Below are 57,671 nucleotides of genomic sequence, written 5' to 3' on the forward strand. Positions count from 1 at the left end.
CGCCGTCGGCGTCGACCTGGGCCGTGATCATGGCCGGCTTCGGCGCCGTGGTGAAGGAGAACCGGACGAACTTGGTTTCGATGACGCTCAGGCCCTCAATGAGGTAGTGCGGGTTGAAGGCCACGGTGATTTCGTCGCCGGTTAGCTGTGCTTCAAGTTCCTCGGAAGCCTGGGCGTCCTCGCCTGTGCCGGCATCGAGGTGGAGCTGGCCTTCGGTGAAGGCAAGCCGGACCGGGGTGTTGCGTTCGGCAACGAGCGAGACGCGCCGGACAGCTTCGACGAGTTCCTGGGTCTGCACTGTGGCGTGAATCGGGGTGGCATCCGGGAACAGTGACCGGATCTTAGGGTAGTCGCCGTCCACGAGGAGGGAGGTGGTGGTGCGTCCGCCGCTTTCGAATCCGATCAGGCGGCTGTCGTCGTCGGCCAGTGCGAGGTTGATGTCTCCGCTGTTGCCAAGGGTTTTGGCAACTTCGTTGAGGGTCTTCGCCTTGACCAGGGCGCTGGTGGAGATGCCGGCATTGACGGGCTTCCAGGGGACTTCGCGCATGGCGAGGCGGTAGCGGTCTGTTGCCAGCAGCGTGATGAGGTCGTCCTCGATCTCCATCCGGACGCCGGTCAGGATCGGCAAGGTGTCGTCCTTGCTGGCGGCGATGATCACCTGGGACACAGCCTGCGCGAAGGAGTCTCCCGGAACCGTCCCGCTGATGGTGGGCAACGCTGGCAGCGGCGGGTACTCTGCCTCGGGCATGGTGGCGAGGTGGAAGCTGCTTCGGCGGCAGGTGAGCGTGACTTTGTTGCCGTCGGTTTCGACGTCAACGGGAGCGGAGGGCAGGCTGCGGCAGATGTCTGCAAGGAGGCGGCCGGAAACCAGGATGGTGCCTTCAACGCTGATGTCAGCCGGGATTTCGAGGCGAGCCGACGTTTCGTAGTCAAAACTCGAGAGGCTCACGGTGCCGGACTCGGCCTTGAGCAAAAGCCCGGAAAGCACCGGAACCGGCGGCCGCGGAGACAACGATCGGGCGGTCCATGTAACGGCTTCTGCCAGGACGTCCCGTTCGACTCTGAACTTCACGGAAGGGTGCCGCCTTTCATTGCTGCTGCCATTTTCTCAACGGGAACTCCCGCAGGGAGTTCGAAGAACCTTGCCCCCGGACACCGGAACCTGCATGGTCCGCGCTTGCTGAACCACAAACAGACCCAAGGATGGGAGCGCTGCTGACAGCTTAGCCGGAAGACCCGGGATTTCCCCATCTCCCGGCAGGCACCCTGGCCCTTCCGGTCCGAGGACACGGGGCCGGGCCGGGGGCGGAACGAGATTGTTGTTTGAGGGAATTTCAATTTTTTGGGATTAGTAGTGTTAATAACTGCTGTGGAAACTGTGGATAACCCCGTCCTGCGGCACCGTTCCGCGGTTAAGCCCTGTTCATCCGCTGTGGGCGATGCAGGTTTTAAACAGGGTGTGGATGGGGACAACTTTTTCGGCCGTTTCGCTGATCCACAGATGCCTTAAGGGTTTTAAGCCCATTAACCGCAGTTGTCCCCTTAACTATCCACAGGCTTATCCACATGCGCCTGTTAATAAGGTATGGAGGCGGGGTGGAAACCGGCTTTAGGAATCCCGCTGCTGCTGCTTGATGCGGTTGGTCAGCTCCGTAACCTGGTTGTAGATCACACGGCGCTCGGCCATCAGTTCGCGGATCTTGCGGTCTGCGTGGATCACGGTGGTGTGGTCGCGGCCGCCAAGCTCCTGCCCGATCTTGGGAAGTGACATGTCCGTCAGCTCACGGCACAGATACATCGCGATCTGGCGGGCCGTTACGAGCGTGCGGGTGCGGGACTTGCTGCAGAGCTCCTCCATGCTGAGCTTGAAGTAGTCCGCGGTCTGGGTCAGGATCTGGGCCGACGTGATCTCCTGGGCGCCGTCGTCCGTGATGAGGTCCTTGAGCACCATTTCGGCAAGGGCTACATCCACCGGCTGGCGGTTCAGGCTGGCGAAAGCAGTGACGCGGATGAGTGCGCCTTCCAGTTCGCGGATGTTGCTGGAGATCTTGGACGCGATGTACTCGAGGGCGTCGTCCGGTGCGGAGAGGCCTTCGCTCAGGGCCTTCTTCCGGAGGATCGCGATGCGGGTCTCCAGTTCCGGCGGCTGGATGTCAGTCAGCAGGCCCCATTCGAAGCGGGACTTCATCCGGTCTTCGAAACCTGCCAGCAGCTTGGGCGGCTGGTCCGAGGTGATGACCACCTGCTTGTTGTTGTTGTGCAGGGCGTTGAACGTGTGGAAGAACTCCTCAAGCGTCCGGTCCTTGCCGGCCAGGAACTGGATGTCATCGATCAGCAGCACATCGACGTTCCGGTACGTGGTCTTGAAGCTGGTTCCCTCATCGTCCCGGATGGAGTTGATGAAGTCGTTGGTGAACTCTTCGGAGTTCACGTAGCGGACGCGGATCCCGCTGTAGAGCCGGCGGGCGTAGTGGCCGATTGCGTGCAGCAGGTGGGTTTTTCCAAGTCCGGAGTCACCGTAGATGAACAGCGGGTTGTAGGCCTTGGCCGGCGCTTCCGCGACGGCGACTGCGGCCGCATGGGCGAACCGGTTGGAGGATCCGATCACAAAGGTGTCGAAGACGTACTTCGGGTTCAGCCTGCCGAATTCATGGGAAGTGCTCGGCAGCATGGGCTGCGGCTTCTGCTCCACGGTGGGATCGGTCGCCAGGGAAAGTTCGACGGCGGGTTCCGGCTCCGTGTGGAGGGGCACCAGATCGGTATCGACGTCGATGGCGCAGCGGATGTCGTCGGAGAAGACACTGTGCAGGGCGTCGTCGAGTGCTTCCTTGACCTGGGTCTGGAGGACTTCACGCGTGAGTTCGTTGGGAACGGCCACCAGGAGGGTGGACCCTATCAGTCCCTGGGCCTGGGCAAGGATTACGAAGCCGCGCTGCCGTGGTGAAACCCGGTGGTCCTGCTCCAGCAGACTCACAACCCGACGCCAGGAACTTCCGACAGTATTCGCGTGGTTGGCTTCGTCTACTGTCATCAATCAGTTCCTCAAACTTGCTTGCCTGCATTACCTGCAGCCACAAGCACAGAACCAGGGGTTGCGTTCGGGCTTAATCCACAGGGTTATACACAGAGCGTGGATAATCGGCTACTGAGCCACTCTAGGGGATCAAAAGCCTAGAAGATAGCTGGGTAGAGGCTTGTGGATAATTACACGGTTGTGGTTCGAAATCGGGCCATGTGAGCTACTTCATCCACAGGCTGTGGGCAGGGGTTAACCACAGCGGGGCAGGGGCAGTGAAGGTTGGGCCGGTTTGACTGGGGCGCGCTTTTTGGCCTAACGTTGTGAAGTCCTTTGTGTCCGCTTTTCGACCTCATTTGAATCTCTCTGACGTTCTGCGTCCTATGAGCCGAGGCAGCGTGCATATACAAAACTTAGCGTCGGCCAGTTCTTCCCCTTATTGATCGGGTGGGCGCACCTTTGATCCACTGGAGTAACTAACGTGAGCAAGCGGACTTTTCAGCCGAATAACCGCCGTCGAGCCAAGAAGCACGGCTTCCGCCTTCGTATGCGTACCCGTGCCGGCCGCGCCATCCTGGCAGCCCGTCGTGGCAAGGGCCGCACCGAACTGTCGGCCTAAACACACTGACTCGTCGGTCAACATCCCTTTGCGAGTTTAACGGTGCTAGCCACCAGGAACCGTCTGAGGACTTCAACCGATTTTTCAACAACTGTACGTTCCGGCGTCCGCAATGGACGCCGGAACGTAGTGTTATATACGGTAGCTATTGCTGCTGACGAACCAAGCCGGATCGGATTCATCGTTTCCAAAAGTGTCGGGAACGCTGTGGTCAGGAACCTCGTTAAGAGGAGACTGAGAGAAGCCGGAGCTTTGTCGTTGCAGGAGTACGGTACCGGGTTCGCCATTGTGGTCCGGGCTCTGCCCGCGGCCGCGTCCGCCAGCTGGGACCAACTGCTGGCAGACTACAACGCCGCTCTGGAAACGACCATGAAACGGCTGGGCGGCCGCCTTCCTCGGGCCGCGTCAGCGGTTTCACGGCAAACTACACAGGAAGGGACACCGCGTGCGTAACGCCATTGCCGCCGTCGTCCGTTCCTTCAAACCAGCAGCGGTCCTCCTGGGCAAAGCCCTGTGGAACCTGCCCCGAAACTTTCTGATCCTGCTGCTGATGGCCTACCGCAAGGTGATTTCGCCCTTGTACGGCCAGGTCTGCCGCTTCTTTCCTTCATGTTCGGCCTATGCCCTCGAAGCAATCACCGTGCACGGTGCCGTCAAGGGAAGCTGGCTTGCGGCGCGGCGCCTCGCGCGCTGCCATCCTTGGAACGCCGGCGGCGTGGACCACGTCCCCGCCGGCCACCGCCACTGGCCCGAACACCAGACCCCCACAATTGTTGTGCTGAACAACCCGGACAAGTACCTGGCTGCTCGGACTGATGAAGAAGGCCGCGCTGCGGCCTGACGAATAGGGATATCGTATGGACTTCTTTGAAACAATCATGTTTCCGTTCAAATGGCTTGTGTCCATCATCATGGTGGGCTTCCATGAGGGCCTGAGCAGCATTGGGCTGCCCGAGGCCAGCGGCTGGACCTGGACGCTGTCCATCATCGGGTTGGTGCTGGTGATCCGTGCCGCCCTCATCCCCGTCTTCGTCAAGCAGATCAAGGCACAGCGCGGCATGCAGCTGCTGCAGCCGGACCTGAAGAAGCTGCAGGAAAAGTACAAGGGGAAGACTGACCAGCTGTCCCGCCAGGCCATGGCGCAGGAACAGATGGCCATGTACAAGAAGCACGGAACCAACCCGTTCTCCGCCTGCCTGCCCATGCTCATCCAGATGCCGTTCTTCTTTGCCTTGTTCCAGGTGCTGTCGGGCATCAGCACAGCCCGTGATAAGGGTCTCGGTATCGGTGCCATGAGCCACGATCAAGTGACGCAGTTCGATGAGTCCACCATCTTCGGTGCCCCACTCTCGGCAACGCTGCTTCATAACCCCGAAGGCAACCCTGTAGCGGTCACCATCCTGACCATCGTGATGATCCTGGCCATGACGGCCTCGCAGTTCATCACCCAGAAGCAGATCATGGCCAAGAACATGTCCGAAGAGGCCATGGCCAGCCCGTTTATGCGCCAGCAGAAGATGATGCTCTACATCCTGCCGATCGTCTTCGGTGTGGGTGGCATCAACTTCCCTATCGGTGTCCTCATCTACTGGACCACCACCAACCTCTGGACCATGGCGCAGCAGTTCTTCGTCATCCGCCGCATGCCGACGCCGGGATCCCCCGCCGCCAAGGCCCTCGCAGAGCGCCGTGCCGCCAAGGGACTGCCGGCCCTGCCGGGCCTGGGAGGCAAGAAGGTCGACGTCGAGGCTGAAGCCGCCGCTGCTGCCGCGGTCGCCGAGGCCAAGGGACAGCGCATCCAGCCACAACGTAAGAACAGGAAGAAGAAGTAATGTCTGTCGAGAGCACCGAAAACGCCGTTTCCGCCGAGGGCGTTGAAGACCACGACGACACCCGCGACGAGATGCAGGATGCGGGCAAAGGCTCTTCTGTGAGCCGGCTGGAAGAAGAGGGCGACGTCGCCGCCGACTACCTCGAGGAACTGCTGGACATCGCCGACATCGACGGCGACATCGACATCGAGGTCCGTAACGGACGGACCTACATCTCCATCGTGGCTGAGGAAGAATCTGCCGGGCTCGAGAGCCTTGTTGGCCGCGACGGTGAAGTTCTGGAAGCCCTCCAGGAGCTGACCCGCCTTTCTGTCCTTTCCGCAACGGAAAACCGCTCCCGGCTGGTGCTGGACATCAACGGATACCGCCAGGAGCGTGCCGGCCACCTGCAGAAGATCGCAGAGGACGCAGTGGCTTCCGTGAAGGAATCCGGCAATGCCGTGGCGCTGGAACCGATGAGTGCTTATGAGCGGAAGATCGTCCATGACGCCGTTGCCGATCTTGGATTTGTGAGCGAATCCGAAGGCGAAGGTGCCGGGAGGCACATTGTTGTCTCAGCAGACTGAAGACGCCGGGACGCTGACAATGGTTGACATCACTGCCGCGGAGCTAAAGGCGGCCGAGGCGATCTTCGGTGACCGTCTGGATCTGGCCAAGCGTTATGTAGAGCACCTGGCCACATCCGGAACGGAGCGGGGACTGATCGGCCCCCGTGAAGTCCCCCGGCTCTGGAGCCGGCATGTGTTGAATTGTGCCGTCATTGAGCGGGAAATCGCCGAGGGCAGCCACGTCGCGGACGTTGGAAGCGGGGCCGGCCTTCCCGGGCTGTGCTTGGCCATTGCCCGTCCCGATCTGGAACTGACCCTGATTGAGCCACTGGAACGCCGGGTTATCTGGCTGCAGGAAGTGGTGGACGATCTCGGGCTGACGAATGTCACGGTAATGCGCACCCGGGCCGAGCTCGCGGTAGGAATGGTGGACGCCGACGTCGTGACGGCCCGCGCCGTTTCGGCGCTCTCCAACCTTGCCGGGCTGACGATCCCCCTCCTTGCAGGCAAGGGCGAAGTTGTGGCCATCAAGGGACGAAGTGCAGGCGAAGAGATCGAGAAGGCCGCCAAGGCCATCCGGAAGCTCGGCGGCGTTCAGACGTCCGTAGTTGTAGTCGGTGAGGACCTCCTGGAGGAACCCACCACTGTGGTTCGAATCATCGTTAATAAGACGCAAAAGATTGCCTAACCGCTGGCCCGGTGCCGCAGGACTTTAGGGGGAAGCGGTTAGGCTAGTGAACGGCAGATCAAGCCGAATGAGAGTGAGTGTGTCACAGTGACCAGTAGCGAAGCCTCCACACAGCGGATACCACCGTTTGTGTCCCTGGGGTCCGCGCGGGCCATTGTCGCGCCCTCAATCGCGCAGAGCGACACATGGAATCACCTCAATTCGGTTACTAACCGCTCTAAGTCCTCGGTTTCACGTGAAACTGTCGAATCCATGGGCGGGAACATCATGGACTCGATCGACGACTCCAGCCCCATTGCCCGCGAACTCGCGCATGAAAACAAACGCCGCGAACGTTTGATTGGCCGGCAGCTTCCCAAGCCGGAGAAGACCCGCGTGTTCACGGTGTCGAACCAAAAAGGCGGCGTGGGTAAAACCACCACCACGGTGAACATCGCGGCTGCCCTCGCGGCTGCCGGGCTGAACGTCCTGGTCATTGATATCGACCCGCAGGGCAACGCGTCCACCGCCCTGGGCATCGAACACCATGCTGATGTGGACAGCATCTACGATGTCCTGATCAATGACGTTCCGCTCAAGGACGTTGTGGCCCAGTGCCCGGACATTGCCAATCTGATTTGCGCACCGGCCACCATCCACCTGGCAGGCGCAGAGATCGAGCTGGTTTCGCTCGTTGCCAGGGAGCAGCGCCTCCGCCGCGCGATTGACGTTTACGCCAAGGAGCGGCAGAAGGCCGGCGAGGCCCGCCTGGACTACATCTTCATCGACTGCCCGCCGAGCCTGGGCCTCCTGACGGTCAACGCCTTCTGCGCGGCCAGCGAGGTGCTGATTCCCATCCAGTGCGAGTACTACGCACTGGAAGGCCTCAGCCAGCTTCTGAAGAACATCGAGATGATCCAGAAGCACCTCAACGCGGAGCTGATCGTTTCCACCATCCTTCTCACCATGTACGACGGACGTACGAACCTTGCGGCGCAGGTGGCTGCGGAGGTCCGTCAGCACTTCCCCGAGCAAGTCCTGGGCGCTGTGGTGCCACGGTCCGTCAGGATCTCCGAGGCACCCAGTTACCAGCAGACCGTGATGACCTACGACCCGTCCTCCAGCGGTGCACTCTCCTACCTGGAAGCCGCAGCGGAAATCGCTGAACGTTAGAATTTTCAACAACTGCACTAGCCAGAGCCGGGTCTGCCGGGCTCTTCCTTTGGAGGGATTTATCCATGAGCGATAAGCGACGCGGCCTCGGCCGTGGTCTTGGCGCACTCATTCCCAGCTCCGCTCCGGCTAACGCTTCCGGCAACGGCGCAGCGCCTTCCCGTCCCGTGGACCTGTTTTTCCCCGAAGCCAGGAAGAAACCGACGACGGCCGCCGGCGTTCTGATCGAGGAGAACGCAGCAGCATCCGCACCCGCCGGGGCGCGTTTTGCGGAGACGGCTGATGCTCCGTTGGAGGAGGAGGCACCGTCGACGGAGGCCGCCTTGGCGGAGGAAGCAGATGCTTCCACAGCTTTTGCGCCGAAGGATTCGTCCAGTAGCACAATGCCCTCCGCGTCCGCGCCGTCTGAGCCGAAGGCTCCAGCCCGGAAACCTACAGCTAAGTCAGCCGAAACGAAGCAGGCTGACTCGAAGGAAGCCGGTCCGGCGGCGGAGTCAGGTGCGAGCACTGCCGTTGCCTACGACGGACCGGAGCTGGTCGAAGTTCCGGGTGTCAGGTTCGCCGAGATTCCGGTCGGTGACATTCACCCGAACCGCAAACAGCCGCGTACTGTCTTCGATGAAGACGACATGGCTGAGCTCGTTCACTCGGTTCGTGAAATAGGCGTTCTCCAGCCAATTGTGGTCCGTACCTCAACCGAAAAAGGTGGCGAACCGTTTGAGCTCGTCATGGGTGAACGTCGGTGGCGGGCAGTTCAGGCTGCCGGACTCGAAACCATCCCTGCAATTGTCAGGGACACCACTGATGACGACCTGCTTCGCGACGCTCTTCTCGAAAACCTCCACCGCAGCCAGCTGAACCCGCTTGAAGAGGCGGCGGCCTACCAGCAGCTGTTGGAGGACTTCGGCACAACGCACGAACAGCTGGCCGACCGTATTGGTCGTTCGCGGCCCCAGGTATCGAATACGCTCCGCCTCCTCAAGCTGCCGCCCCTGGTGCAGCGCCGTGTTGCTGCGAACGTTCTGTCGGCCGGCCACGCCCGCGCCCTTCTGGCACTTCCCGATGCGGCAGCTATGGAGCGTTTGGCCCAGAAGATCGTTGCAGAAGGAATGTCGGTTCGGGCTACCGAGGAAGCGGTGACTCTGTATCAGAGGCCCGCGACACCTTCCAAGAATAACGTTCCCCGCCCCGGAGCCCGGCACGAACGACTGGACTACTTGGCGTCCTCCCTGTCGGACCGGCTGGATACAAACGTAAAGATCTCACTCGGTGCCAGGAAAGGCCGCGTAAGTATCGAGTTTGCCAGCGTGGAGGATCTGAACCGCATCATGGAGGTTCTGACCCCTGGAGCCGAGAACTAGAACTTTGCAGCACTGAGTCGGGTCTGTTTCACGTGAAACAGGCCCTTTTCTGTGGCTTCTTTCGGGAAGAGTCTCTATTTGTGCAAGGTTTGGGCCCCTCTTCCATATAGGGGCGCACGCCCCCCTTCATGTTCTGTGCGTGAAGACCCCCGACTGGCCGCAGCGCCACCTTCAGCCTTGCTGGGAGGTCTTCTGGGAACCTAGAGTGCTCATCGGCGTGTCGGCAGCGGCGTGCACGCCTGTATTGCCTTAAGAGGGCATTGTGGCACCGTCGCTGCCGTTCAGTGAGTCCTTGTTGGGTCTGGGCGCGCATCACTGGTCACGCTCTTCGTCGCTCTTGGCGGATAAGGACCCCTTGTGAGTGGAACGCGGGTGTTGGTGGGCCCGTGGAGTCGAGGCATTGAGCTGCCAATAGCGAGTTTTACCGTACCGTAAGTAGCGGCAGACCTCCCTCCGGTCGCACAGTGCCGTTCCAGCCAGGTTCACGGGTGGACCGGCCTCTGAGTAGTCGATGCGACGTGTCGTTCGCGGCCGCAAGGCAAAACCCTCGCGAAGCTCGGAGCTGACAGCTCGGCAGAACCTTGTCTCAAATGATCAGAGAAACCCGCACCAACGTGGGCCACGGCGCGGCTCCGACTGTTTCACGTGAAACGGGTAATCGGAATCCGGTAACGATGTGCCCGAACTTCACGCATTCGCAGTCATACTGCGGGTACCGAAAGCCGCTGCATCAACGCACGCCGAACCCGAACTCCCCAAGGTGACGTGCCGGTGCTTCCGAGCCCATACTCAAAGCGCAGACACTCTCAGTGTCACAGGCACCGGCATAACCACAGATCTTCCTGCGCGTGCGCGGCGGATCTTGTCCAGTGTAGAGAATTGCGGTCCTTTCCCCTATTCCGCCATCGTGACTAACACCGCCAAGTCCACTGTTGAGCAGGCACAGCAACGTATCTCACTGGCGGGAGCCGGTAGGAGCATCCAGCAAGGAAACCCCTTAAACCGAGACATGGTCCTGTAGTGGGGTCCTGGTCATGCTCGCATCAGACATAGCCGGTCAAGGCTCGACAAACTGTTTGCAGGCCCGCCGTCATGCAGGCGAAGTCGCCGTACGAGCGGCAGCGTGCCACAGCGGGGCATCGCGAGTTTGACATGGCCTAGATGCGGCCGCAGGAAAAACAGCTACCGCCTGTACAGGCATCCTTGAAACGAGCAGATGTTTCACGTGAAACGGCATGCTCCGCGCCTGTTGATCGATCAGATGTAATCATATTATTTTCCTGTGTTAGCGAGCTGCCGGGAATCGGGGAACGAGCTAACTGATATGAGAGTGCACCCTTGGTTCCTGCAAATCATCGAAGACGTTACCGCGCGGTCCCGGACCCCGCTTCTCCTATGAGTGACGCCTGCATAAGGCGCCAAGTCGCAGAACAAAGTACGTTCCACATATCGCCGCTGTCCCCATCCCAGTGATAGTGTGCAGCGAAGCCTGGGCCCTCCTCGGTTGCCTGGGTCAGTGGGACAGCCTCTGGTGCGGGCACAAATGGGCTGAGCTGGGCCGGTTGACCTGATGCGCTGGCCGTTCGATCCATGCTTGAGGATTGCTGAGAGGCTCGGAGCAGTGTTCTGGCTCCTGCCGTAACACTGAACCTCGGGCATTGGTCGACACTACTTCGGACTCGCTTCATTTGACTGTGGCGGCTCCGCCCGTGGCGGCGGCCGGAGTAGGCCTCCCCTGTGGTGATCTTCTACAGGCACAGTGTGCAATACCCATGCTGGACCGTTCCCGGGACTGAATCCACCGCTGGCTGGCCGGGCTGTTGCGCCTTGCAACGGCGTACATCGAGACACATAGCATTGGCTGGGGCCCGTCCCGCGTTCGAGGGTCGCCTTACGCAGACCGGAAGCTTTCGTCCACTAGATGCTTGCGCCATTGCCGCGCCGCTTATGCGGTGGCTTCGAGCGAGCTGTGAAAAGCCCTACTGGCAGTGGCACCAAGTGCGGTGCCTTTCGCCCCTTCCCCCGTCCATTCACCCGTCCGGAGGAGCACTGGGACACGGCTTTACCGCATGGCTGAAGGTGCACCGCAGCTGCTGCCGCTGCGCGTCTGCACCACGAACAGGAGTTGGAGAAGCCGGCCGAGTCCGCGGATTAGGTACTTCTGGCCACACATCGGCGGTGCATAACGCAGTGGATATCGTTGTGGATAACTTTGTGGATAGGGCAGAGTGTGCATTCGCGGGACCAGTGCGATCAGCCCCAAGCGTGGGTGCCGGGAGAACGCGGCATAGGTGCGCCTAGGCATGTTTCACGTGAAACAAGGCAGCAGCACCGCTAGGATTCCGGAAAATCTGGATCAAAACTGCCTTTTCCGTCGAAATAGGCGGTATTTGGCCTCAGGTCTGGGCGGAAATCCTGCGCACGGATGAGTGACACCAGAAGCGCGAGCAGGTGACATGCGACACACTCCAGCCTGCGCTCCCTTCGGGGACAGCTATGTCCAAGATCACAAGTAGGCCGGTAGCGGGCCGTGCTGTGGATAAAGCTGTGGATATCGTCTGTGGAGAAATCCCGGCTAGTTGTGGAAAACTCGTGACGAATCGTAGCCTGAGTCGACGCAGCGAGGCCTAGGTTGGAGTTTGAGGCGGACGGTCCAGGCCCTTAGCGGCTATTCACTGGTGGGAGACGACCGTGAAAATCTCTGGTTAGTCACGTCCAAGGAGGTACTGCAATGGTTGAACACCGACGCGACGTCGTCTCTTGTCCGGTCGTATTGACTGCTCAGGCGACCCAGGAAGAGCCAGGCCCTGGCTCGGAGAGACCGGGAGCAGACAGTTCGTCCTCTATAGAAGGGGGTAATGACTCCTTCGGCTATCGAGACGGGGGCAGCCTTGAACATCAGCAGGCAGCCTGTGATGACGCCGGTGTGTCTTTCTGGCAGCTCAGGTGCCTGGGAAGGCACAAGCCCGGAAACCTGAAAGCAACCTGGACTGGCAATTCATCCGTACCTTTAGTCTTGGGCTCCCCGATCGAAGGATGGGCTGCGGGGCGACACAACCGAAGCGGTTGCACAGAGTCGCCAGGCTGGTTTGGGAGTGCCTCCTGCAAAGAAGCCCCAGCGAATCGCCTCGGCTGATATCGCCTCCCCGAGGGGGATGGCAAGATTCGCACGCCAACCAGGATGTCGCCACGGCCAGCCTGCGCTCTCGTGTCATCTCCGGATCCTCGATTCGGGGCCGCTTGTCTCCGCGCTTGAACACGTCCCATTGACAGGGGGAACCCTGGCAGGCCCCTTGACGCCTTCTGTAATCAACGCCCTCGTAGTTGGTCCAGGGGTCCACAGCGGCGAATGTACCGTGAAGCAATGTCCATGGATAGAGCCGCTACCCGGCCTCGCCCCCATTGCATGTGATCGTGCTGAGTGATTGGTTTCCCTGTGGTCCGTAGCTGCCACTCCGCCAATGGGACGACGGTCGGGCCGTCAGTGGCTTCGCTTCGTTCAATCCGGCGGCCCGTCCGGGAGGTGAAACCGCCGCCAAAGAAACTGCTAGCGTGCGGTAGCTAACGTCCAGAGGGACTGGCAAATAGCAACCGTTGAACCTTGGGATGCCAGTGTCGCCGGTCTCGGAGGACAGGTTCACTCGGCGTCTTGGTCTATACGCTCTGTTCGTGTGGACCTACGGGCTCGCCTTTTCAGCCTGGCATGCTGCCGTTGAGCGTTGATGAAGCAAGTGGTCATGCCAGCCGGGGCTGGTTTCTCAGAGGGTGTTCCGACCGTCCCTTCGGCTCCATCACAGTTGATAGGGCGAGGGCTGGGATTGATTGAAGCGCGCGATGGCTGCGCATGCTGTCACCGCTCCAGGAGCTACCCGTCTTTTTGCTCAAATTGGCTCAGTTCGCAAGCTCGAGGGGTTACCAAGCACAGGTGACTGTTTTGTTTCACGTGAAACACGATGGATGTTGCCTTCAGCGGGCCGGCCTGCCGGAAGACGGCAGTATTCCCTAGGTCGATCTTCCCGCAATGCCCGGGTTTACCATCGCGATGTGCTGGAGCATCTGCTCGACTACTGCGCCGCCTGCCACTGCGATGCATGCGAGTGTGGACGACGTGAACTCCAGCGGCACGCCCCGGGATTTCGGCCAGGCCGTGCGGAACTAATGAGGTAGGTCGCCTGACCACGACGCCGAGGATTTCCGGCCTGTTAGCCCAGAGCTGAAACTTGAAGTGGTTGATTTTGTCGTGCTCTAAGGTTGGACGCGCTAGGCGGCATAAGGACTTAACCGCTGCTGGCATGGGGCCCTGGGTGAATGGCCCAACTCGAGTACCGCCGCGCAGCGGCCTGGCTAGCATGACATGGTCGCGACCCGTTTGGGCTCGCGGCGCTCAACTACGGCGAGCCTGTCCTCTACGCGCTCTCCCCTGAGCAGCGGTGTCAGAGGTGAATGCTTCACGTGACCTTCCTCGTGACCACCCCGCTGGGATGTTTCACGTGAAACGTCCCATGAAGTTGGGTATCGACCTGGCAGTGGCTGCGGGCCCCAGTTACGGTCGCCTTCCTGGGCAGAGTCTGCCAGGTGTGTAATTCGGTTCAGTAGCTGAGTTCCTCGCCGTACTCTACGCCTGCTGAAGCAGAGCGACCCGTCGCGGAATCGGAGCGCATCACCGTATGAAGGTGGGCTCCTTTACGGCGCAGATAACAAGGAAGGAGAATTGCTGAGTATGGAAGAACCCGGAGTAAAGAATTGGTCAGAGGATTCAGATTAAGGAATCGGCGTGCTTCGCCCAGGTGCCGATCGACGTCTACAAACATGAGCAGGGCAAAGCGGGGCCAGCACCTGCACCGACCTCTGCCCGCTAGACGTCCCTACCCCTAAAGGCAAGTGCATCAGTTGGCTCGCCGGCCCTCTCCCAAAATGACCTGTTCGTCTGAGAGCTCAATTTGCTGCCTCGCACTGAGCCTGCTTTGCGCCTCGTCACTTACTCGTTCGCTACTCGCTTCCGACTCGACCCAATGTCCGTAAGTCCGAGGTCGTGACACTGGCTTGCGGTTCAGGAAGCCGGTGGTCATCCGGTGCCATTCGAAGGAGTCCTACGCACTTTTGCACCGGTCAGCGACTTCTATTTCCCGAAGCCAGTCCACCGTTCAGACGATCTGACGTTGACGCAAAACCCTGAGTGCCGCTTGCTCCTCTCCACCCAGGTCCAGCTCCCTTGGCGTCGCTATTTCGTAGTTGGGTGGTGTGGAGCAATAGCGATCTCGCCAACGGTGCTAGGTCGTCCTGGTCCGTCATTCGCGTTCCAGCAGAGCGCGACGGGGATCTACCTCCCGAACAACATTTGGGGTCCTGATGCGGCGGCTTTATTTATACATATCAGTAGCGGCGCCTATTCTTGCTTGGACTTGTAACTGAGGGTTCCGAAAAGATTGGGCCCTTGAGAGTGCGGGGAAGCGGGACGTGTTTCACGTGAAACTTTGACACCTGCGTGGAGCACTCGGCAGTTGACGGAGACAACACACCCGGCCGAGCAACGGTCGGCTGATTCAGTCGGTGGGCAGCAGATGCCAGCTGCCATCGCTTCCCGATGTACTGTCATCTCGGCATCGCTGATGTGCTCCGCACAACTGGGTGCCGATTTGCTGCTCGTGGTCACCTGATGATATGGGAGTGCCTGCCGATCGCTCCACAGCAGTCTACGGACGACTAGTAGAGGGTGTTTCACGTGAAACACTGCCCTTCCGACTGGTCCTCCCATGGCCGGGGATGGCCGCCTTCGACGAGAAGGACGTCGAAGTCGTCGGTGTTTGAAGGCACTTCCGCGCTTCTGGAGCTGGATGACTCCTTAATCGGGCGGGAACCCCCCTAGCCAAGGCAGGGACGGAATCAAGAGGCAGGACCAGACCTTCTGAGAAACATCCTACTAAGAAGCAACTCGGCCGAGTTGATCAGAGCTCGGAACGGCCCAACCTTGCATCCCCTCGACCAACAACATCAGCCAACAACAGCACGGAAACCCGCAAAGCCACAGCTCCCCTGAACACTCCCCCTGAGCGGCCGCTCCCCTGACGGCTCCGCGGCCACGCTCTCCGTCCCGACCCGCAAACGAAAAAGCGATGGCCATCACTTCAGTAAGTGATGGCCACCGCTCGATGTTGCCCAGTACTCCGGTCAGTCGGTGATTGGCTGTGGCGCTCACCGGACCGGTCAGAACGCATTACGACAGGACGTCGGCAAATTCCTTCTCGAAGAACTGCTTCGGCTTCGCGCCGATGACAGTGTTCTTAACCTCGCCACCCTGGAACAGGTAGACGGCAGGAATGGAGGTGATGCCGTACTCGGCAGCGATGGCCGGATTGTCATCAACATTCACCTTCACTACATTGACCTTCTCGCTGTACTCAACGGAGATCTCGTCGAGGATCGGGCCCAGCTTGCGGCAGGGACCGCACCATTCTGCCCAGAAGTCCACGATGACCGGCTTGTCAGCCGACAGGACGTCCGTGCCGAAGCTTGCGTCCGTTACGTCTTTTGCGTTGCTCATTATCTTCTTGTTTCCCTTCGGATCAATAGTGCGCTGTTAGGCGTGAAAGTCTGCGAGGTAGTGCTCTACGTCGATCGCGGCAACGCAACCCGAGCCGGAGGCCGTGATCGCCTGGCGGTACGTGGGGTCCACAACGTCGCCGGCGGCAAACACGCCCTTGACGTTCGTCTTGGAACTGCGGCCCTCCACCGCAATGGTTCCCTCGGCCGTTAGTTCAAGGGTGTCCTTGATGAGGTCGGTGCGCGGATCGTTTCCAATAGCTACGAACACGCCGGTCACGGCAAGTTCCGTCTCGGTGCCGTCAACGAGGTTCTTCAGCTTCAGGCCGGTCACCTTGTCGCCGCCCAGCACATCTTCAACAGCCGTGTTCCACACGAAGTTGATCTTCTCGTGCGCCTGCGCACGGTCACCCATGATCTTGGAAGCCTTGAGTGTATCCCGGCGGTGCACAACGGTGACGGACTTGGCGAACTTGGTGAGGAACAGTGCTTCTTCCATGGCGGAGTCGCCACCGCCGATGACGGCGATGTCCTGGTCCTTGAAAAAGAAACCATCGCAGGTTGCACACCAGCTAACGCCGTGGCCTGACAGGCGCTTTTCATTCGGGAGTCCGAGCTCGCGGTAAGCGGAGCCGGTGGACAGAATCACGGCTCGGGCCTGGAAGGTCTCCCCCGTCGCAATGGTGACGGTCTTGATGTCGCCGTCGAGATCCAAGGCAGTGACGTCCTCGAACTGGATTTCCGTTCCGAAACGGGCAGCCTGCTTCTCGAAGTTTTCCATGAGGTCCGGACCCATGATGCCCTCGGGGAATCCCGGGTAGTTCTCCACATCGGTGGTGTTCATGAGTTCCCCACCGGCAGTAACTGAACCGGCAAGGAGCAGCGGCTTAAGGTTGGCTCGTGCCGTATAAACTGCAGCGGTGTAACCTGCAGGGCCGGAGCCGACGATGATGACATCACGTACTTGGGACGCGGTGTTTTCTGCGTTGCTCACTGAACGGTGAACCTCTTCCTTGATCGATGCGCCTGCTTTTGCTGGCCGGCCACATGGCACAACCTATTGTTGGTTCTGAATATTCCGGGTAAAACGGTAGCCCAACAAGACGCCACCACTCAGGGTACCGTTTTGCCGGGCTACACGACGCCGTGTTACTGCGCCTTGAACGCCTCTACCGGACCAGGGCTGCCTTACTTCAGGCGGCTACTGAACCTTGATATCAGCGAGACGCAGGCCGTAGCCGAAGCGGGTCTTGGGGGCCGCCAGCTTGGGCAGGTTCTTGATGGACACAATCACGTACTGTGCCGTTACCGGCTCAGGAAGGGGCATGGTCAGGTCCGGTGACGTGAAGCTGTTGCTCCCCACCTGCTTGGCTCCGTCCAGGGAGGGGCGGTCATTCGTCAGTACACTGATGTTGCCGCCGGAACCGCCCAGCTGGCTGAGTGTGATGGACGAGACTTTCGAGGGGTCTTTCAGCTTGACGACCAGGGACACATCGGGCGCCAGGCCGCCCCAGTTATCCGTTGCGAACTCCATGTCCGACCAGTAGCTTGCTGCGTTGGCGTCGAAGGTCTTTGAAAGGTCCCCGTCGTAGGTCGCGGCAAAATCGAAATTTCCAAGGCGGGAGACGCCCTCGACAGCCGGCGGCCCTGCCACCGGAGCAGCGGACCCGGTTGGTGACGGAGCACCGGAGGCCTGGGGCTGGGCGGCGCTGCTGGAGTTGCCCGGAACAGGATTGCTCTGGGTCTGGCTCTTGAACAGGCTGCCCAGGTTGGATACGGCGAAGATGAGGCCAACCACCAGCACGGCAGCCAGCAGCCCTCCCACCAGCCACCGCATCGACCGGGGTTCGCGCTCCGGCGGCTCGTCGTCGTCGTAGTACTCGTCTGTCTCGTCACCGCGACCGCCTCCGGCGAAAGCAGGGAACGGGGCACCCATGCTCTCACGGGCCGTCCGCGCCGGTCCCGTGGAGGGCGTTGCGTCGTCGCCGCGGTGGTCGTAGTCATCGTTGGCCCACAGGGACACCTTTGGAGATTCCGCAGCAGGTGCCTGGGCCTTAATTGCCTCAGTGTTCTGCGTACTCTCGGGGACGGCCTGCTGCGGGGTGGTCGCCTGGGGAGCGGTGGTTGGCTCCTTCGACGACTTGCTGGCCGCGGCGGCTCCCCCTGCAGCACCGGCAGCGCCCGCAGCCAACCCTGCGGCTCCCGCTGCACCGGCCGCACTCGCACCCGTTCCGCGCGCGCCCCTATCAGCGCCGGCGGAGCCCGCGGCAGGGGACGACGGCGGGCGCACCGGTGCGGTGCGGGGCGGCACGACAGGAGGAACTACCGGCGCGGACGATTGTTTCCGGTCCTGGCCGACGGCCCGGTTGTTGCCGTAGTTGATATAGCCGGCGTCGACCTCTTCTTCGTCGTCATAGGTCTCCGGTTCGTGGGACCGGGCATGCCCAAAAATTTCGCTGCCCAAGGTGTCCGTAAAAAACGGCTCAACGTAAGGCGGGTTCGAGGCCACCACCAGGTCCAGGAGATCGGCCGCTGACGTGTGGTTGGTGATCAGGTAGGTGGTGGAATCGCTGACGCCGAGGTCCAGGATCTGCACATTGCCCGGCCGCTCTCCGACGGCAACCTCGCGGGCGCTCTGGGCCACCTGCTCCGCATTGTCCGGTCCTGCAACCAGGATGCTCACCGGCCGGTTGAGGACCTGGTCAACGCCGTCCAGCACCAGATCATGGTCGTGTGAGGTCAATACGGTGGCGGTGACCTTGTAGCGGCCGCCGAGCACTGATCCAACATCGATCGGGTGGGACACGGGTTCCTCCTAGACTGTCCGAATCGCCGCCTCGGTCATGCCAAAGCGGATACGCCGGTTAGCCGGTTAATTTCTGGTCTGTTACTACCCTAGTTAGCTTCTGATCCTAGCCGATGGTGCGTAACGGCCGTGTGAGACAGCGCGGTGAAACAGCGCATTGTCACCTTTTCTTCTTCCGCCGGTTGCTGAAGTACGGGTTGCGGCCGGCCGGTCCCTGGAAGGTCCGGCGTCCCGGCAGCGGGATCTCTTCACGCAGGACGCTCCCCCGCGCGGTATTCGGAACTTCCTCGGCGGGGAGATATTCACCGGCGGTAACTTCATGCTGCCCGTCTTGATCCGGTGCGTGATCGCCCACCCGTGGTCCGGCACGGAACGACGCCGCGTCGAACTCACCGGAAATCCGGGGGATCAGGCCGGTGTCAACGGACACAGTGGCGCGCTCCGGCGTCGTGCGTTCCCGGCCCCCGGCGGTACCGGTAGGCGAAGCTGCGGCGGTTTCCGCCACTGTGGCGGGGGCAGGGCGCCGGCCAAGCCGGCCCAGCAGAGGCTGCAACAGGTCCCGAAGCTCCGTGACACGGAAGAGTTTCAGCAGGAAGAAGTACGCCACGAGCATCACAGGGCCGACGACGACGATGGTCACCAAGGCTTCGATCCTGCCGCTCCAGGCAAAACCGTCGGCGCTGTAACTCCCCATGAGCCAAAGCGCACCGGCCCCGGCGATGGCCGAACCGAGCGCCGCGTAGCCCATCCGGATGTATGAATTTGCGACGCGGGGGCCGTCCAGGTGCCCCAGCAGGCGGCGAAGGAAGAACGCACTCACAATCACGGACAGGATGTTTCCGCCCGTGTAGAGGATGGCTATGGCGAAGATGATCTGGTCGAAGGGCAGGAACTGGATCGCGAAGGCCGCCACTACGTTGACGAGGGCCAGCACGAGCTGGATGTAGAACGGCGTGCGGGCGTCCTCGTTGGCGTAGAAGACCCGGGACATCATGAAGTTGGCACTCATGAACGGTGTGCTGAGGGCGAGAATGGTCAGGGTCTGGGCGAGCATCACCCCGTCCTGCACTTTCCCGCCGGAGAAGAACATGCCCAGCGGACCGGCCAGTGCGAAGAGCGCCAGCGCACCGAAGACCGTTGCCACGGCCATCGTCCGGAGGCCGTGGGACAGCGCGTCCCGCAACTCGGCGCGGTTACCGTCCTGGACTGCCCGTGTCATCCGGTTGAACAGCACCGTGGCGAGGGACAGGGCAATGATCGAGTGCGGCAGCAGGTATAGCTGGCTGGCCACCTCCAGCACCGCGTTGCCGGGCAGCGTCGCCGCCGCGGTCAGGTTCCCCGCGCGCTCAAGGCGAAGCCGCTCGGCACCCGGAATGGTGGCAATGCGCATTACATACAGGAAGGCGAGCTGGCCGACGGCGGCAGTGAGCAGCGTCCACACGCTTAGTCTTGCCGCGTGGCCCAGGCCCACCCCGCGCCAGCCAAACTTCGGCCGGAGACCGAGCCGGAGCCGGAACACCGGAATCAGCAGGATGGCCGTCTGCGCCACCACGCCGATGGTGGAGAACCCGGCCACCAGGAAGGTCTGGAAGGGTCCCCAGTTATCCAGGGTGTGGGGATTCGTGACGTTTGCCCCGAGGATCCAGATGAACATGCCGAGGCCGGCGATGGCCACGACGTTGTTCATGATGGGCGCCCACATAGCGGGCCCGAACGCTCCGTTGGCATTCAACACCTGCGTCAACAAGGCGTACAGGCCGTAAAAGAAAATCTGGGGCAGGCACCAGAACGCGAAGGAAACCGCCAGGGATTTCTGTTCGGGTGAATACCCCTGCGTTGTGAGATCAATGACCCAGGGGGCAAGGAGCGTGACGAGCAGCGTCAGGCCCAGAAGCACCAGCACCCCCAGCGTGAGGAGACGGCTGATGTAGTCCGCTCCCCTGTCCGGCGCTTTGCTTGCTTTGATGATCTGGGGCACCAGGACGGCATTGAACACGCCGCCGGCCACGAGGAGGAAGATCAGGTTCGGCAGGTTGTTGGCGTTGATGAAGGTGTCATTAACCGTGGAGCCCAGGCCAAGGGCGGCACCCAGCATCCACGTCTTGCCGAAGCCCAGGAAGCGTGAAACCAGCGTCCCGGCGGCCATGATGGCGCTGGAACGGGCCTCGCCTTGCTGGGTAGCCCCGGAGTCGGGTGCGGAATCGCCGGGGCCGGATTCGGGGGAAGCTGGATTGGCTGCTGACATGGCCTTCATCGTCTCAAAGGTGCGCAGTTAGGCACGTGGGCGGCGCTTCACGGAATCAGTCATGACCTTAAAGATGTTCCGGCAGGACTTCTCTGGCGAGGTCTGCGATCCGGCGCTCGTTAGGGAACGACAGCTTGCGGGCCAGTTCCTGGATGGGTACCCAGGCAACATCCACCGCTTCCTGGTCCGGATCGTTTTCGATGGTCAGTTCGCCGCCGGTGGCCCGGAGCAGGTAGTGGTGAACGGTCTTGTGGACGCGGTGCCCGCTGACGGTGAACCAGTAATCGATGCTGCCCAGCGGGGCCAGGATGCAGCCGCTGATGCCGGTTTCCTCGGCAATCTCGCGGACGGCCGCTTCTTCGTTTTTTTCCTTGCCTTCCGGATGGCCCTTTGGCAGGCACCACTCGAGGCGTCCCCCGCGGTTAAGGCGGGCGATGATCGCGACCCTTAGTTCGCCGTCGGACGTGTCCACCACAACGCCGCCGGCCGAAATTTCCTCAACGGTGGGCAACGAAGCCGGCCCAGGGTGCTGGGCAGGTGCGACATGGGCACCGATTGCCGACGGCAACGGTGGGTTTGTCCTCCTGCCTGGAGCACTCGGTACGGGATGGGCCATGAAGTCCACTCTAACGACTCTTGCCCCTTGGTGATGACCGGAACATGACAAGAAAATGGACTGCGTGTGACGCAGTTTCCGGAACCGACGGCGTAACGGCGCCGTTGAGCGGCACCCGGTGGTGCTTGTTGGCGTGGTTTTCTGACAAGCTTAAGTAACTATGGCGCACGCACATCAAAAGTCCGACTCCCACACCGTCGATTTCCACGTGGACCCGGTGGTCCTGGAACTCGGGCAGCGCTTTGTCGATGCCGGCCATGAATTGTCGCTGGTGGGCGGCCCCGTGCGTGACCTTTTCCTCGGCAGGCTCTCCCCGGACCTGGACTTCACCACGGACGCCACGCCGGACCAGACCCTGGCGCTCATCCGTAAATGGGCGGACAACTTCTGGGAAATCGGAAGGGCCTTCGGCACCATCGGAATGCGGAAGTCCGGTTTCCAGATCGAAATCACCACTTACCGCGCGGAGGCCTACGACCCGGAGTCGCGCAAGCCCGCCGTCGCGTTCGGATCGTCCCTCAGCAAAGACCTCCTGCGCCGGGACTTCACCATCAATGCCATGGCGCTCCGGCTGCCCGCGATGGAGCTCGTGGACCCGTACGGCGGAGTCCGCGACCTGCACGCCTCAGTGCTGGCCACGCCCGGCGCGCCCGAGACGTCATTTTCCGACGACCCGCTGCGGATGATGCGGGCTGCCCGCTTTGCCTCCCAGCTGGGCGTAGCCGTCCGTGACGACGTGCGGCAGGCAATGACCGGCATGGCGGAGCGGATCAAGATCATTTCCGCGGAGCGCATCCGCGAGGAACTGGTGAAGCTCATCTGCGGATCACACCCCCGCGTGGGCATTGACCTGCTGGTGGACACCGGCCTGGCCGAGTTCGTCCTGCCCGAGGTTTCAGCCCTCCGCCTGGAAGCCGACGAGCACCACCGGCACAAGGATGTCTACCAGCACTCCCTGCAGGTGCTGGAGCAGGCGGCGTCCCTGGAGACGGATTCCGACGGCGCGGTGCCCGGCCCCGACTTTGTCCTGCGGTTTGCGGCCCTGATGCACGACGTCGGGAAGCCGGCTACGCGCCGTTTTGAACCGGGCGGCGCGGTCAGCTTCCGCCACCACGATCTGGTGGGCGCCAAACTGACCAAGAAACGGATGAAGGCTCTCCGCTTCGACAACGAGACGATCAAAGCCGTGGCCCGGCTGGTGGAGCTGCACATGCGCTTCTATGGCTACGGCGAGGCCGGCTGGAGCGACTCCGCGGTCCGCCGCTACATCACAGACGCCGGACCCCTCCTCGAACGCCTCCACAAACTCACCCGCTCCGATGTCACCACCCGCAACCAGCGCAAGGCGGAGCGGCTGTCCTTCGCCTATGACGACCTTGAAGCGCGCATCGCAGCGCTGCGTGAACAGGAATCCCTGGATGCGGTCCGGCCCGACCTCGATGGAGGCCAGATCATGGCCATGCTGGGCCTGAAGCCGGGACCCGTCGTGGGCAGGGCGTACAAGTTCCTGCTTGAACAGCGCATGGAGCACGGCCCGCTGGACCGGTCCCTCGCCGAAGCACGGCTTCGCGAGTGGTGGGCGGACCAGCCCGAAGCCTCCCAGGACCAGCCAGCCGCCGGCGTCGAACTTCCCACTACCGAGGAGTCCTAAGTGATTGCACTGAATAGCACTGCCCGCCCGCAGCTCTGGATCCTGCGCCACGGTGAAACCGAATGGTCAAAGAGCGGCCAGTACACCGGACTCACCGACCTGCCCCTGACGGTGGAGGGAGAGCAGCAGGCTGTGGAGGCGCGGAAGGTCCTTGACGCCGTCGACTTCGACCTGGTGCTGACCTCTCCGCTGCGGCGCGCACGCCGGACGGCAGAGCTGGCTGGATTTCCCGACGCCGAGCAGGAACCCCTGGCTGTGGAGTGGAATTACGGTGACTACGAAGGGATCAGCTCGGACCTGATCCGCAAGGACAATCCGGACTACCTGATCTGGACCCACGGCGTGCCCAACGGCGAAGCCCTGGAAGAAGTGGCGGCGCGGGCGGACAAGATCGTTGCCCGGGTGCTGGAATCCGGACTGGACAACGTGCTCATTGTGGCCCACGGGCACTTCTCCAGGATCCTCACTGCCCGCTGGTTGGGGCTGGAACCCCAGGACGGCCGGCATTTCATCCTGGGCACGGCAAAAGTCTGCACCCTTGGCTGGGACAAGAAGACCCCCGCCGTGGTCCGCTGGGGACTCTAAACACGATTTATTTATTTTTTCAGGAAAACTTCTAATTTCACTGGGCAAAATCCAACGGCATGGTGTAATTTTATTTCTGACTCCAGTGCGTCTTGCCAGGGTCACCGGCGCGCGTTGTCCAGGTAGTCAACTGGCAGCGGCATAGCAGAAAAGGAGGTTGGGAAAATGATTACTTTGACTAGCGGATGGAAGATGACCATCGCCGCGTTCCCGGCCTCGTTTGCTGAATCGCGCCCAACTCACGGACTGATTGCCTCCTGATCCCCTAGTTCCGGCCTTCCCACCGGAATCCCGGTGTCCGTCCCCTTCATGGGGGACGCCGACGGGCAGGCAGTAGCAGTCCAAGCGGGCCCCAAGCGGTTACGCAACACCCCCATAGTTCGGAACCCAGCTTCTTGTTGGGGACTGCGGCGTTACTAACGCTTACGGGCCGCCCTTCGCTGAGCGAACTCATCAATTGATTCCGGCATTCTGCCTGCACATATTCACCGGGCATTCCTCTGTCTAAATTCAGGGCACTTAATTCACCGAATTTCGGCCTATTTGTCATGCGCGAATTCGAACAACCACCAAAGGACTCAATGTGGGCGCCGCTATAACCAGCACTGCCAGCACTACACCCCGGGAGGAGGTCACCATGATGAAACGACTTCGAAGCGTACTGCGTCTGGGCCGGCAGCCGGCCGTTAAGGATACGACGCTGTTCGACGGCCAGCTCCTCGATCAGAAACGTGAAGACGCCTATGCCGCACTGCACGGGATGGGCATCATACGCTGAAGCGGGAGGGCGGTTACGGGCAGGTGTACGAGACCAGGGCCATACGCTGGAAGACCAGGTTCCGCGTTTGTCGGCATCCTGCCGACTCGAACGCGGACAGGTCGTTGGGTGCTCCTCCGCCGTACCCGACGAACCAGACGTCCCCCCGGCCCCTCAGCTGTTCGGCAGTGACTGCGGCGTTCTTTCCCCAGAGGGTTCCGGAATCCGCCGGACTTTCAGCGAGCGAGAGGTCCGTGACAAGCCGGAAATCCTCGGGATAAGCAAGGGCCATATCGCGCAGTTCCGGGTAGGCGTACACGGCACCGGCGGGCCCGGGCGTCTGGGCGGCGATGAACTCCGCCATCTGACGTTCAGTGTCCGCCGGTTCGTTCACCAGGCTTTTGATCGTGAGCTGGGGAACAAGGCTGCTGAGCACAACCAGGCCCGCTGCGGTCGCCAGGAGCCATGGCCGGCCGGTGCTGAGGCGGCCGCCTGGATCGAGCCGCCCGCTGAGGCTGCCAGGGCGGAGCCGGTCCAGGCCCAGGCCCACCAAAAGAGCGAACAACGGTGCCGTGAACGTAAGGTAGCGGGCGACATAGACGGGCTGTGCGACCACACTCACCAGGAGAAGGCCAAGCATGGGGAGCGCCACCCCCACCAGGCCGAGGACCACCAGCGGACGGTACGCGGCAATCCGGCGCACGGACCACAGCCCCCACACAACGAGGAGCACCTCGGTTATGCCCAGGACCAGGATAAAGCCGAGAATCCACTCCGGCGGAAGGTTGCCGGTGGGCCGGTCATCGCCGTAGAAAAACTGTTTGACGGCGGCGATCGTGAGGTTTTGGAGCAGGGACCGGTTCTGGATCCACTCCACCTGGGCTTTTTGTGTCATGGCAAAGAGCAGGAACGGCAGGACAGCCGCTCCGGCCGCCGCGCACGTAATGAGCACAGCCAAGGGCCGTTTGCGGAGGATGATGGCCGCCACTGCATGGGAGGCTACGGCCAGAGCGAAGAACATGAACATGCACACGCCGGCAACCGCACAAACGCCGTAGAGCACCCAGTCGATGGCGCGGTTGGATTCCCACGCCCTGACGAGCAACAGGGTAAGCGCCACGGCCAGCAGCGCGGTGAAGGCCGACTGACGGGCCTCGGTCCCGGCCCAGACCATGCGGGGAAGAACGGCGAGGACCAGCCCTGAGGCAATGCCCACCGATTCGGAACCGAGCTTTCGTCCGATCAGGACCGTGCCCGCGCACGCCAAGCCCACCGCCAGGGCCGACGGCATGCGCATGGCAACCTCGGAAAACCCGAACACCGTGGTCCAGGCGTGCATGAAGAAGTAGTAGAAGCCGTGAACGGCGTCAACGGACCGCAGCAGCTCGAGGAGTTCGGCCGGGGACCGCCCGGCCGCGGAAATTGTGGCTATCTCATCGTCCCAAAAGGACGGCACCCAGGAACCGACAACCGCGACGACGAACGCCAGCAGCCCGATTCCCGCAGGAGCCGTCCACGGACCGGCCCACATAAAGCGGGGAGTGTTCTCGGCGGGCGTGGCCTGCCGAAAGTGCTGCCTGTCGCGGACGCGGGAAAGCTGGTTCACAGCGGGATGCCCCCTGAGGCCTGGTGGTTGCTGCGAAACAGACTGGCCTCGAGTCTGCTCCTGAACGGAAGAGCGGGAGGGCCCAGCGTGGGAAAAATCCACACGGCGCACACGTTCGACGATACACTGTCGCCCGTACGCGCGGACTGATCCCGGGGAGCGACGGTAAGCTCAAGGGATGCAGGAGACAATGCCGCCGGCGCCCCCGAAAAGGACGCGCCTGGTCATCCCGAGCCGCAGCGATCTCCTGCTCCGGAACTTCACGGAGCTGGTCGGGGGGCCCATGGGAAACCGGGCTGCGCCGGGCAAAGTCTCGCCCGGATTCTTCACTGTCGAGCGCGTGCTCATCATCCTCACCGTGCTGGCTGCCCTGGCAAGCATTCTGCTGAAGAACTACTGCCGCGCCAACGGCTGGGAGTCCCCGGGCCAGTTCTACTCCACCTGCTACTCGGATTTCCCGGAGCTCTTCCGCAACAGAGGACTTGGTGACGGGACCTTCCCCTTCTTTAGCGCAGGCAGCTTCTTCGAATACCCGGTCCTGATGGGAATCATTGCGGGCCTGACGGCCATGCTGGTGCCGGGCCAAGGTGCCACCGACGCACGCATCCTCGGGTACTTCGACGTCAACGCCACGCTGATCGCCGCCGTCTGGATCGTCACGGTCCTCGCCACTGCGCGGATGAGCCGCCGCCGGCCGTGGGACGCCGCCATGGTGGCCCTGGCCCCGGGAATCGTCCTTGCCGGAGTGATCAACTGGGACATGTGGGCGGTGGGGCTGCTCGCCGTCGGGATGTGCTTTTTCTCCCGCGAGCGGTTGGTGCTGGCCGGGGTCTTCATCGGCCTGGGAACGGCCACCAAGCTGTACCCGATCCTTGTTTTCGGCGCCATCGTGCTGCTGGCACTGCGGACCGGAAAGATCCGCCCGCTGCTCGTCACAGCAGGCGCGGCAGCAGCGGCATGGCTCGCCGTCAACCTCCCCATTGCCGCGATGAACCCCTCCGGCTGGAAGTACTTCTACCAGTTCACCGAGGACCGCCCCGCCGGCTATAGCTCACCCTGGTACGCCTACAACCTGGTTGCGGGGCGCCTGCAATGGCTGCCCCTGGGGCCGGAAGCCATCAATACCCTCGCGCTCAACCTGTTCCTGATCAGCTGCGTGCTCATTGCCGCCCTTGCCCTCACGGCACCCCGCCGTCCCCGGCTCGCGCAGCTGGCGTTCCTGATCGTGGCCGCCTTCATCCTGACCAACAAGGTGTATTCACCCCAGTTCGTCATCTGGCTGGTTCCCCTGCTGGCTCTGGCCCGCCCGCGCTGGCGTGACTTCCTGATCTGGCAGGGAGTCGAAGGACTGCACTGGGCGGCAGTGTGGATGTATCTGGGACAGGTGACCAGCGGAGGCCCCACGCAGCACAATATCGACATGCCGTACTACGTTCTTGCGGTTGGCCTGCACATGATCGCCACCGGGTACCTGATGGTCCGGGTGGCGTGGGACATCGGGGACCCCGGCTACGACATCATCCGCCGCCACTCACTTGACGACCCCCAGGGCGGACCGTTCGACGGCGCACCGGACTGGCTCCGGCTGGATCCCGGGGACCCCGCGGCGTCTGTTCTTCCCTGGCGACCCAAGGCGGCAAGCAATGCCTGACGTCGCCGTCGTTGGTTCCGGCCCCAACGGACTCGCCGCGGCGGCGACAATGGCCCGCGCCGGCCTGAACGTGCACGTGTACGAGGCCGCGGAGACGCCGGGCGGCGGCCTCCGGACGTCGGAGCTCATGCAGCCGGGCCACCTGCACGACGTCTGTTCCGCCGTGCAGCCCATGGCCCTCGTCTCCCCCTTTTTCCGGGCGTTCGAGCTGTCCCGGCGCATAGAGCTCATCACACCGGAGCTGTCCTTCGGATCGCCCCTGGACGGCGGCCGGGCCGCGCTGGCGTACCAGTCCCTGGACCGGACGGCCGAAGGACTGGGACCCGACGGCGCCGCATACCGCCGCCTTATGGCGCCGCTTGTACGGCGGGTGAACGGCGTCGCCGACTTCACCCTCAACCAGCTCCTGCGAATCCCGCACGACCCCCTCGCCGCGGTGCTGTTCGGGCTGCGGACCCTGGAACAAGGCTCGACGGCATGGAACGCCAGGTTCAGGGATGATCTGGCTCCGGCCCTCCTGACCGGGGTTGCCGCACACTCCGTTGGCGGCCTGCCGTCGCTGGCCCCGGCCGGCGCCGGGCTCATGCTGGGGACGCTGGCGCATGCCCAGGGCTGGCCGATTCCCGTCGGCGGGTCCGCGTCCATCGCCCGCGCCATGATCGCAGACATTGAAGCCCACGGCGGAACCATCGAAACAGGCCGGCGGATTGATTCGCTGCGGGAGTTGCCGCCTGCCAAGGCCACCCTCCTGGACGTCGCGCCGCCGGCGCTGCTGAGGCTGGCCGGGAACAGGCTTCCTGCCGGTTACCGCCGGTCCCTGAGTACATTCCGCTTCGGCAATGCAGCCTGCAAGGTGGACTACATCCTGTCCGGTCCTGTGCCGTGGGAGGCGGCGGGATTGGCCGACGCCGGCACGGTGCATGTGGGCGGAACCCGGGCCGAGATGGCCGTGGCGGAAAACGCCGTCGCTGCCGGCCGGCATCCCGAGAGGCCCTACGTCCTGGTGTCCCAGCCGTCGCGGTTTGATGCCTCCCGCGCACCGGAGGGGAGGCACATCCTGTGGACGTACTGCCATGTTCCGGCCGGTTCAACGGTGGACATGGCGGAGGCAGTCACGGCCCAGCTGGAGCGTTTCGCCCCTGGCTTCCGGGATCTAGTGGTCCAGGTGCACGTGACGAGCGCGGCGGGGCTGGCTGAGTACAACCAGAACTATGTCGGCGGGGATTTCGCGGCAGGGCTGATGGACCTCCGCGGCCTGATCCAGCGGCCCGTGATCAACCCCGTGCCGTGGCGCACCCCCTTGGGGGGAGTGTACTTGTGCTCCTCGTCAACCCCTCCGGGTCCCGGCGTCACAGGCATGCCGGGCTTCCATGCAGCTAGATATGCCCTGAAAGACATATTCGGGAAGAGCGTGCCGCGGCTGGGCCTTTAGCCTTCTTATCAGGACACAGGGTAGGGGTGGTCCGCCGTGTCCTTGTCGGGGTTCGCCACGGTGAAGCGGGAACGGTGGTGGGCCGGGGCTTCCAGCTCATCCAGCATGGCGACGGCGAAGTCCTGGGCGGTAATGGACGGTCCAGCCGGCGAATCCTGGGCGGTTACGTACTTGCCGCTCCGCGTCCCGGGCTTGATGACAGGGGCGGGCGCCAACATCGTCCAGTCGAGGGTCTCCGGAGCAGAACGGATCTCGTCGTAGGCCGCCGCCATGGTGCGCGCTTCGGGCCGATAGGGTTCCGGGAAGCCCGGGGATTCGCACAGCCGCACGCCGTTGATTTCGAGCGCGCCCGCACCTCCCACCACCAGCAGGCGGGTGGCACCGGCGCTTCCGAACGCCGCACTCATGGCGGACAGCCATTCACCGTGGTCACCACCGGTGCGGCTGGGCACCGTGGCCAGCACAACGGCGTCATGGTCCTTTGCAACATTGGCGAACGTGCGCACGTCAGCCAGTTCAGCACGGCAGGCCGTGGCTCCGGGGACTGCGGCTCCTGCCCGTGAGATGGCTGTGACTTCGTGGCCCCGCCGTAGCGACTCCTTGACGATCTGGCCACCCACCATCCCCGTGGCACCGTACACTGCGATTTTCATGTCGCTCCTCGTATTGGGTACCGTAGGAAGTTCACAGTATTTCTAGGATACCTAGGGAATCAGAGAAAGTGAGGTGCTGATGGATACCGTTCTGACCGGCGTCGGGCCTGGCGCCGACATCATGGATCCACAGTGCCCCTCCCGTGTTGTGTTCCAGCGGATCGGCGACAAGTGGGCGTCCCTGGTGGTCCAGGTGCTGGCCGACGGGCCCGTTCGATTCTCCGAACTGCGCAAGCATGTCCACGTGATCACGCCGAAGGTCCTCACCCAGACCCTGCGAACGTTGGAGCGGGACGGCCTGGTCACCCGGACGGTGTTCGCACAGGTGCCGCCCCGCGTCGACTACCAGCTGACCGGGCTGGGGATGTCGCTGCTGGGGCCGCTCAGCGTCCTCCGGGAATGGGCGGAGTCGAATGTTACCAGCATCCTGGATGCCAGAGACGCGTACGACGAGGCCCGTGACGGGGCACCGCCGGAGAACTGAACGCCGGGGCTTGACCCTGCCTGCGGGATTCCCGGGATCCATGTGACAAGGACTTTGCCCCGGGCGCGGGGCATAATGGCGCGGTGGGGAACTTTCAGAAACTTTCGCTTGCTCTTGTCGGACTTATTATTGGCGGGTCGCTGGTCGCCTGCGACGACGGTCGTGCCGGTGCGCAGGAGGCCGCGAAGCAGCTTGCTTCGGCAGTCTCCGCGCTGGACGTCGGGGCCGTTGCGCTGGACGGCAAGGACGCCGCGGCTGCCAACGAACAGCTGAAAGAGGTCTTCCAGGCGCTTGATCCGGCCAAACCTGCTGTTGATGCCGGTGAGCTGAAGCTGGATCAGGACACCGCAACAGTCCCTCTGAATTACAGCTGGAAGGTCGGCGCGGACGAGTGGAAGTACACGGTTTCCGCGGAGCTCAAAAAGTCCGGCGACAAATGGCTGACCGTCTGGAAGCCTGACCTGCTGGTACCGGAACTGGCGGACGGGGAAGTTCTCGGCACGGCCATCGAGGCGCCCCAACGGGCAGAGATCCTCGGCGTAGGTGACGCAAAGCTGGTCACCTACCGGTCGGTGGTTAACGTCGGGATCGACAAGCCACAGCTGGCCTCGGCCGATCCGGCGGCGTCGGCCACCAAGCTCGCCGGGCTGGTCGGAGTGGATCCCGCCGCCTACGCCCAGCAGGTCCAGGCGGCGGGCCCCCAGGCCTTCGTTCCCGCCATCACGCTCCGCCAGGACGGCCGCACCGTCACGGACGCCCAGATCGCCGAGATTCCCGGCGCGCGGGCGATCCCCGACACTCTTCCGTTGGCACCCACCCGCACCTTCGCCCGCGCCCTCCTGGGGACCGCGGCCCAGGCAAACGCCGAACAGATCGAAAAATCCGGCGGTGCGCTCAAGAGCGGGGACACCACCGGGACCGGCGGACTCCAGCAGCAGTACGACGCCCAGCTCCGCGGCACCGCCGGCATCCAGGTCTTTGCCCAAAAGGCAGGACTCACGGCCGAGGAGAAGGAAGCGCTGCCCGACGGCGGCCGCCGGTCCCTCTTCCAGGTTGAAATGAAGCCCGGCACGCCCGTGAAAACCACTCTGGACCCGCGGCTGCAGCAGCTGGCCGAAGACGTCCTTGCCGAGGTGGGCCCGGCGTCGGCCATCGTGGCCCTGCGTCCGTCCAGCGGCGAGGTGCTTGCCGCGGCCTCCGGGCCGGGCAGCAACGGCTACAACACTGCCATGCTGGGCCAGTACGCTCCCGGATCGACCTTCAAAATGGTGGATTCGCTCGCCATGCTCAGGAACGGCATGACGCCGGATTCCAAGGTGGAGTGCACGCCCACGCTCACGGTGGATGGGCGCACGTTCAAGAACGCCGAGGGCTATCCCGAAGACTCGTTGGGATCGGTCACCCTGCGCGACGCCTTTGCCCACTCCTGCAATACCGCCTTCATTGCGGCGCGTGAGTCCGTCAGCCAGGCCCAGCTTGAGTCCGCAGCCACGTCCCTCGGTGTTGCGGTTGAGGCACCCGGTCTTGGCGCCGAGGCGTTCCTCGGGTCCGTCCCCGGTGAGGCCGAGGGCACTGAGCACGCTGCCTCCATGATCGGGCAGGGAAAGGTGCTTCTCTCGCCGCTCGCGGCTGCCGTGATGGCCGGATCAGTGGCCAAGGGCTCCCCCGTGTCGCCCACGCTCGTGCTGAATGGGGACGCGGGCTCCGCAGGGGCTTCCCCGGAGGCGTCGGAAACGCCGACGGCGAGTGGACCGTCGTCGGTGTCCTCTACTGCCCCGGCCCCCGCGAAAACCGCTGAAAAGCCGATCACGGCCGAAGAAGCTGCAGCCCTGGCGGACATGATGCGGGCCGTGGTGACCTCGGGCCACGCAGGATTCCTGGCCTCCGTGCCGGGGCAGCCGGTGGGGGCCAAGACGGGCACCGCCGAATTCGGTGGCGAGAACCCGCCGAAGACGCACGCCTGGATTGTGGCCGTGCACGGTGATCTCGCCGTGGCGGTGTTCGTCGAGGAAGGCGGCCTCGGAGCCACCACCTCAGGTCCCCTGCTCAAGGAGTTCCTGGTCGCAGCAGGGTAACCCTAATCCGTTCCACCAAAGGAGTTTTTGTCCAGATATCGCGGGCTGCGGGCGGTTTTGGGCGCGATATCTGGACAAAAACTCCGAGGGGGCGGGCGTGGGAAGATTGATCATGTGGCCCATATTGACGTTTCAGGCATTGATTACTTCCTCTCCGACGGCACGCAGCTGCTGAACGGAGTGACCTTCAAGGTCCCGGACGGCACCAAAACGGCGCTGATCGGGCCCAATGGAACAGGCAAGACCACGCTGTTCCGCATCATTTCCGGCGACCTCACTCCGGACGAAGGCGTCATCGGCCGGTCCGGCAACATGGGGATCATGCGCCAGTTCGTCGGCCAGGTCCGGGATGAATCCACCGTCCGCGACCTCCTGGTTTCCGCCGCCCCTCCCGCGCTGGCTGCCGCTGCCCGCGCCGTCGATGAGGCCGAGCTGGCCATGATGGAGCACGACGACGAGCCCACCCAGATGCAGTACGCCCAGGCAATCGTGGATTGGGGCGACGCCGGCGGCTACGATGTCGAGACCGTCTGGGACGAGGTCTGCATGGCCGCGCTGGGACTGCCGTTTGACCGCGCGCAGCACCGCCCGGCGTCGAGCCTCTCCGGCGGCGAGCAAAAGCGGCTGGTCCTCGAAGCCCTCTTCGCCGGCCCCGACGAACTCCTTCTCCTCGACGAACCGGACAACTACCTCGACGTGCCGGGCAAGCGCTGGCTCGAGGCCATGCTCAACGAGTCCAGGAAGACCGTGTTCTTCATCAGCCACGACCGCGAGCTGCTGAACAACGCCGCAAGCCGCATCGTGACGCTCGAGCCGGGCATCAACGGCGCCGGTGCGTGGATCCACGGCGGCGGCTTCGGCTCCTACGTGGACGCGCGTGCGGACCGCAACGCCCGTTTTGAGGAACTGCGGAAGCGCTGGGACGAGGAGCACGTGAAGCTCAAGGAACTCGTCAACATGTATAAGAACAAGGCGGCCTTCCGCTCCGACATGGCCAACCGCTACCACGCAGCCCAGACCAGGCTGGCGAAGTTCCTTGAGGCCGGCCCGCCGGAAGCCCTCCCCATCGAGCAGAATGTGCAGATGCGGCTCAAGGGCGGCCGGACTGCCAAGCGGGCCATCGTGGCTGAACGGCTGGAACTGACCGGGCTGATGAAGCCGTTCTCCACCGAAGTCTGGTTCGGGGACCGCGTCGGCGTTCTGGGCTCCAACGGCTCCGGCAAGAGCCACTTCCTGCGCCTCCTCGCCACCGGGGGCACCGACCCGGAGCGGGAGCACCTGCCCGTGTCCGACGTCGAAATCGCGGAAGTGCCGCACGAAGGCACGGTGAAGCTCGGCGCCCGCATCCGTCCCGGCTTCTTCGCCCAGACCCATGTCCGCCCTGACCTCCTTGGCAAGACCCTGCTCGAGATCCTGCACCGGGGAGACGAACACCGCTCCGGGCTCGGACGCGAGGCAGCGGCCGGCGCCCTGGACGGCTACGGCCTGGCTTCGCAGTCGGAGCAGAAGTACGAATCACTGTCCGGCGGCCAGCAGGCCCGCTTCCAGATCCTGCTGCTGCAGCTCTCCGGTGCCACCCTCCTGCTTCTCGATGAGCCAACGGACAACCTGGACCTGCACTCGGCCGAGGCCCTGGAGCGCGCCATCGACCACTTCGAGGGAACAGTGTTGGCCGTGACCCACGACCGCTGGTTCGCGCGTACCTTCGACCGCTTCCTGGTGTTCGGCTCCGACGGCAAGGTGTACGAATCCGCCGAGCCCGTCTGGGACGAGAAGCGTGTGACGCGCGCCCGCTGACAACGGGAACCATCTCTCACATCCTGCGCATTTCCACCAGACGCTCTCTTCATCGGTGAGAGAGCATTGGGGATTTGGGTGCAGGAAGTGAGAGCGTCGGGGCCAATTGAAGGTCCCGCGCGGAAGAGTTCCACCACCGTGGGAACCCTAGCCGCTCAAACTGTCCACCAATTCTGATTAAATGATCATTTGCGGTTAGCATTTAAGCATGAGGACGGAGGCGCGGCACCTGCTGATCGGCGAGCTGTTGCGCAGCCGTGAAGAGGTGAGCGTCGACGAGCTGATGGCGGAGTGCGCTGCGTCGGGCGCCACCATCCGGCGTGACCTCGACACCCTGGCCAGCCGCGGCGTCCTCCGCCGGGTTCACGGCGGAGCCAAAAGCCTGGTGCTGCGCGGCGAGAATCCCGGATACGGGCAGCGGGAACTGGAAGGGCAGGATGCCAAGGCCCGGATCGCCGTCGGCGTGGCAGGCCTGCTGCGGGACCGGGAACATGTCTGGCTGGACAGCGGGACCACCGCCACCGGCATCGCCCGCCAACTGCGGCAACGCGACCTGACCCTGATGCCCATGTCACTGCCCGCCCTCAATGCCCTGACGGCGGAAAGCCAGGGCGGCCACCGTCCCGGCCTCCTGGTGCCGGGCGGAAGCCTCATGCCCGGCGAACTGTGCTTTCGCGGGCCGCTGGCTGAAGCCAACATCCGCTCCCTTCGTTTCGATACTGCCGTGGTGACGCCCTGCGCCGTCAACTTCAGGGACGGGCTGCTCGCCCACGATCTGGATGACGCCGCCGTTAAGCGGGCGGGCCTTGAATCCGCCGGCCGGGTGATCGCCGCCTGCGCAGGATCAAAGTGGAACGCCGCCGCCGTGGCGCTCGTCGCCCCACTGGACAGCGTTGACATCATTGTCACGGACAGGTCATTCAGCCCGCAGGAACTTACGCAACTTGGAAAACACTCAGTGAAAGTAGTGAATGTATGAGCGTCGCCGTCTCCACGCAGAAACTGAACGCCGCGGCCGCCGCGACGTTCCTGATTTTCGGGATCAACGGGCTCGTGTTTGCCAGCTGGGCTGCCCGCATCCCCGCCGTTACCGAGATCCTGCATGTGACCTCCGGACAGATGGGAACGCTGCTCCTCTGCACCGCCGTCGGTTCGCTGATCGCCCTTCCCACGGCAGGGTGGGTGGTGGGACGGATCGGAACCGCCAACACCGTCCGTGCCAGCGGCTTTCTGGCCGCCGTGGCAGGCGTCGGCGTTGCATTGTCTCTGGTGGCAGAGTCAGTGCCCGGCACAGCAGTGGCGCTCTTCTTCTTCGGCATCGGAATTGGCCTGTGGGACGTTTCCCAGAACATCGAAGGGGCCGACGTCGAACACCGGCTGGGGCGCACCATCATGCCCCAGTTCCACGCGGCCTTCAGCGGCGGCGCTTTTGTGGGCGCCCTGATCGGCGCCGGGCTCTCCGGCCTGGGCGTGGGCCTGCCGGCCCACCTGCTGGTCATCGCGGCAATCGTGGCTGTGCTGACCATGGTCGCTCCCCGCTATTTCCTGCCGCACATTGCAGCCGAGGTTCCTTCCGACGGGCAGGCTGCGGCGGCGAAGGGCGAGTCCGCCTGGCGTGACAGCCGTACGCTGCTGATCGGTGTTGTGGTTCTAGGCGCCACGTTGACCGAAGGTGCCGGTAACGACTGGATCGCGAAGGCCTCCGTGGACGGCCTGGGCACCAGCGAATCCACCGGCGCCCTGATGTTTGCGGTCTTTGTCCTGGCGATGACGGCCATGAGGTTCTGCGGCGGGTTCGTGATCGACAAGTACGGCCGTGTTGCGGTGCTGCGGGCGAGCATGGCCGCGGCAGCCGCGGGCCTGGGCCTGTTCGTCCTGGCCGGCAATGTCTGGTTGGCCACAGCCGGGGCAGCACTCTGGGGAATCGGCGCCGCGCTGGCCTTCCCCATGGGCATGTCTGCCGCTGCGGATGATCCCGGGAAGGCTGCCGCACGTGTTTCAGTAGTGTCAACGCTGGGCTACATCTCCTTCCTGGCCGGACCGCCGCTCCTCGGATACCTCGGTGACCTCACCGGCATCCACCTGGCCCTGCTCGCGATCATGGTGCCCATCGTGGTGGCACTCCTCCTTGCGGGCGCCGCCAAGCCCCTGCCGGGTGCGCCGCTGCGGAACGAGTAGCGCGGCCCGAACCAACGCCGCGGGCAGCCGATTCCGCCGCCGCACCCTGCCCATCCCCCTACCGCCCCACGCAGGCGGCGGTAGGGTGGGGACATGCGACGCATGCTCAGGAGGGGCCCGGGACTCGTTGCCGGCCTGGACCGGACCTTGCTCAAGGCTGTGTCTACGCTGCCAGGCGGCAACCACGATGTCCTGTTCCGGCGGCTTTCCGCGGCCGGAAACCATGGCAAGCTGTGGTTCGCGGTGGCCGGAGGACTTGCCCTTCTTCCCGGAAAGCCGCGGCGGGCTGCACTGCACGGGGTGATCGCCCAGGGCGTGGCGTCCGCGGTTACCAACTTGGTGTTCAAAACGCTCCTTCCGCGCACCCGCCCGCTCCCCGAGCATCTGCCCGTCTTCAGGTTCGTCCACCCGCAGCCCACCAGCTCCTCGATGCCGTCGGGCCATTCGGCCTCCGCTGCGGCTTTCGCCGTGGGGGCCGGCCTAGTCCAGCCGGCAATCGGTGCCGCCGTGGCGCCCCTCGCGGCCGGCGTGGCCTATTCCCGCGTACATACCGGAGCGCATTGGCCGTCGGACGTGCTGTTCGGGTCCGCCATTGGCGTGGGTGCGGCCATGATTACGCGGAAGTGGTGGCCCGTCCGCCCGCCCTTCCCGGCGGTCAGCCGCACGCCCGCCCAAGCCGCCAAGCTGCCGGGCGGGGAAGGCCTCAGCATCGCCGTCAACACTTTAGGCGGCTCGTATGCCCCGGAGACCATAAAGGCCCTTCAAGACGTATTCCCTTTGGCGCATGTACATGAGATCAGCGAACCCGGCGATGTGGCGGCGGAAATCAAAGCAGTGGCAGCCCGTCCGGGCGTCACGGGACTGGGCGTCTGGGGCGGAGATGGAACGGTGGGAACTGCGGCCGCCGTCGCCGTCGAACTTTCACTGCCTTTGCTTGGGCTGCCGGGCGGCACGCTCAACCACTTCGCCCGCGATGCCGGAATATCCTCGCTCGAGGATGCCGTCAAAGCGGCGTCCACTGGTTCGGTAGCCCGGGCCGACGTCGGGCATGTCCTGGTGGAGCGGGGCCTCGCCGGAAGCCCGGAAAAGCTGGAGCGGATCATGCTCAACACCGCCAGCATCGGCCTGTATCCCAACCTGGTTCGCAGACGGGAACAACTCCAGCCGGCCCTGGGAAGGCCGCTCGCCGGGGTGGCCGCAATGTTCCGGACCTTCGCCGCCGGGACGCCCACCACCATGATCGTGGATGGCGTCAGGCACAAACTGTGGATTCTTTACGTTGGCCGGGGCCGCTACTTTCCCCGCGATCATGCTCCGCTTGTGCGGCCCGTGATGGACGACGGGGTCCTGGACCTGCGGATGATCACCGCCGACGAGTCGTTTGCCAGGCTGCGGCTGCTGTGGTCGGTGCTGACCGGCACCGTGGCCACCTCCAGGATCACGCACTTGAGCGAGTCCACAAAGGTAACGGTGGAAGCCGCGGGATCGCCGATGGCCCTGGCCGTGGACGGGGAAGCGATGACAGGCGTGCGCCGCGTTGAATTCTCCGTGCTGCGCGGGGCCCTGACGTACTACTCACCACAGCCGGAGTAACCCCCTCATTGTCATCCCTTGGGACTACCCTGATTCCACCCTGAATCATCCCTGAGACCGGCGAAATAGCAGCCGTTGGTCAGTAGCGTGGGAGATACGGACGGAACTGCCGGGAGCAGAAGCCGTCACCGCATCCCCAGCTATGCAAAGGAACGCTTCCATGATTGAAGCAAGAGGCCTGTCCAAGGTCTACGGCGATAAAACCGCCGTCGGCGGAGTAGATTTCACGGTCCAGGCAGGCCAGATCACCGGCTTCCTGGGCCCCAACGGAGCAGGCAAGTCCACCACCATGAGAATGATCATGGGACTGGACTCGCCGACGTCGGGCTCGGTCACCGTGAACGGTGTGCCGTTCGCCAAACATGCGGCCCCGTTGCGTGAAATTGGTGCCCTGCTGGACGCCAAAGCCGTCCACACCGGCCGGTCGGCGCAAAACCACCTCCTGGCCATGGCCGCCACCCACAGCATTCCCAGGAAGCGCGTCACCGAGGTCATCGAAATGACCGGCCTGGCCGACGTCGCCAAAAAGAAGGTCAAGGGCTTTTCGCTCGGAATGGGACAGCGGCTGGGCATTGCCGCGGCGCTGCTGGGCGATCCGCAGACCATCATCCTGGACGAGCCGGTCAACGGGCTGGACCCGGAGGGCGTGGTGTGGGTCCGCAACCTGGTGAAGTACCTGGCCTCGGAGGGGCGCACGGTCTTCCTGTCCAGCCACCTGATGAGCGAGATGGCCATGACGGCGGACCACCTGATTGTGATCGGCCGCGGCAAAATCATCGCCGACGCTCCGATCAAGGACATCATCACCGGCAAGGGTGCGAGCCGGACCCGCGTCCGCACGGACCAGCGCGAACAGCTCATGCGCCTCCTCGCGGGGACGGGAGTTTCCGTGGAGGCCCAGGAACACGAACTGCTGGAGGTCAAGGGGCTGGACCCGCGGCAGATCGCACGTGCGGCCCTTGACAACCACGTGATGATCTACGAACTTACCCCGCTCCAGGCAAGCCTCGAAGAGGCCTACATGGAGCTGACCAAGGACGAGGTCGAATACCACTCGCTGATCACCACGGGAGCCCCCGTTCCCGCCCAGACCGGAGGCATGTAAGCATGAGCTCAACAACGTTGGAACCCAACCCTTCAGGCCGCCGCAGTCAAAGCGCAGGGAACCCGCAGGCCGGCGGTCCTGCTGGGCAGGACGCGCGTTCGGCCGCCCGCCAGGCCTCACCCGGACCCGGCCCAAGTTTCCTGCGCGTGCTGAACTCGGAGTTCATCAAGTTCCGTACCCTGCTGTCCACGCTCATCCTGCTCGGTTCCACGATGCTGGTGATGGTGGGCTTCGGTGCCCTGGCCGCATGGTCGACAGGGCAGTTCCGCGAGCAGATGGCATCCGATCCGGAAGCTGCAGCCCAGATGGCTGCCCAGGGCGGAGACATTGCGGTAAGCGCACCCACGTCAGGCATCGCGTTCGCCCAGCTGATTCTTGGGTCCCTGGGTGTCCTGCTCATGAGCTCCGAGTTCACTACCGGAATGGCGCGCTCCACGTTCGCGGCCGTGCCGAAGAGGATCCCTGCCTTTGTGGCGAAGTTTGTTGTGGTTGTGGTGGTGTCGTTCGTCCTCACCGGCGTTTCCACCCTGCTGGCCGGCCTGGTGTCCGTCCCCATCCTGGACAACTACAACCTCAGCCTGGACCTGACCAGCTCCCAGTCCGTCAAGCTCCTCCTCGTCAACAGCCTCTACGTGGCCGCTGTGGCCTCCATCGGCATGTCGCTGGGCAGCATCATCCGGAACTCAGCCGGCGGAATCATGAGCCTGGTAGGCCTGTTCTTTGTGGCACCGATCGCCTTCCAGCTGATTCCCGGCGACTTCTTCGAGGAAGCCCGCAAGTACCTTCCCGGCAACACGGTCACGCCGCTGACGGCGGTGGAACACCTCGACGGGAACCTCGAAGTGTGGCAGGCAGCCCTGGTGCTCGGCGCGTGGGTGGTAGTGCCGGCGGTTCTTGCCATGATCCTGCTCAAGAAGCGCGACGTATGAGCGGGCCCCGCAGCGGAAGTGCCGTTTAGGCTCAACCCATGCTTAAAGAAGCGCTGGCGAAGGACGCATCGGCGGGAAACCTGGTCGATGCGTCCTTTGCCGAACTCGCGGACCGCCGCCGCGGCAGGCTCCGCCGTTACCTGCACCGCCGCCCCCGTGTCATGGACGCTGTGGTGGTGCTCTGCTATTTGCTCCTGGTCATGCCCACCGCGGTGGACACCGTGCTCGACGGCGACTGGCACGCAACTGCGCTGCTCGCAGCCATCGCCACGGTGCTCTTTTTCCGGCGGTCCCGTCCGGTGGCCGTGGTTGCCACAGTGGCAGCGCTCGAAGTTGGCGTCACGTACCTGCATCCCTGGGGTTCCAATGTGTCCGCAGGGCTGTGGTTTGCCCTTTACGCGTTGGCCGTCCGGCGCACTCGCAAGTTCGCCATCACGGCACTGGCGCTGGCCAACGCGCCGCTGTCCCTGCTGTACTTCCTCACCCTCGTAGGGCCGCTGGAACGGGCCCTGCCCAACGGAGGTCCCGCGGCGCCGGAGAATTCGCAGCTGGTCTTCGGGATCGTCGCGGGCATCACCATCACGCTGTCCAACATCATCGCCACCGGAATCGGCATCTCGGTCCGGCAGCGCCGCGAACACGAACAGGAAATCGCCGCCTGGGCGGCACGGACTGCCGAGCTGGGTTCCGTCACCGAACGCAACCGGATCGCCAGGGAGATGCACGACGTCGTGGCTCACTCCCTGACGGTCATGGTCACCTTGTCCGACGGCGCCGCAGTGGTGGTCAGGAAGAGTCCGGACCGGGCCGCCGAGGTGCTTGCCGAACTTTCCCGGACCGGACGAACGGCGCTGGCTGACATGCGCCGGGTGCTGGGTGTCCTCCGGGACGAAACGCCCGTACAGGCACCCCGCCGGCCGCTGAGCGCGGGAAACAGCCTTAACAAGCTCCTTGAGGGTTTCCGCACAGCGGGATTGCCGCTGCACTATTCGCATACCGGGCCGGCCCTTCCTGACGACGCTGCGTTCCAGCTGACCGTCTACCGGATTGTGCAGGAATCGCTCACGAATGTGCTCCGGTACGGCCGGGCGCTGAGCCGGGTGGACGTCAATATGGTCCGCGCCGACGGCGCAGTCAGCATTGAAGTGCTCGACGACGGCAAGGGCACCATGGGAGCGGGGTCCGCGGCCGGACCGGGAACGGCATCCGCCGGAGCCGGGCCCCAGGGGTCCGGCCAGGGCCTGACCGGCATGCGCGAGCGGGCCGGCATCTATGGCGGTACGGTGGAAGCCGGACGGCCGACCGGCGGCGGATGGCGCGTCAGGGCGGTACTGAATTGGAATGGGGACCAAGGAAAATCATGACTGGCAATGCACCGATCAAAGTCCTGCTCGTGGATGATCAGCCGCTGCTGCGGATGGGCTTCCGGCTCATCCTGGAGGGCGAGGATGACCTGCAGGTCGTGGGCGAAGCATCCGACGGGGCGGAGGCCATCCGGCAGGTCCGGGAATTGAACCCGGACGTAGTGCTGATGGATGTCCGGATGCCCGTACTGGACGGAATCGAGGCAACCAGGGCAATCACCTCCTCGGGCGCCTGGGCGAAGATCATCATCCTGACGACGTTCGACCTGGACGAGTACGCTTTTGCAGGGCTGCAGGCCGGCGCTTCCGCGTTCCTGCTCAAAGATGTTGCCCCGGCAGACCTCGTGAGCGCAGTGCGCGTGGTGGCGAGCGGAGATGCCGTAGTGGCGCCGCGCATCACGCGCCGCCTGCTGGATGCCTACGTCCGCGGGGAACAGCCCTCCACCGTTGGGGCCGGACAGCGGGTGGCTTCCGGGCACGCAACTGGCCGGGTCAGGCAGACGACCGGCGACGGGCATTACCGGGACCCGTTACTGGAAGACCTCACGCCGCGTGAGACGGAAATGCTCGAGGCGATGGCCGAAGGCCTGTCTAACGCCGAGATCGCCCACCGGTTCTTCCTCTCCGAGGCAACCGTGAAAACGCACGTGCGCCGGATCCTCGCCAAACTGCACCTCCGCGACAGGGTCCAAGCGGTGGTCTATGCATACGAAACCGGACTGGTGATCCCCAGCAATCCCGACTACTAGCTGCTTCGAGGTAAGATTTCCGGCACATTTCATTGTTTCGTGCCAGTCTATCTATGTTGCATATTTGTGGTGTTCATTGGAGGAAGCTCCGTTTGCGGCCCGGTCAAAATGTTCGACTGCACAAGCTAAGGCTTCCGGCCTCCGGGCTAGGGTGAAAAAGAAATGTGGCCTGACGCACGCGAAACCCGTGCCCGCACCGGGCCCGCACCCTCAACGAAGGACGGCGCTTCCATGCACGCTGACCAACAGCTCTCCAAATCCTTGAAACCACGGCACTTGTCCATGATCGCCATTGCCGGCGTGATCGGTGCTGGGCTCTTTGTGGGCTCGGGTGCTGCCATCCAGCAGGCGGGCCCGGGGATCCTGCTTGCCTACATGGCGGCAGGAATCGTAGTGATCCTGGTGATGCGGATGCTGGGGGAGATGGCCGCGGCCAGCCCCGAGACCGGGTCCTTCTCCACCTACGCGGATAAGGCCCTGGGCCGGTGGGCCGGTTTCAGCATCGGCTGGCTCTACGCATGGTTCTGGATCATCGTCCTGGGAATCGAAGCGACTGCGGGGGCAGCGATCATGCACCGCTGGGTTCCGGGTATCGACCAGTGGGTGTGGGCGCTGGTCCTGATGGTGTTGCTGACGCTCACCAACCTCGGATCGGTAAAATCCTACGGCGAGTTCGAGTTCTGGTTTGCCTCTATCAAGGTGGCGGCCATCGTGCTGTTCCTGCTCTTCGGTATCGCGGCCATTCTGGGCCTGGTTCCCGGAGTTCCCGCACCCGGGCTGGACAATTTGATCAACAACGGCGGAGTCCTCCCGAACGGGCCGGGGGCAGTGCTCGCCGGCATACTTGTGGTCGTGTTCTCCTTCTTCGGAGCTGAAATCGCCACCATCGCGGCCGGTGAATCCGAGAATCCGGTGGATGCCGTCAAGAAGGCCGTCAAATCCACTGTCTGGCGGATCCTGGTCTTCTACATCGGCTCCATTGCCATCGTGGTCACGCTGCTGCCGTGGAACTCCGCGTCCGTGGCCAAGAGCCCGTACGTCGCGGTGATCGAACTGTTCGGCATCCCCGGCGCCGGAACCATCATGGATGTCGTGGTGCTGACCTCGGTGCTGTCCTGCCTGAACTCGGGCCTCTACACAGCCAGCCGCATGCTTTTCTCGCTCTCCAGCCGCGGCGATGCACCCCGGGCGTGGACGAGGATTTCCAAGAGGGGCGTTCCGGCCGCTGCCGTGCTGGCCTCGACCGTGGTGGGTTTCATCACCGTGGGCCTGAACTACGTTGCACCGGACACGGTGTTCCTGTTCCTTGTCAACACTTCGGGTGCGATTGCGCTGTTCGTCTGGCTGGTCATCGCCTCCTCGCAGCTGGTCCTCCGGCGGCGGATGGGTGCAGCCGCCCAGGACCTTGCCCTCAAGATGTGGCTCTTCCCGTACCTGACCTGGGTGGCCATCGCCAGTATCGTTGCACTGCTGATCGGCATGGTGATTGTGGAATCCACACGCGAGTCGCTGCTGCTTTCGCTGGCGCTGGCCGCCGTGGTGGTGGGCCTCGGTGTCTGGCGTTACCGCAAGGGCATCCCTGCGTCCGAAGCGGAGGCCCCGGCCGGAACCGAAACACGGGCAAACGATACCGACACGCGGACAGAACAATCCGGCGCGCACGCAGGCACGGCGTCGTGATATCCAGGCGTTAGCCTGATTGTCCAAGCGTTAGTCCAGCCGGGAGCCACCGGCGGAACCGGGAGTCCGGTCACCTAATCCAGGTGGCCGGACTTCTGGTTTCCGGGCTCCGCGTCGGACGTCGCGGAAATCCTGGTCCGGATGAACCTGACGTCCTCGGCGCTAAGCTGGATTCCGCCGTGCTGGTCGCGGACCACCGGCTCATCCGCCACCCGTTCAACAACGCTTGCGATCGTCCTGGGCAACACCACACAGCCTGGATTGTTGATGAGCCACCGGCGGGTGGCGGGATCAAGGCGGTGCCACTGCGATTTCAGTTCCATTGACGGACCCGTTCCATTATTCTGTTGCTTCTTCCCGGTTGCCCCGGCTGGATGGTGATGCGCTGAAGTTAATCCCGGCTGATGGGGAGCCGCTTCTCCGCGGCATCCGTTCCCGGCGCACCGGGAAGCGGGGTCCTGACTTCCAGGACGCCCTCCCGGAAGGACACCTTGATGTCCGTTTCCGTGACCCCCGCCGGCACTGGCAGGTTGCGGGTGAAGGGACGGTACCGCAAGCCGGAACGCAAGCGTGCACTGTCGGGATGGTCATGGGATTCTGCAAGCCCTGCCCGGATCTGCGGCACGCTTCCGGCCACGGCTACCTGGATGTCGCCGTCCGGGTCCGCTCCGGGCAGCTCGGCCCGGACCACGAGCGTCTCCTGATCGACGTACTCGTCTACGGTGACCTCCTCGGTACGGAGGTTGGCCGGTTCATCCGCGGCGCTGAAGGTCCGCCCGACGCCGCCAACGAACTCCGGGGTGGTCCTTCCGGACCCGTCCTGTGCGGACGGCCACCTGGCCGGTTCGAAGGGGGACCATTTCAACGCACCGGACATAGCTTTTCTCCCCTGGGTAGTTCTTGTGGCGACGCGCCATTGGCGCGTGGCAGGGGCCATCCGCGGGCAACCCTGACCATAGACCAGTAGACACCCATCCGGAGACGGGGACTAGGGACCAAAGTCCCTGGATGAGCTGGGCACTCAGCTGAAGCAGGGGTGTGGGCATAATTCAGAATTGGTCCGTTTAAGGGACTTTCGTCCCTAACGCCGCCCGGGGCTGGCGGGCATCATTGTGGGGAACCTCTCCGGTCACCTCAAGCCGATCACCCCAGCGAAGGAAAACATGGCGGGACAATTCGAACTTTACATTGACGAGGCATCCGAGGTCCGGTTCAGGATGATCGGACCGGACGGCACTGTGCTGGCCGTTTCACGGTCGTTTCCGGACACCAAGGCAGCTGCTGCCGGTATAGCGGCCATGCGTGAATGTGCCGGCACCGGCCTGATCAGCAACCTCGCCCAGGGAGTCCGTGAAAGCCAGGGCGTCCGCGAAGGCCAGGCGCTTCGTCAAGCCCCGGGCACCCGCCAAGCGGCAAATGCGCCGGCTGCGGGCAGCGCTGTCGCCCCTGCCGTAGCCGCACAGCGTGCTCACAGGAAAGGTCTATGCGCCGCATAGGCCCCCGGAGTTTCATGGCTCCATGAGCACTTCACCGCAGCCTCCCCATGAACCCCACCCCAACCACGACCGCGGCCTGGAATTCGACCTCTCCACCCTGATGAGCAGGCGTTCCCTGGGCCTGTTTTTCGGTGCCGGCACCGCAGCGGCGGCCCTCGCGGCATGCACGCCGGGCGGGTCCACCTCCGGAGCCACGGGCGGCACGGCGCCGGCCTCCGCCGGCAGTTCGGCAACAACGGCGGCCCCGGGCGCGTCTGTTTCGGCGAGACCGTCGGCGTCCCCGACGCTCACCCGGGCCATCGCTGAATGCGGCGTCGAAGTTCCGCAGGAAACTGCCGGACCGTATCCGGGCGACGGGTCGAACGGTCCCAACGTCCTGGAAGCTTCCGGCGTGATCCGGCAGGACATCACGGCCAGCTTCGGGACGTCCGGGATCAAGGCCGAAGGGGTCCCCTTGACCGTCTCCCTGACCCTGCTGGACAACTCCAACGGCTGCAAACCGCTGGCGGGAGCCGCCGTCTATGCCTGGCACTGCGACCGCGACGGCAAGTACTCCATGTACGACTCCGGGCTTGAACGCGAGAACTACCTCCGGGGAGTCCAGGAAGCGGACGAAAACGGGCAGCTCTCGTTCAGCACCATCTTTCCCGGGGCGTACAACGGCCGCTGGCCGCACATCCACTTCGAAGTTTTCGAATCCATGAGCAATGCCACCGCGGCGGGCCAGGTGCTGGCCGTTTCCCAGATCGCCCTGACTGAGGCAGCCTGCAACGAGGTCTACGCGACGGCGGGCTATGAAACCAGCAAACGGAACTTCCCCAACACCACACTCACCTCGGACAACGTCTTTGGTGACGACGGCGGGATCCACCAGTTGGCCACGATGTCCGGTTCTGCTGCGGGCGGCTACACGGCGGGACTCAACGTCACCGTTTAGCGACCTCCTTCGGCGGACGGCGGGGTACAGCATCCCGGATGGTGCGGCACCGTAGACTCGGAGCCATGCCTTCCAGTGCCACTGCCGCAGACCACATCCAGGACCTTGGCGCCTATGTCAGCGCGTCGCCGTCGAGCTTCCATGCCGTGCAGGAAGCTGCGAGGCGGCTGGACGAGTCGGGATTCACCGGCCTGGATGAGCTTCAGGCCTGGCCGGCCGGTTCCGGCGGCCCCACCGAACCAGGCGGCACGGACGGCGGCACGGACAGCGGCACGGAGAGTGGTGCTGCAGGACGGTTCTATGTGCTCCGCGACGGTGCCCTGATCGCCTGGGTGACCCCGGCGGGCGCCGGTCCCACCACCGGCTTCAACATCCTGGGGACGCACACCGATTCGCCGTCTTTCAAGCTCAAGCCCAAACCCACCACGGGAAAGTTCGGCTGGCTGCAGGCAGGCGTGGAGGTCTACGGCGGACCGCTGTTGAACTCCTGGCTGGACCGGGAACTGCAGCTGGCCGGGCGGCTGGTAATGCTGGACGGCACACAGCGCCTGACCGCCACCGGCCCCCTGCTTCGCTTCTCGCAACTCGCCATCCACCTGGACCGGGCGGTCAACGACGGCCTGGTGCTGGACAAGCAGCAGCACATGAACCCCGTGTTCGGCCTCGGCGACCCCGCCGGCGAAGACCTCCTCGCGCTGCTGGCGGCACGGGCCACCGCACCCGATCCCGGCTCGGCGCCGGTGGACCCGGCACAGATCGGCGGGTACGACGTCGTAGTGGCAGACACGCAGCCGGCGGCGGTTTTCGGGGCCAAGGGAGAGTTCTTCGCCTCCGCCAGGCTGGACAACCTTTCGGCAACCCACGCGGGCCTGGCGGCGCTGATCGCACACGCCGGAACGCCGGTGGATGGCGGGCCGATTGCCGTGCTCGCGGCGTTCGACCACGAGGAGATCGGCTCCAACTCGCGGTCCGGCGCCTGCGGGCCGTTTCTTGAAGACGTCCTGGTTCGGATCTCGGACGGCCTGGGCGCGTCCGTCAGCCAGCGGCGGCAGGCGCTGGCGGCGTCGTTCTGTGTTTCTGCTGACGCCGGACATGCGGTGCATCCGAATTACGCCGAGCGCCATGATCCCGTCAACCGCCCCGTGCTCAACGGCGGACCGCTGCTCAAAATCAACGCCAACCAGAGGTATGCAACCGATGCGCCGGGTGCCGCTTTCTGGGCACGGCTGTGCGGAGAGGCAGGCATCCCCTACCAGGAGTTCGTATCCAACAACGTGATGCCCTGCGGGTCCACCATCGGACCCTTGACGGCGACACGGCTGGGCATCCGGACCGTGGACGTGGGAGTGCCGCTGCTGTCCATGCACTCCGCACGCGAGCTCTGCGGGGTGGAGGACCCGCACCGGCTGGCCCGGGTCTCGGAACTGTTCTTCCGAACCGCGGCATAGCCGTTAGGCGAGTCCGACCACCAGGTTGATGGTGGTGGCAAGGATCACTGTGCCGAAGAGATAGGAAAGCAGGCTGTGTTTTAGCGCTTCGGCCCTGATGACGTGGTTCTGCAGATTGGTGTCGGACACTTGGTAGGTCATGCCCAGGCTCGTCGCCAAATAGGCGAAATCCGTGTACTGGGGCGGGCGCTCCTGGTTGAAATCAATGCCGCCCGCGTCTGACCCGCCCCGCTTTGCGGGACTGTAGTACAGCTCGGCGTAGCGCAGGGTGAACAGTGTCTGCACCAGGATCCATGACACCGCGACGCAGGCGACGGCCAGGAACCCGCCTCCCAGTTGCGATCCGCCGTCCGTCTGGTGGGAGTCCACCACGACGGCGGCGACAGCAGCGAGGCTTGAGACGTTGGCCACCAGGATCAGCAGGTCGGTGGCGCTGCGGGAAGGGTCCTCCGCGGTGGCGTGGGCGCGCGTCCCGGCGGGGTCGAGGCGCCCCACCACCAGCCACACCCAGGCAACGTAGACCACTGCGGCGCTGGCCCAGCCGACAGCCGGCGCCTGCACCCAATGTCCGGACAGGCCTGTTGCCGCCGCGGCCGCCAGGCCCGCCGCAACCATGGCGAAGAACCGCAGCCGGCTTCGCTTGACCGTGGTGTGCGGAGGGTTGGTGTCCATGTGTCGATACTCTAGCCAAACAAACCGGGGGAACCCTTCCCGGCCGTTTTCCACATACCGCCCGTTTCCACATACCGCCCAGGCAAGATTCCGCGGGGCACGTGACCTGACTAGCCTGACGGAGTCACGAATCGCCGAAACCGGTCCAAATGCACTAGGATTGTGAAGTCTGTGCTGCGTCCTGCCTCCGTTTTGGGGGACCGGATGGGCACGGCACCGCAAATGAACCTCCTGTTACGGAAATGCCGTAACCGCTTAGCCCAAAGGAGGTGGGTTCACATATGCGTCCTTACGAATTGATGGTAATCATCGACCCCGAGGTCGAAGAGCGTACCGTTGAGCCGTCGCTTCAGAAGTTCCTGAACGTCATCACCAACGATGGTGGAACCATCGAAAAGGTTGACATCTGGGGCCGTCGCCGACTGGCTTACGAAATCAAGAAGAAGTCTGAAGGTATCTACGCCGTGGTGAACTTCACCGCCAAGCCGGAAACCGCCAAGGAACTTGACCGCCAGCTGAGTCTCAACGAGACCATCATGCGCACCAAGATCACCCGCCCCGAAGAGCAGAAGGTCGTTGCTGAGTAATTTCGGCACCGTCCATTCAATCTTTACCCCGCAGGAACGAACAAGGAGGCAGTAGATGGCAGGCGAAACCACTATTACGGTCATCGGTAATCTCACCAATGACCCCGAGCTGAGGTTCACACCGTCAGGTTCGGCAGTAGCGAATTTCACCATCGCTTCTACGCCCCGCACCTTCGATCGCCAGTCGAACGAGTGGAAGGACGGGGAAACCCTGTTCCTCCGCGCGTCCGTGTGGCGTGAAGCAGCCGAAAACGTCGCCGAATCCCTCACGAAGGGTATGCGGGTTATCGTTTCCGGCCGTTTGAAGAGCCGTTCCTACGAAACCAAAGAAGGCGAAAAGCGCACCGTTATCGAGCTCGAAGTCGATGAAATCGGCCCGAGCCTGCGATACGCCAATGCCAAGGTCAACCGCACCCAGCGCTCCGGCGGTCAGGGTGGCCAGGGCGGCTTCGGCGGAGGCAACAGCGGCGGTGGATTCGGTGGCGGCCAGGGTGGAAACCAGGGCGGCAACACCGGAGGAGGCTGGGGCAGCAACCAGCCCGCAGCGCAGGATGACCCTTGGGCGACGCCCGGGGTCAGCAACGCGGGCGGCGGCTGGGGCAACGGCCCGGACTCCGAACCTCCCTTCTAACCAATAATTAAGGTCCGGCGCCGGAACCCGCCGGGATGCCTCACGGCTCCCGGGTGAGTGCCGCCGTCGGACCACCACCATCCCGTGGATCAATATCCACGGGCTCCATAGAATAGGAGCTCCACGATGGCTAAGGCTGAACTCCGTAAGCCCAAACCAAAGTCCAACCCCTTGAAGGCCGCTGACATCACTGTCATCGACTACAAGGACGTAGCATTGCTGCGCAAGTTCATCTCCGACCGCGGAAAGATCCGCGCCCGTCGCGTCACTGGCGTCACGGTGCAGGAACAGCGCAAGATCGCCCAGGCAATTAAGAACGCCCGCGAAGTTGCTCTGCTGCCTTACTCCGGCGCTGGCCGCGGCTAAGGAAGGGATTAACTAACATGGCAAAGCTCATTCTGACCCACGAAGTAACCGGTCTCGGTGCTGCTGGCGATGTTGTCGAGGTCAAGGACGGTTACGCACGTAACTTCCTGCTGCCCCGCGGCTTCGCTCTGACCTGGTCCAAGGGTGGCGAGAAGCAGGTTGAGTCCATCAAGGCTGCCCGCGTTGCCCGCGAGCACGCTTCCCTGGAAGACGCTCAGAAGCAGGCGGCTGCACTCTCCGCCAAGCCGGTCAAGCTCGTTGTCAAGGCTGGCGAGACCGGACGCCTGTTCGGCACCGTCAAGCAGGGCGACGTGGCCGACGCTGTTGAGGCTGCTGGCCTTGGCCGCATCGACAAGCGCAAGGTTGAACTGCCGGCACACATCAAGTCGGTTGGTTCCTACCAGGCCAACGTCCGTCTGCACGACGACGTTGCTGCTGTGATCGAACTCGACGTAGTCGCAGGAAAGTAATCCCTCCGGCCCTGTGCCGGAGTGCTACGCAGACCTGAACTGCTGAAGGCTCCCGCTTTCGGATTCCTCGTGGAACCGACTGCGGGGGCCTTTGTTCTTAATGCCCGGGTTCCGTGGTGCCGGGCCTGTCAGCCGGGCTAGTCCTGGTGCATCACGGTGGTGGAGTGCCGGTGGCCCGCCCGGATGAGCTCGGCCAGGACCGCTTCATCCACGTCCTCCAGCTTGTTGATGTAGAGGCATCCTGCGCCCACCTTGTGTTTGCCCAGGTGCGGCAACAGTTCAGCTGCCTCCGGCGCGTAGGTGAGCCCGTAGAGTGACAGGCTCCCCTTCCGCGGCGAGAACCCCACTGCCACGGTGTCCCCTTCGCGGCCGCTCTCGTAGCGGTAGTGGTAACTTCCGAAACCCACAATGCCGGGACCCCACATGACCGGCTCTTCCCCGGTGTTTTCCTTCATCAGGGCCAGGAGCCTCAAGCCGTCGCGCTGGCGTGCAGGGTTCTCCACGCCGTCAAGGAAGTCCTGCACGGAGGCGTCCGTCGCCCGGGTCTTGTTTTCCGCCATGACGGCAGTCTGGCAGAGGACGCTTCGCTTGTCAGCAGGTCTACGCGGAGGTGGGTGCGGGCGCCCGGAAGTCCGGCCGGAATAAAGGCAGAAGCGGACAGGTTTAGTGAGTAGATGCAAACGCATGTACTATGGATTAACCGCTGACCCTCAGGAGCAAACCGTGGAAACCCGCCGCATAACCGTTCTTACCGCCGGATTAGGCGTCCCGTCGTCGAGCAGGCTGCTGGCCGATCAGCTCGCCGCAGCGGCCGAACGCAGGCTGGCCGCCGCGGGATTTGCAGCGAGCGTCGACGTGGTGGAACTCCGGGACCTCGCGGTGGACATCGCCAACAATTTTGTCACCGGCTATGCGGCGCCGCGGCTCGCTGAGGTGATTGCGGGTGTGGAGGAAGCGGACGGCATCATCGCCGTCTCTCCGGTGTTCAGCGCTTCCTACAGCGGCCTCTTCAAGTCGTTCTTCGACGTTCTGGACCCGAAGTCGCTGGAGGGCAAGGCCGTGCTGCTCGGGGCGACCGGCGGCACCGACCGCCACCAGATGGTGCTGGACTACGCGATGCGCCCCCTGTTCAGCTACCTCCGGACCCGCACCGCGGCCACCGGCGTGTTTGCCGGTCCGCAGGACTGGGGCAACAGCGACGACGGCGGGTCGCCCCTTTCGGTGCGCATCGACCGGGCTGCCGAGGAGTTCGCTCTGCTGGTAACGGGTGCGCCGCGGCGGCAGAAAACGGCTGCCGCCGAGTCCCTGCCGTTTGAACAGCTTCTGGCCGGGATTTCGAACGGCCGGTAGGAGGAGCCGGAAGGGCGCCGAACTATTCCGGAGGTTCGCTCGTTGTGCCGGACATGAAATGCCCTGTGGATTCAGTTGACCTGGTAATGAGCGAACGCAGCGGAGTGGAGATCGATTATTGTCCGCAGTGCCGGGGCGTGTGGCTTGACCGCGGCGAGCTGGACAAGATCATCGACCGGGCGGCTGAGCTAACGCCGCCCGCCCCGGCTGCTCCCGCGGCGCCGGCTGCGCCGCTGCCCGGGCCCGTCCCGCCTCCGCTGTACACCAACCTGGAGTCGCGCCGGGATACCAGGCGACCGGATGAGCGCCGCTATGACGACCGCCGGGACCGGCCGCGCTACGATCAGCCCCGCTATGACGATCGCCGGCGAAAGAAGAAGGAAGGCTGGCTCGGTGAGCTCTTCGACTTCTGAGAAGAATTGCCCGGCTGCGTCGAACGCTGCTCAGTCGTCCAGCAGTGCTATGAACTCCCGGGCCTGCTTCATCGAGATGTCTGAGTGGCGTGTCAGGGCCATTGCCGCCGCTTCGGTGTCGCCGCTCTTGGCCAGGGTACGGATCCGGCCGTAGATTTCGTCGTTCAACATGTTGCTGCTGACTTCGCGGGTGACATCGCCCTTGCTGGCAATGGCGCGGTAGCGGTACGGGAAGCGCTGGGGGGTATCGTCGTCGTCGTCCTGCCCCGCGGGCTCAGCGGCCGCGGACCGGAACGGCTGCGGGTGCGCCGCCAGGGCGCCGACGGCGTCGCGCGAGGCCCGCAGGCCCTCGCCTGAGGCTTCGTAGTAGAGCTTGATGGCGGCCATGGCCTGTCCCTGGGCGATCAGCGTGTACAGGCGCCGGTGCTGCTCCTCGGTGAGCTTGGCGGCCGCGGCGCGGGCCAGGTCCACCGGGTCATGCGGAGGTACCTCTTTGCCCGCCTTGGCTGCCGCGGTGCGGCGGCCGACGGCGCGGACCACCAGTAGGACGCCGGCTCCCACGAGGAGCAGGATCAGGACGGGGATCGCTAGCGGTTCCATTGCTACAGCCGATCTACGTAATTCTTGGCGGTCAAAAGATCTGAATGCGTCGCCTGCCGCAGCATCTTGATGGCTTGGAGTTTCTGCCCGCTGCGGGCCATGGACTGCAACTGCAAGGCGAACTGCGGGTTCAACTGGCCGCCCGGGAGGACCTGCGCCTGGTATCCGTGCATGCCTACGCCCGGGCCGGAGATGGCCCGGGCTCGCAAGGCATCCCGCGCGTGGTCAGCCTGCTGCGAGTGCTGCTGTTCGTTCTGGCTTGGCCGGGTGGCTGCCTCAACCCGTGCCCGGGCGGCGGTGGCAGCCTTGACCTGGGAGGCGTAATGGGCCTGGGCGCGGATGGCCAGTTCCAGTTGGTAGCGCTCGGCGTCCGAGATCCCGGTGTCCCGCGGTTTGAGGGCCGTTGAAACGGCCCAGATCAATGCCACCAAGATGAGGGCCGGCACCATATCCATTAATACATCGCCCATGAATAGAGCTTATGCCAGTTCGCTGTTATCCACAGCATATTCTGAATCGCACATACAGGCCGGGGCCGAAAGCGTCAATTCCCGGGGATCCCTGCGACTTCAATCACACAGGCGGTATATTCTCCGTCACTCCGGACCGATTTACTCGCCAGTATCCCCAGCCTGAACCTGCAAGCTGTGGATGAACGTTCCTTAAAAGAATCTTTAATCCACAAGCGGTTTCAAGTGTTTCCGCAGGTCAGCGGCCTGTTGGAGCCGAAACTTTTTTACTTTCCACAGGCATCCACACAGGCTGTGCACAAGCATGGGGCATTAGTCCACAACTTATCCACAGGTGTGCATGTATCCGGGCTTGGTGGCTGAGGGAAGCGGTACTAACGTAGCGGAGTACCTGTTTTCGGGGCATTAGTACGCGATTTTCCCGCACGCACAGCCTTACTGCAGCGCAACTCCCGGCCACCCCGGGCGCCCAATTGTGGATAACTTGCACAAACTGGGGATAACCGGATTCGTGGCCTGGATGACTGGGGGCGGGACCCTGCAGAAAGACTGTCAGTGCCGGGCGGTAGTACTTGACCTGCCGCGCAGCGGGGTTTCCAATGCGCAGGGCAACCCAAAGGCAGATAGCTACAGCACCGACGGCAACGCAAGCCCGCCGCGGTACACAATGGAGGACGGCAGCTTTGTCAGTTACGCACCTGGACCCAATCGAGGGCACCCGGAGTTCCGAAGGCAGCCGCAAGCCGCCCCAGGACATCCCCGCTGAGCAATCAGTTCTTGGCGGCATGATGCTGTCCAAGGACGCGATTGCCGATGTTGTCGAGATCCTGCGGGGCCAGGACTTCTACCGTCCCGCCCACGAGACGATCTACGAAGCCGTGATCGATCTCTACGGCCGGGGTGAGCCTGCCGATGCCGTGACGGTCTCAGACGAGCTGACCAAGCGCGGCGAGATCAACAGGATCGGCGGCCCTGCCTACCTGCACGAGCTCATCCAGACCGTCCCCACGGCGGCCAATGCGGGGTACTACGCGGAAATCGTCGCCGAGCGTGCCGTCCTCCGCCGCCTGGTCAACGCGGGAACGAAGATCGTCCAGCTGGGCTATGGCTCGGACGGCGAAGTGGAAGACCTCGTCAACCAGGCGCAGGCCGAGGTCTACGCCGTGGCTGAACGGCGCACGGCGGAGGACTACGTGGTCCTTAAGGACGTCATGGAATCGACCGTGGACGAAATCGAGGCCTCCGGACACCGCGGCGAAGGCATGGTCGGCGTCCCCACCGGCTTCTATGAACTCGACGAGCTTACGCACGGCCTGCACCCCGGTCAGATGATCGTCATCGCCGCACGCCCCGCGGTCGGTAAGTCGACGTTCGCCCTGGACTTTGCCCGTTCGGCTGCCATTAAGAACAACCTCGCAACGGTGATGTTCTCGCTGGAAATGGGCCGGAACGAGATCGCCATGCGCCTCCTGTCCGCAGAGGCCACCATCGGTCTCCAGGACCTCCGCAAGGGCACCATCAAGGACGAGCAATGGTCCAAGATCGCCACCACCATGGGCCGGATGAACGACGCTCCGCTGTTCATTGATGACAGCCCCAACATGTCGCTGATGGAAATCCGGGCCAAGTGCCGCCGCCTCAAGCAGCAGCACGACCTCAAGCTGGTCATCCTGGACTACCTGCAGCTGATGAGCTCGGGCAAGAAGGTGGAGTCCCGCCAGCAGGAAGTCTCCGAGTTCTCCCGTGCCCTGAAGCTGCTGGCCAAGGAGCTCCAGGTGCCCGTGATCGCTCTGTCGCAGCTGAACCGCGGGTCCGAACAGCGCCAGGACAAGCGGCCGATGGTGTCGGACCTCCGCGAATCCGGCTCAATCGAGCAGGATGCCGACATGGTGATCCTGCTTCACCGAGAGGACGTCTACGACAAGGAGTCGCCGCGTGCCGGCGAGGCGGACATCCTCATCGCGAAGCACCGTAACGGCCCTACCAAGGACATCGTGGTGGCGTTCCAGGGCCACTACTCCCGGTTCGCCAACATGGCGGCCGACGCCGGAGGCGGCGGCTTCTAGCCGCGGGGCTGCTAGCCCTGCTGGGCCCCGCCGCCGGCGAGCAGGTGGTTGGGCAGCCGGTTTCCCGGCGCGCGTCCCCGGATCTCCAGCAGTTCCCGGGCGTGGGCGTGAAGGCGCTTGTCCTCGTCCGAGACCGGAACCCACGACGGGATCGGCACGGAGTTCCCGGCCGCGTCGCGGGCCACCATTACGGTCAGACAGTACGTGGTGAGGTTCATTTCCCGGCCTTTGGGATCCCCCGACCGGACGTGCACGGCGATGTGCATCCCCTTGGTGCCGGTGTATACGAGGCGCGCTTCCACTTCCACCACGTGGCCGATCAGCAACGGCCGGTAGAACCGCACGCCGCCGGAAAACACGGCCACGGTATCCTTGCCGCAGTAGCGGGAAGCGCAGACGTAGGCGGCCTCGTCAATCCATTTCATGACGATGCCGCCGTGCACCTTGCCGCCCCAGTTCACATCCGTGGGGGCCGCCATGAACCGAAGCACAACCCGTTCGGCCGTTCCGGCGTCGGTATATTCCTGAGCGTTCATCGCCCGGACGATGTCCTCGCGGACCTTGATCCGTGCCAGGGCGTGGTCGCGCTGTTCAATTTCCTCCGGCGTGGAGGGCTCGAACTGCGGGACGGGGACCGGCTTCCCGTCCGGCCCCACGGCCACGAAAATCACCATGCACTGGCTGCGCATGGTGGCGGGACCCCCCTTCGGGTCACCCGAGGACACGACGGTGCGGATGTGCATGGAGGACCGTCCGGTGTAGACGATCGTGGCAGTGACTTCCACCATGTCGCCGCTGTTCACGGGATCCGCGAAGTGGATGTTGCCCACATAGGCCGTGACGCAGTACGACTTGGCCCAGCCGACTGCCGCGGCGTAGGCCGCCTTGTCCACCCACTCCAGCACAGTTCCTGCGTCGACGGAGCCGCTGTGGCCGACGTCCGTGGGGGCCGCAAGGAAGCGGAGGGTCACTGAATTGGCGGCAGTCTCGCTCATGCTGAGAGTTTACTGACGGCGGGGCCTGCCGGCCGCCTGCAAAGACACAAACGCCGCCCCGCCCGCCATATGCGGGAGGGACGGCGTCCGTTCAGAATTTCGTTTCGTCGGCGTACTGCTTAGGCGAGGACGCTGAGCTTCGAATTGCTGCGGCCGAACAGTGCCCGGTCCACTGCCACCTTGCCGGCGCCGGTCAGGGCAATCGCCAGGGCGCCTGCTGCCAGCAGCAGCACGAGCTCATAGCCGCCCGTGGCAGCGAAAACGCCGGCGGAGGCGTGCACCAGGACCAGTGCGCCGAGCATGTCCAGCGCGAGGAGTGCGGCAAAAACGCGCGTCAGCACACCGAGGATCAGGGCAATGCCACCCAGCAGCTCCAGGGTGGCTACGGCCGGGGCCGCCAGTTCGGCAGCCGGCACGCCCATCTTGGCGAACGAGGCCTGGGTGCCGGCGATGGTCCACTCGTTGAATTTCTGCCAGCCATGGGCGGCGAAGAGGAATCCGGCGATGACGCGGAGGATAGTGAGTGCCGTGGTGGTCAGTGTGGACTGGTTCATGGAAGTTTCGCCATTTCAGGGTTCGGTGGGACATTGCAGGACGCCCCTCATGAGCGCACCGTTGATTCTTCAATCATTAACCCTGCCAGGGATTGGTTGAAGAGTCAACTAAATGCGACGGCATGTGACAGGTCTCTCCCGCTAGGCTGAATCCGTGCCTGATTCATCCACCACCGCCGCGGTGGTTCCTGCCGGCCGGAACACCCGGGAAATCCTCCGCCTCGCCGTCCCGGCCTTCGGCGCCCTCATCACCGAACCGCTCTTCCTGCTGGCCGACTCCGCAATCGTTGGCCACCTCGGCGTGGCACAGCTGGCGGGAGTGGGACTGGCGTCTGCCGTGCTCCACACGGCGGTCGGGCTCATGGTCTTCCTGGCCTACTCCACGACGCCGGCAGTCGCCCGGGCCATGGGCGAGGGCAGGCTCCCCAAAGCCCTTGCGGCCGGCCGGGACGGCGTCTGGCTGGCGCTGGTCCTGGGACTCGTGCTGGCCGTGGCAGGGTTTGCGGGGGCAGAGCTGCTCGTGGACCTGATGGGTGCGGAGGGCGAAGTCCGCCAGTTCGCCGTCGACTATCTCCGCTGGTCCATGCCCGGACTCGTGGCCATGCTGCTGATCTTTGCGGGCACGGGTGTCCTGCGCGGCCTGCAGGACACGCGCACGCCGCTGGCGGTCGCTTCGGCCGGTTTCACCCTGAACATCCTCCTCAACCTGGCCCTGGTTTACGGCTTGAACTGGTCGGTCACCGGGTCCGCCGTGGGCACCAGCATCGCCCAGTGGGCAATGGCGCTGGTGTATCTGGTGATTGTCCAGCGCAGTGCGCGGACCCACGGCGTCCCGCTGCGTCCGGACTGGCGCGGCGTGCGGGCCATGACAAGGGTGGGGTCCTGGCTGATGCTCCGCACCCTG

General features: G+C 63.8%; 52 protein-coding genes (2 of these 52 cut by a window edge). 35 read left to right on the forward strand and 17 right to left on the reverse strand.

All coding sequences use genetic code 11. The features are described from left to right. Both dnaN and dnaA read right to left on the reverse strand, forming a co-directional pair. Positions 1-1,072: the 5' portion of a DNA polymerase III subunit beta gene (gene dnaN, locus J7I92_RS19090; protein WP_214843085.1), read on the reverse strand. It extends 53 nt beyond the left edge of the window; only the first 1,072 of its 1,125 coding nucleotides appear in the window; its start codon is at positions 1,070-1,072; its stop codon lies off the left edge, out of view. Between the two features lie 537 nt (positions 1,073-1,609). Beyond that, positions 1,610-3,031: a chromosomal replication initiator protein DnaA gene (dnaA, locus tag J7I92_RS19095; protein ID WP_137320582.1), complete on the reverse strand. Its 1,422-nt coding sequence runs from the start codon at positions 3,029-3,031 to the stop codon at positions 1,610-1,612. A 466-nt stretch (positions 3,032-3,497) separates the two neighbouring features. On the opposite strand from dnaA, the gene rpmH reads away from it, so the two are divergent. The 8 genes from rpmH (at position 3,498) to J7I92_RS19135 (ending at position 9,216) form a co-directional block, all read left to right on the forward strand. Continuing rightward, a complete protein-coding gene (gene rpmH, locus J7I92_RS19100; RefSeq protein ID WP_003800212.1) occupies positions 3,498-3,635 on the forward strand; it encodes a 50S ribosomal protein L34 in 138 nt (45 codons plus the stop codon). Positions 3,636-3,677: 42 nt separating this feature from the next. Next, positions 3,678-4,088 (forward strand): ribonuclease P protein component, encoded by a 411-nt coding sequence (gene rnpA / locus J7I92_RS19105; RefSeq protein WP_214843086.1) that lies wholly within the window; start codon positions 3,678-3,680, stop codon positions 4,086-4,088. Continuing rightward, positions 4,081-4,476, forward strand: coding sequence for a membrane protein insertion efficiency factor YidD (gene yidD / locus J7I92_RS19110; RefSeq protein ID WP_214843087.1), 396 nt, complete (start codon positions 4,081-4,083; stop codon positions 4,474-4,476). The genes rnpA and yidD overlap by 8 nt, the downstream gene beginning before the upstream one ends. 16 nt (positions 4,477-4,492) lie before the next feature. Continuing rightward, positions 4,493-5,467: a membrane protein insertase YidC gene (gene yidC, locus J7I92_RS19115; protein ID WP_214843088.1), complete on the forward strand. Its 975-nt coding sequence runs from the start codon at positions 4,493-4,495 to the stop codon at positions 5,465-5,467. Beyond that, on the forward strand, positions 5,467-6,033 hold the full coding sequence (locus tag J7I92_RS19120; protein ID WP_214843089.1) for a R3H domain-containing nucleic acid-binding protein: 567 nt from the start codon (positions 5,467-5,469) through the stop codon (positions 6,031-6,033). Before yidC ends, J7I92_RS19120 begins: the two co-directional genes overlap by 1 nt. A gap of 19 nt (positions 6,034-6,052) precedes the next feature. Continuing rightward, on the forward strand, positions 6,053-6,703 hold the full coding sequence (gene rsmG, locus J7I92_RS19125) for a 16S rRNA (guanine(527)-N(7))-methyltransferase RsmG (RefSeq protein ID WP_214843320.1): 651 nt from the start codon (positions 6,053-6,055) through the stop codon (positions 6,701-6,703). An 87-nt stretch (positions 6,704-6,790) separates the two neighbouring features. Further along, entirely contained in the window at positions 6,791-7,855 is a 1,065-nt protein-coding gene (locus tag J7I92_RS19130; protein WP_311380440.1) for a ParA family protein, read from the forward strand. A 65-nt stretch (positions 7,856-7,920) separates the two neighbouring features. Further along, positions 7,921-9,216 (forward strand): ParB/RepB/Spo0J family partition protein, encoded by a 1,296-nt coding sequence (locus J7I92_RS19135; protein WP_214843090.1) that lies wholly within the window; start codon positions 7,921-7,923, stop codon positions 9,214-9,216. 6,214 nt (positions 9,217-15,430) lie between these two features. On the opposite strand, the gene trxA is transcribed toward J7I92_RS19135, so the two are convergent. From trxA to J7I92_RS19160, 5 genes are all read right to left on the reverse strand, one after another. Further along, positions 15,431-15,757 carry a thioredoxin gene (gene trxA / locus J7I92_RS19140; RefSeq protein WP_214843091.1) on the reverse strand — a complete coding sequence of 109 codons (327 nt, stop codon included), beginning with the start codon at positions 15,755-15,757 and terminating at the stop codon, positions 15,431-15,433. 36 nt (positions 15,758-15,793) lie between these two features. Continuing rightward, the gene (gene trxB / locus J7I92_RS19145) at positions 15,794-16,750 is read right to left on the reverse strand and encodes a thioredoxin-disulfide reductase (RefSeq protein ID WP_214843093.1); all 957 of its coding nucleotides are present in this window, start codon (positions 16,748-16,750) and stop codon (positions 15,794-15,796) included. 207 nt (positions 16,751-16,957) lie between these two features. After that, positions 16,958-18,562, reverse strand: coding sequence for an ABC transporter substrate-binding protein (locus tag J7I92_RS19150; protein WP_214843095.1), 1,605 nt, complete (start codon positions 18,560-18,562; stop codon positions 16,958-16,960). Positions 18,563-18,722: 160 nt separating this feature from the next. Beyond that, on the reverse strand, positions 18,723-20,807 hold the full coding sequence (gene murJ / locus J7I92_RS19155; RefSeq protein ID WP_214843096.1) for a murein biosynthesis integral membrane protein MurJ: 2,085 nt from the start codon (positions 20,805-20,807) through the stop codon (positions 18,723-18,725). A 67-nt stretch (positions 20,808-20,874) separates the two neighbouring features. Next, positions 20,875-21,375, reverse strand: a complete 501-nt coding sequence (locus tag J7I92_RS19160; RefSeq protein ID WP_214843324.1) for an NUDIX hydrolase — start codon at positions 21,373-21,375, stop codon at positions 20,875-20,877. 208 nt (positions 21,376-21,583) lie between these two features. Between J7I92_RS19160 and J7I92_RS19165 the strand changes: the two genes are divergently transcribed. The 3 genes from J7I92_RS19165 to J7I92_RS19175 all read left to right on the forward strand — a co-directional run bounded on the left by J7I92_RS19165 (position 21,584) and on the right by J7I92_RS19175 (position 24,437). Continuing rightward, on the forward strand, positions 21,584-23,074 hold the full coding sequence (locus J7I92_RS19165; RefSeq protein ID WP_214843097.1) for a CCA tRNA nucleotidyltransferase: 1,491 nt from the start codon (positions 21,584-21,586) through the stop codon (positions 23,072-23,074). Then, a complete protein-coding gene (locus J7I92_RS19170) occupies positions 23,075-23,659 on the forward strand; it encodes a histidine phosphatase family protein (RefSeq protein ID WP_396020424.1) in 585 nt (194 codons plus the stop codon). A 637-nt stretch (positions 23,660-24,296) separates the two neighbouring features. After that, positions 24,297-24,437 (forward strand): hypothetical protein, encoded by a 141-nt coding sequence (locus J7I92_RS19175; protein ID WP_214843098.1) that lies wholly within the window; start codon positions 24,297-24,299, stop codon positions 24,435-24,437. A 13-nt stretch (positions 24,438-24,450) separates the two neighbouring features. Here J7I92_RS19175 and J7I92_RS19180 read toward each other — a convergent pair whose 3' ends face one another. Then, the gene (locus J7I92_RS19180) at positions 24,451-26,022 is read right to left on the reverse strand and encodes a glycosyltransferase family 39 protein (RefSeq protein WP_214843099.1); all 1,572 of its coding nucleotides are present in this window, start codon (positions 26,020-26,022) and stop codon (positions 24,451-24,453) included. Positions 26,023-26,200: 178 nt separating this feature from the next. On the opposite strand from J7I92_RS19180, the gene J7I92_RS19185 reads away from it, so the two are divergent. Further along, a complete protein-coding gene (locus J7I92_RS19185) occupies positions 26,201-27,673 on the forward strand; it encodes a glycosyltransferase family 87 protein (protein ID WP_214843100.1) in 1,473 nt (490 codons plus the stop codon). Further along, entirely contained in the window at positions 27,666-29,105 is a 1,440-nt protein-coding gene (locus J7I92_RS19190) for an NAD(P)/FAD-dependent oxidoreductase (protein WP_214843102.1), read from the forward strand. Before J7I92_RS19185 ends, J7I92_RS19190 begins: the two co-directional genes overlap by 8 nt. Before the next feature lie 8 nt (positions 29,106-29,113). On the opposite strand, the gene J7I92_RS19195 is transcribed toward J7I92_RS19190, so the two are convergent. Further along, positions 29,114-29,758 (reverse strand): NAD(P)-dependent oxidoreductase, encoded by a 645-nt coding sequence (locus J7I92_RS19195; protein WP_214843103.1) that lies wholly within the window; start codon positions 29,756-29,758, stop codon positions 29,114-29,116. A gap of 79 nt (positions 29,759-29,837) precedes the next feature. Between J7I92_RS19195 and J7I92_RS19200 the strand changes: the two genes are divergently transcribed. From J7I92_RS19200 to J7I92_RS19250, 11 genes are all read left to right on the forward strand, one after another. Then, positions 29,838-30,242, forward strand: a complete 405-nt coding sequence (locus J7I92_RS19200) for a helix-turn-helix domain-containing protein (protein WP_214843104.1) — start codon at positions 29,838-29,840, stop codon at positions 30,240-30,242. Positions 30,243-30,325: 83 nt separating this feature from the next. Further along, on the forward strand, positions 30,326-32,317 hold the full coding sequence (locus J7I92_RS19205; protein WP_214843105.1) for a penicillin-binding transpeptidase domain-containing protein: 1,992 nt from the start codon (positions 30,326-30,328) through the stop codon (positions 32,315-32,317). Positions 32,318-32,431: 114 nt separating this feature from the next. Further along, entirely contained in the window at positions 32,432-34,114 is a 1,683-nt protein-coding gene (locus tag J7I92_RS19210; RefSeq protein WP_214843106.1) for an ABC-F family ATP-binding cassette domain-containing protein, read from the forward strand. Between the two features lie 208 nt (positions 34,115-34,322). Continuing rightward, on the forward strand, positions 34,323-35,093 hold the full coding sequence (locus tag J7I92_RS19215) for a DeoR/GlpR family DNA-binding transcription regulator (RefSeq protein ID WP_214843107.1): 771 nt from the start codon (positions 34,323-34,325) through the stop codon (positions 35,091-35,093). Next, positions 35,090-36,292 (forward strand): MFS transporter, encoded by a 1,203-nt coding sequence (locus J7I92_RS19220; protein WP_214843108.1) that lies wholly within the window; start codon positions 35,090-35,092, stop codon positions 36,290-36,292. The genes J7I92_RS19215 and J7I92_RS19220 overlap by 4 nt, the downstream gene beginning before the upstream one ends. A gap of 93 nt (positions 36,293-36,385) precedes the next feature. Next, complete coding sequence (locus tag J7I92_RS19225; protein WP_214843109.1) at positions 36,386-37,885, forward strand: bifunctional phosphatase PAP2/diacylglycerol kinase family protein; 1,500 nt, start codon at positions 36,386-36,388, stop codon at positions 37,883-37,885. Positions 37,886-38,045: 160 nt separating this feature from the next. Then, a complete protein-coding gene (locus J7I92_RS19230) occupies positions 38,046-38,990 on the forward strand; it encodes an ABC transporter ATP-binding protein (protein WP_214843110.1) in 945 nt (314 codons plus the stop codon). Positions 38,991-38,992: 2 nt separating this feature from the next. Further along, complete coding sequence (locus J7I92_RS19235; RefSeq protein WP_214843111.1) at positions 38,993-39,919, forward strand: ABC transporter permease; 927 nt, start codon at positions 38,993-38,995, stop codon at positions 39,917-39,919. Positions 39,920-39,957: 38 nt separating this feature from the next. Next, entirely contained in the window at positions 39,958-41,283 is a 1,326-nt protein-coding gene (locus J7I92_RS19240; protein WP_214843112.1) for a sensor histidine kinase, read from the forward strand. After that, a complete protein-coding gene (locus J7I92_RS19245; protein ID WP_214843113.1) occupies positions 41,280-42,032 on the forward strand; it encodes a response regulator transcription factor in 753 nt (250 codons plus the stop codon). Before J7I92_RS19240 ends, J7I92_RS19245 begins: the two co-directional genes overlap by 4 nt. A gap of 231 nt (positions 42,033-42,263) precedes the next feature. After that, positions 42,264-43,712: an amino acid permease gene (locus J7I92_RS19250; RefSeq protein WP_251040171.1), complete on the forward strand. Its 1,449-nt coding sequence runs from the start codon at positions 42,264-42,266 to the stop codon at positions 43,710-43,712. A 74-nt stretch (positions 43,713-43,786) separates the two neighbouring features. Here the strand turns inward: J7I92_RS19250 and J7I92_RS19255 are convergent, their stop codons facing one another. Next, positions 43,787-44,035, reverse strand: coding sequence for a hypothetical protein (locus J7I92_RS19255; RefSeq protein WP_214843115.1), 249 nt, complete (start codon positions 44,033-44,035; stop codon positions 43,787-43,789). A 68-nt stretch (positions 44,036-44,103) separates the two neighbouring features. Continuing rightward, complete coding sequence (locus J7I92_RS19260) at positions 44,104-44,589, reverse strand: Hsp20/alpha crystallin family protein (protein ID WP_214843117.1); 486 nt, start codon at positions 44,587-44,589, stop codon at positions 44,104-44,106. Positions 44,590-44,875: 286 nt separating this feature from the next. Here J7I92_RS19260 and J7I92_RS19265 point away from each other — a divergent pair, with 286 nt between their 5' ends. From J7I92_RS19265 to J7I92_RS19275, 3 genes are all read left to right on the forward strand, one after another. Further along, the gene (locus J7I92_RS19265; protein ID WP_214843119.1) at positions 44,876-45,208 is read left to right on the forward strand and encodes a hypothetical protein; all 333 of its coding nucleotides are present in this window, start codon (positions 44,876-44,878) and stop codon (positions 45,206-45,208) included. 22 nt (positions 45,209-45,230) lie between these two features. After that, positions 45,231-46,145: an intradiol ring-cleavage dioxygenase gene (locus J7I92_RS19270; protein ID WP_214843120.1), complete on the forward strand. Its 915-nt coding sequence runs from the start codon at positions 45,231-45,233 to the stop codon at positions 46,143-46,145. Between the two features lie 65 nt (positions 46,146-46,210). After that, positions 46,211-47,593, forward strand: coding sequence for a M18 family aminopeptidase (locus J7I92_RS19275; RefSeq protein ID WP_214843121.1), 1,383 nt, complete (start codon positions 46,211-46,213; stop codon positions 47,591-47,593). 3 nt (positions 47,594-47,596) lie between these two features. Here the strand turns inward: J7I92_RS19275 and J7I92_RS19280 are convergent, their stop codons facing one another. Then, on the reverse strand, positions 47,597-48,265 hold the full coding sequence (locus J7I92_RS19280; protein ID WP_214843122.1) for a DUF1345 domain-containing protein: 669 nt from the start codon (positions 48,263-48,265) through the stop codon (positions 47,597-47,599). 281 nt (positions 48,266-48,546) lie between these two features. On the opposite strand from J7I92_RS19280, the gene rpsF reads away from it, so the two are divergent. The 4 genes from rpsF to rplI all read left to right on the forward strand — a co-directional run bounded on the left by rpsF (position 48,547) and on the right by rplI (position 50,319). Then, positions 48,547-48,852, forward strand: coding sequence for a 30S ribosomal protein S6 (rpsF, locus tag J7I92_RS19285; RefSeq protein WP_013602900.1), 306 nt, complete (start codon positions 48,547-48,549; stop codon positions 48,850-48,852). Between the two features lie 55 nt (positions 48,853-48,907). Continuing rightward, entirely contained in the window at positions 48,908-49,483 is a 576-nt protein-coding gene (locus tag J7I92_RS19290; RefSeq protein WP_214843123.1) for a single-stranded DNA-binding protein, read from the forward strand. Positions 49,484-49,609: 126 nt separating this feature from the next. Continuing rightward, complete coding sequence (gene rpsR / locus J7I92_RS19295; protein ID WP_003800144.1) at positions 49,610-49,849, forward strand: 30S ribosomal protein S18; 240 nt, start codon at positions 49,610-49,612, stop codon at positions 49,847-49,849. Between the two features lie 17 nt (positions 49,850-49,866). Next, positions 49,867-50,319 carry a 50S ribosomal protein L9 gene (gene rplI / locus J7I92_RS19300; RefSeq protein ID WP_011693939.1) on the forward strand — a complete coding sequence of 151 codons (453 nt, stop codon included), beginning with the start codon at positions 49,867-49,869 and terminating at the stop codon, positions 50,317-50,319. Positions 50,320-50,456: 137 nt separating this feature from the next. Here the strand turns inward: rplI and J7I92_RS19305 are convergent, their stop codons facing one another. Then, on the reverse strand, positions 50,457-50,879 hold the full coding sequence (locus J7I92_RS19305; RefSeq protein ID WP_214843124.1) for a DUF1801 domain-containing protein: 423 nt from the start codon (positions 50,877-50,879) through the stop codon (positions 50,457-50,459). A 163-nt stretch (positions 50,880-51,042) separates the two neighbouring features. Here J7I92_RS19305 and J7I92_RS19310 point away from each other — a divergent pair, with 163 nt between their 5' ends. Both J7I92_RS19310 and J7I92_RS19315 read left to right on the forward strand, forming a co-directional pair. Further along, a complete protein-coding gene (locus J7I92_RS19310) occupies positions 51,043-51,669 on the forward strand; it encodes an FMN reductase (protein ID WP_214843126.1) in 627 nt (208 codons plus the stop codon). 53 nt (positions 51,670-51,722) lie between these two features. Beyond that, positions 51,723-52,082 (forward strand): zf-TFIIB domain-containing protein, encoded by a 360-nt coding sequence (locus J7I92_RS19315; RefSeq protein WP_214843328.1) that lies wholly within the window; start codon positions 51,723-51,725, stop codon positions 52,080-52,082. 30 nt (positions 52,083-52,112) lie between these two features. On the opposite strand, the gene J7I92_RS19320 is transcribed toward J7I92_RS19315, so the two are convergent. Together J7I92_RS19320 and J7I92_RS19325 are read right to left on the reverse strand one after the other, a co-directional pair. Then, on the reverse strand, positions 52,113-52,682 hold the full coding sequence (locus J7I92_RS19320; RefSeq protein WP_214843127.1) for a hypothetical protein: 570 nt from the start codon (positions 52,680-52,682) through the stop codon (positions 52,113-52,115). A 2-nt stretch (positions 52,683-52,684) separates the two neighbouring features. Further along, the gene (locus J7I92_RS19325; RefSeq protein WP_214843129.1) at positions 52,685-53,152 is read right to left on the reverse strand and encodes a hypothetical protein; all 468 of its coding nucleotides are present in this window, start codon (positions 53,150-53,152) and stop codon (positions 52,685-52,687) included. 683 nt (positions 53,153-53,835) lie between these two features. On the opposite strand from J7I92_RS19325, the gene dnaB reads away from it, so the two are divergent. Beyond that, the gene (gene dnaB, locus J7I92_RS19330; RefSeq protein ID WP_214843130.1) at positions 53,836-55,218 is read left to right on the forward strand and encodes a replicative DNA helicase; all 1,383 of its coding nucleotides are present in this window, start codon (positions 53,836-53,838) and stop codon (positions 55,216-55,218) included. An 11-nt stretch (positions 55,219-55,229) separates the two neighbouring features. Here the strand turns inward: dnaB and J7I92_RS19335 are convergent, their stop codons facing one another. Together J7I92_RS19335 and J7I92_RS19340 are read right to left on the reverse strand one after the other, a co-directional pair. Next, complete coding sequence (locus tag J7I92_RS19335; protein ID WP_214843132.1) at positions 55,230-56,213, reverse strand: acyl-CoA thioesterase; 984 nt, start codon at positions 56,211-56,213, stop codon at positions 55,230-55,232. Between the two features lie 119 nt (positions 56,214-56,332). Continuing rightward, positions 56,333-56,767 (reverse strand): DoxX family protein, encoded by a 435-nt coding sequence (locus tag J7I92_RS19340; RefSeq protein ID WP_214843133.1) that lies wholly within the window; start codon positions 56,765-56,767, stop codon positions 56,333-56,335. Between the two features lie 154 nt (positions 56,768-56,921). Between J7I92_RS19340 and J7I92_RS19345 the strand changes: the two genes are divergently transcribed. Next, positions 56,922-57,671, forward strand: partial view of an MATE family efflux transporter gene (locus J7I92_RS19345; RefSeq protein ID WP_214843134.1) — the 5' portion only. It continues 603 nt past the right edge of the window; the window shows 750 of its 1,353 coding nt (coding positions 1-750); the start codon lies at positions 56,922-56,924; the stop codon falls past the right edge of the window.

The sequence above is a fragment of the Arthrobacter sp. ISL-72 genome, assembly GCF_018613755.1.
Lineage (GTDB): Bacteria > Actinomycetota > Actinomycetes > Actinomycetales > Micrococcaceae > Arthrobacter.

Bases quoted from the DNA above. Each gene is read 5' to 3' on its own strand.
- dnaA (WP_137320582.1), bottom strand. From the start codon at position 3,031: ATGACAGTAGACGAAGCCAACCACGCGAATACTGTCGGAAGTTCCTGG.
- yidC (WP_214843088.1), top strand. From the start codon at position 4,493: ATGGACTTCTTTGAAACAATCATGTTTCCGTTCAAATGGCTTGTGTCC.
- J7I92_RS19120 (WP_214843089.1), top strand. From the start codon at position 5,467: ATGTCTGTCGAGAGCACCGAAAACGCCGTTTCCGCCGAGGGCGTTGAA.
- rsmG (WP_214843320.1), top strand. From the start codon at position 6,053: ATGGTTGACATCACTGCCGCGGAGCTAAAGGCGGCCGAGGCGATCTTC.
- J7I92_RS19135 (WP_214843090.1), top strand. From the start codon at position 7,921: ATGAGCGATAAGCGACGCGGCCTCGGCCGTGGTCTTGGCGCACTCATT.
- trxA (WP_214843091.1), bottom strand. From the start codon at position 15,757: ATGAGCAACGCAAAAGACGTAACGGACGCAAGCTTCGGCACGGACGTC.
- murJ (WP_214843096.1), bottom strand. From the start codon at position 20,807: ATGTCAGCAGCCAATCCAGCTTCCCCCGAATCCGGCCCCGGCGATTCC.
- J7I92_RS19165 (WP_214843097.1), top strand. From the start codon at position 21,584: ATGGCGCACGCACATCAAAAGTCCGACTCCCACACCGTCGATTTCCAC.
- J7I92_RS19175 (WP_214843098.1), top strand. From the start codon at position 24,297: ATGATGAAACGACTTCGAAGCGTACTGCGTCTGGGCCGGCAGCCGGCC.
- J7I92_RS19185 (WP_214843100.1), top strand. From the start codon at position 26,201: ATGCAGGAGACAATGCCGCCGGCGCCCCCGAAAAGGACGCGCCTGGTC.
- J7I92_RS19190 (WP_214843102.1), top strand. From the start codon at position 27,666: ATGCCTGACGTCGCCGTCGTTGGTTCCGGCCCCAACGGACTCGCCGCG.
- J7I92_RS19195 (WP_214843103.1), bottom strand. From the start codon at position 29,758: ATGAAAATCGCAGTGTACGGTGCCACGGGGATGGTGGGTGGCCAGATC.
- J7I92_RS19200 (WP_214843104.1), top strand. From the start codon at position 29,838: ATGGATACCGTTCTGACCGGCGTCGGGCCTGGCGCCGACATCATGGAT.
- J7I92_RS19215 (WP_214843107.1), top strand. From the start codon at position 34,323: ATGAGGACGGAGGCGCGGCACCTGCTGATCGGCGAGCTGTTGCGCAGC.
- J7I92_RS19220 (WP_214843108.1), top strand. From the start codon at position 35,090: ATGAGCGTCGCCGTCTCCACGCAGAAACTGAACGCCGCGGCCGCCGCG.
- J7I92_RS19225 (WP_214843109.1), top strand. From the start codon at position 36,386: ATGCGACGCATGCTCAGGAGGGGCCCGGGACTCGTTGCCGGCCTGGAC.
- J7I92_RS19230 (WP_214843110.1), top strand. From the start codon at position 38,046: ATGATTGAAGCAAGAGGCCTGTCCAAGGTCTACGGCGATAAAACCGCC.
- J7I92_RS19235 (WP_214843111.1), top strand. From the start codon at position 38,993: ATGAGCTCAACAACGTTGGAACCCAACCCTTCAGGCCGCCGCAGTCAA.
- J7I92_RS19240 (WP_214843112.1), top strand. From the start codon at position 39,958: ATGCTTAAAGAAGCGCTGGCGAAGGACGCATCGGCGGGAAACCTGGTC.
- J7I92_RS19245 (WP_214843113.1), top strand. From the start codon at position 41,280: ATGACTGGCAATGCACCGATCAAAGTCCTGCTCGTGGATGATCAGCCG.
- J7I92_RS19250 (WP_251040171.1), top strand. From the start codon at position 42,264: ATGCACGCTGACCAACAGCTCTCCAAATCCTTGAAACCACGGCACTTG.
- J7I92_RS19255 (WP_214843115.1), bottom strand. From the start codon at position 44,035: ATGGAACTGAAATCGCAGTGGCACCGCCTTGATCCCGCCACCCGCCGG.
- J7I92_RS19260 (WP_214843117.1), bottom strand. From the start codon at position 44,589: ATGTCCGGTGCGTTGAAATGGTCCCCCTTCGAACCGGCCAGGTGGCCG.
- J7I92_RS19265 (WP_214843119.1), top strand. From the start codon at position 44,876: ATGGCGGGACAATTCGAACTTTACATTGACGAGGCATCCGAGGTCCGG.
- J7I92_RS19270 (WP_214843120.1), top strand. From the start codon at position 45,231: ATGAGCACTTCACCGCAGCCTCCCCATGAACCCCACCCCAACCACGAC.
- J7I92_RS19275 (WP_214843121.1), top strand. From the start codon at position 46,211: ATGCCTTCCAGTGCCACTGCCGCAGACCACATCCAGGACCTTGGCGCC.
- J7I92_RS19280 (WP_214843122.1), bottom strand. From the start codon at position 48,265: ATGGACACCAACCCTCCGCACACCACGGTCAAGCGAAGCCGGCTGCGG.
- rpsF (WP_013602900.1), top strand. From the start codon at position 48,547: ATGCGTCCTTACGAATTGATGGTAATCATCGACCCCGAGGTCGAAGAG.
- J7I92_RS19290 (WP_214843123.1), top strand. From the start codon at position 48,908: ATGGCAGGCGAAACCACTATTACGGTCATCGGTAATCTCACCAATGAC.
- rpsR (WP_003800144.1), top strand. From the start codon at position 49,610: ATGGCTAAGGCTGAACTCCGTAAGCCCAAACCAAAGTCCAACCCCTTG.
- rplI (WP_011693939.1), top strand. From the start codon at position 49,867: ATGGCAAAGCTCATTCTGACCCACGAAGTAACCGGTCTCGGTGCTGCT.
- J7I92_RS19305 (WP_214843124.1), bottom strand. From the start codon at position 50,879: ATGGCGGAAAACAAGACCCGGGCGACGGACGCCTCCGTGCAGGACTTC.
- J7I92_RS19315 (WP_214843328.1), top strand. From the start codon at position 51,723: ATGAAATGCCCTGTGGATTCAGTTGACCTGGTAATGAGCGAACGCAGC.
- J7I92_RS19320 (WP_214843127.1), bottom strand. From the start codon at position 52,682: ATGGAACCGCTAGCGATCCCCGTCCTGATCCTGCTCCTCGTGGGAGCC.
- J7I92_RS19325 (WP_214843129.1), bottom strand. From the start codon at position 53,152: ATGGGCGATGTATTAATGGATATGGTGCCGGCCCTCATCTTGGTGGCA.
- J7I92_RS19335 (WP_214843132.1), bottom strand. From the start codon at position 56,213: ATGAGCGAGACTGCCGCCAATTCAGTGACCCTCCGCTTCCTTGCGGCC.
- J7I92_RS19340 (WP_214843133.1), bottom strand. From the start codon at position 56,767: ATGAACCAGTCCACACTGACCACCACGGCACTCACTATCCTCCGCGTC.